The 57671-nt window shown below is 44.3% G+C and carries 51 protein-coding genes and 1 riboswitch (1 of these 52 running past the window's edge); of the genes, 5 read left to right on the plus strand and 46 right to left on the minus strand.

The features are described from left to right. Nucleotides 1–51: 51 nt before the first annotated feature. From AC6CIF_RS04565 to AC6CIF_RS04695, 27 genes are all read right to left on the minus strand, one after another. The gene (locus AC6CIF_RS04565; RefSeq protein ID WP_076251186.1) at nt 52–249 is read right to left on the minus strand and encodes a hypothetical protein; all 198 of its coding nucleotides are present in this window, start codon (nt 247–249) and stop codon (nt 52–54) included. Next, on the minus strand, nt 218–541 hold the full coding sequence (locus AC6CIF_RS04570) for a hypothetical protein (RefSeq protein WP_498198223.1): 324 nt from the start codon (nt 539–541) through the stop codon (nt 218–220). The genes AC6CIF_RS04565 and AC6CIF_RS04570 overlap by 32 nt, the downstream gene beginning before the upstream one ends. 156 nt (nt 542–697) lie before the next feature. Continuing rightward, nucleotides 698–1612 (minus strand): hypothetical protein, encoded by a 915-nt coding sequence (locus tag AC6CIF_RS04575; protein ID WP_498198225.1) that lies wholly within the window; start codon nt 1610–1612, stop codon nt 698–700. Between the two features lie 15 nt (nt 1613–1627). Then, nucleotides 1628–2023: a hypothetical protein gene (locus tag AC6CIF_RS04580; protein ID WP_498198227.1), complete on the minus strand. Its 396-nt coding sequence runs from the start codon at nt 2021–2023 to the stop codon at nt 1628–1630. After that, nucleotides 2020–2580, minus strand: coding sequence for a hypothetical protein (locus AC6CIF_RS04585; protein ID WP_498198229.1), 561 nt, complete (start codon nt 2578–2580; stop codon nt 2020–2022). The genes AC6CIF_RS04580 and AC6CIF_RS04585 overlap by 4 nt, the downstream gene beginning before the upstream one ends. Before the next feature lie 13 nt (nt 2581–2593). Further along, nucleotides 2594–3385 (minus strand): hypothetical protein, encoded by a 792-nt coding sequence (locus AC6CIF_RS04590; protein WP_498198231.1) that lies wholly within the window; start codon nt 3383–3385, stop codon nt 2594–2596. 16 nt (nt 3386–3401) lie between these two features. Beyond that, a complete protein-coding gene (locus AC6CIF_RS04595; RefSeq protein WP_498198233.1) occupies nt 3402–4355 on the minus strand; it encodes a hypothetical protein in 954 nt (317 codons plus the stop codon). 3 nt (nt 4356–4358) lie between these two features. Further along, nucleotides 4359–5447 (minus strand): hypothetical protein, encoded by a 1089-nt coding sequence (locus AC6CIF_RS04600; protein WP_498198234.1) that lies wholly within the window; start codon nt 5445–5447, stop codon nt 4359–4361. Between the two features lie 13 nt (nt 5448–5460). Further along, nucleotides 5461–5814: a hypothetical protein gene (locus tag AC6CIF_RS04605; protein WP_498198236.1), complete on the minus strand. Its 354-nt coding sequence runs from the start codon at nt 5812–5814 to the stop codon at nt 5461–5463. Nucleotide 5815: 1 nt separating this feature from the next. Beyond that, nucleotides 5816–7582 carry a hypothetical protein gene (locus AC6CIF_RS04610; RefSeq protein WP_498198238.1) on the minus strand — a complete coding sequence of 589 codons (1767 nt, stop codon included), beginning with the start codon at nt 7580–7582 and terminating at the stop codon, nt 5816–5818. 59 nt (nt 7583–7641) lie between these two features. Next, the gene (locus tag AC6CIF_RS04615; protein WP_498198240.1) at nt 7642–8775 is read right to left on the minus strand and encodes a hypothetical protein; all 1134 of its coding nucleotides are present in this window, start codon (nt 8773–8775) and stop codon (nt 7642–7644) included. Between the two features lie 16 nt (nt 8776–8791). Next, the gene (locus AC6CIF_RS04620) at nt 8792–13447 is read right to left on the minus strand and encodes a hypothetical protein (protein ID WP_498198242.1); all 4656 of its coding nucleotides are present in this window, start codon (nt 13445–13447) and stop codon (nt 8792–8794) included. 45 nt (nt 13448–13492) lie between these two features. Continuing rightward, complete coding sequence (locus tag AC6CIF_RS04625; protein WP_498198244.1) at nt 13493–19291, minus strand: hypothetical protein; 5799 nt, start codon at nt 19289–19291, stop codon at nt 13493–13495. Between the two features lie 101 nt (nt 19292–19392). Next, entirely contained in the window at nt 19393–20529 is a 1137-nt protein-coding gene (locus AC6CIF_RS04630) for a hypothetical protein (RefSeq protein ID WP_498198245.1), read from the minus strand. Nucleotides 20530–20542: 13 nt separating this feature from the next. Continuing rightward, entirely contained in the window at nt 20543–22498 is a 1956-nt protein-coding gene (locus tag AC6CIF_RS04635; RefSeq protein WP_498198247.1) for a hypothetical protein, read from the minus strand. An 11-nt stretch (nt 22499–22509) separates the two neighbouring features. Beyond that, nucleotides 22510–22920 carry a DUF8551 domain-containing protein gene (locus AC6CIF_RS04640; protein WP_076331348.1) on the minus strand — a complete coding sequence of 137 codons (411 nt, stop codon included), beginning with the start codon at nt 22918–22920 and terminating at the stop codon, nt 22510–22512. Nucleotides 22921–22938: 18 nt separating this feature from the next. Then, a complete protein-coding gene (locus AC6CIF_RS04645) occupies nt 22939–23355 on the minus strand; it encodes a hypothetical protein (protein ID WP_498198249.1) in 417 nt (138 codons plus the stop codon). Further along, on the minus strand, nt 23355–26495 hold the full coding sequence (locus AC6CIF_RS04650) for a M23 family metallopeptidase (protein ID WP_498198251.1): 3141 nt from the start codon (nt 26493–26495) through the stop codon (nt 23355–23357). The genes AC6CIF_RS04645 and AC6CIF_RS04650 overlap by 1 nt, the downstream gene beginning before the upstream one ends. A 15-nt stretch (nt 26496–26510) precedes the next feature. Continuing rightward, nucleotides 26511–27848, minus strand: a complete 1338-nt coding sequence (locus AC6CIF_RS04655; protein WP_498198253.1) for a hypothetical protein — start codon at nt 27846–27848, stop codon at nt 26511–26513. Nucleotides 27849–27963: 115 nt separating this feature from the next. Beyond that, the gene (locus tag AC6CIF_RS04660; protein WP_498198255.1) at nt 27964–28614 is read right to left on the minus strand and encodes an S-layer homology domain-containing protein; all 651 of its coding nucleotides are present in this window, start codon (nt 28612–28614) and stop codon (nt 27964–27966) included. A 23-nt stretch (nt 28615–28637) separates the two neighbouring features. Continuing rightward, a complete protein-coding gene (locus AC6CIF_RS04665) occupies nt 28638–32459 on the minus strand; it encodes a hypothetical protein (RefSeq protein WP_498198256.1) in 3822 nt (1273 codons plus the stop codon). 67 nt (nt 32460–32526) lie between these two features. Beyond that, a complete protein-coding gene (locus AC6CIF_RS04670; RefSeq protein WP_498198258.1) occupies nt 32527–32859 on the minus strand; it encodes a hypothetical protein in 333 nt (110 codons plus the stop codon). A gap of 20 nt (nt 32860–32879) precedes the next feature. After that, entirely contained in the window at nt 32880–33359 is a 480-nt protein-coding gene (locus AC6CIF_RS04675) for a hypothetical protein (protein ID WP_076331342.1), read from the minus strand. A 129-nt stretch (nt 33360–33488) separates the two neighbouring features. Continuing rightward, complete coding sequence (locus AC6CIF_RS04680) at nt 33489–34310, minus strand: YomU family phage tail tube protein (protein WP_498198260.1); 822 nt, start codon at nt 34308–34310, stop codon at nt 33489–33491. Nucleotides 34311–34565: 255 nt separating this feature from the next. Next, a complete protein-coding gene (locus AC6CIF_RS04685) occupies nt 34566–35204 on the minus strand; it encodes a hypothetical protein (protein ID WP_498198262.1) in 639 nt (212 codons plus the stop codon). Beyond that, nucleotides 35188–36279, minus strand: coding sequence for a glycosyltransferase (locus AC6CIF_RS04690; protein ID WP_307410629.1), 1092 nt, complete (start codon nt 36277–36279; stop codon nt 35188–35190). The genes AC6CIF_RS04685 and AC6CIF_RS04690 overlap by 17 nt, the downstream gene beginning before the upstream one ends. Beyond that, a complete protein-coding gene (locus AC6CIF_RS04695) occupies nt 36257–36916 on the minus strand; it encodes a glycosyltransferase family 2 protein (protein WP_498198264.1) in 660 nt (219 codons plus the stop codon). Before AC6CIF_RS04695 ends, AC6CIF_RS04690 begins: the two co-directional genes overlap by 23 nt. A gap of 190 nt (nt 36917–37106) precedes the next feature. On the opposite strand from AC6CIF_RS04695, the gene AC6CIF_RS04700 reads away from it, so the two are divergent. From AC6CIF_RS04700 to AC6CIF_RS04715, 4 genes are all read left to right on the plus strand, one after another. Beyond that, nucleotides 37107–37847: a GT-D fold domain-containing protein gene (locus AC6CIF_RS04700; RefSeq protein WP_498198266.1), complete on the plus strand. Its 741-nt coding sequence runs from the start codon at nt 37107–37109 to the stop codon at nt 37845–37847. Nucleotides 37848–38030: 183 nt separating this feature from the next. Then, on the plus strand, nt 38031–38300 hold the full coding sequence (locus AC6CIF_RS04705; protein WP_498198268.1) for a hypothetical protein: 270 nt from the start codon (nt 38031–38033) through the stop codon (nt 38298–38300). Between the two features lie 175 nt (nt 38301–38475). Next, entirely contained in the window at nt 38476–38703 is a 228-nt protein-coding gene (locus tag AC6CIF_RS04710; protein ID WP_036607823.1) for a hypothetical protein, read from the plus strand. 187 nt (nt 38704–38890) lie between these two features. Continuing rightward, nucleotides 38891–39079, plus strand: a complete 189-nt coding sequence (locus AC6CIF_RS04715; RefSeq protein ID WP_498198270.1) for a hypothetical protein — start codon at nt 38891–38893, stop codon at nt 39077–39079. Between the two features lie 24 nt (nt 39080–39103). Here AC6CIF_RS04715 and AC6CIF_RS04720 read toward each other — a convergent pair whose 3' ends face one another. From AC6CIF_RS04720 to AC6CIF_RS04800, 17 genes are all read right to left on the minus strand, one after another. Next, a complete protein-coding gene (locus AC6CIF_RS04720; protein ID WP_498198272.1) occupies nt 39104–39871 on the minus strand; it encodes a peptidoglycan recognition protein family protein in 768 nt (255 codons plus the stop codon). Next, complete coding sequence (locus AC6CIF_RS04725; RefSeq protein WP_169482043.1) at nt 39868–40293, minus strand: phage holin family protein; 426 nt, start codon at nt 40291–40293, stop codon at nt 39868–39870. The genes AC6CIF_RS04720 and AC6CIF_RS04725 overlap by 4 nt, the downstream gene beginning before the upstream one ends. 161 nt (nt 40294–40454) lie before the next feature. Further along, nucleotides 40455–40937 carry a GerW family sporulation protein gene (gene ytfJ, locus AC6CIF_RS04730; RefSeq protein ID WP_036607830.1) on the minus strand — a complete coding sequence of 161 codons (483 nt, stop codon included), beginning with the start codon at nt 40935–40937 and terminating at the stop codon, nt 40455–40457. A gap of 147 nt (nt 40938–41084) precedes the next feature. Then, nucleotides 41085–41816: a DUF2953 domain-containing protein gene (locus AC6CIF_RS04735; protein ID WP_498198273.1), complete on the minus strand. Its 732-nt coding sequence runs from the start codon at nt 41814–41816 to the stop codon at nt 41085–41087. A gap of 379 nt (nt 41817–42195) precedes the next feature. Beyond that, entirely contained in the window at nt 42196–42852 is a 657-nt protein-coding gene (scpB, locus tag AC6CIF_RS04740) for an SMC-Scp complex subunit ScpB (protein WP_498198274.1), read from the minus strand. Then, nucleotides 42821–43621 carry a segregation and condensation protein A gene (locus AC6CIF_RS04745; RefSeq protein ID WP_036672308.1) on the minus strand — a complete coding sequence of 267 codons (801 nt, stop codon included), beginning with the start codon at nt 43619–43621 and terminating at the stop codon, nt 42821–42823. Before AC6CIF_RS04745 ends, scpB begins: the two co-directional genes overlap by 32 nt. A gap of 104 nt (nt 43622–43725) precedes the next feature. After that, nucleotides 43726–44193 carry a 6,7-dimethyl-8-ribityllumazine synthase gene (gene ribH, locus AC6CIF_RS04750; RefSeq protein WP_076215868.1) on the minus strand — a complete coding sequence of 156 codons (468 nt, stop codon included), beginning with the start codon at nt 44191–44193 and terminating at the stop codon, nt 43726–43728. A gap of 102 nt (nt 44194–44295) precedes the next feature. Next, nucleotides 44296–45528, minus strand: a complete 1233-nt coding sequence (locus AC6CIF_RS04755) for a bifunctional 3,4-dihydroxy-2-butanone-4-phosphate synthase/GTP cyclohydrolase II (RefSeq protein ID WP_076215865.1) — start codon at nt 45526–45528, stop codon at nt 44296–44298. A 32-nt stretch (nt 45529–45560) separates the two neighbouring features. After that, entirely contained in the window at nt 45561–46229 is a 669-nt protein-coding gene (ribE, locus tag AC6CIF_RS04760) for a riboflavin synthase (RefSeq protein WP_150364570.1), read from the minus strand. Nucleotides 46230–46290: 61 nt separating this feature from the next. After that, entirely contained in the window at nt 46291–47394 is a 1104-nt protein-coding gene (gene ribD, locus AC6CIF_RS04765; protein WP_036607842.1) for a bifunctional diaminohydroxyphosphoribosylaminopyrimidine deaminase/5-amino-6-(5-phosphoribosylamino)uracil reductase RibD, read from the minus strand. A 323-nt stretch (nt 47395–47717) separates the two neighbouring features. Beyond that, nucleotides 47718–47886, minus strand: a riboswitch (FMN riboswitch). Between the two features lie 169 nt (nt 47887–48055). Next, complete coding sequence (locus AC6CIF_RS04770; RefSeq protein WP_498198709.1) at nt 48056–49363, minus strand: hypothetical protein; 1308 nt, start codon at nt 49361–49363, stop codon at nt 48056–48058. Nucleotides 49364–49474: 111 nt separating this feature from the next. Continuing rightward, a complete protein-coding gene (locus tag AC6CIF_RS04775; RefSeq protein WP_017687646.1) occupies nt 49475–49906 on the minus strand; it encodes a peptidylprolyl isomerase in 432 nt (143 codons plus the stop codon). Between the two features lie 207 nt (nt 49907–50113). After that, nucleotides 50114–51445 (minus strand): diaminopimelate decarboxylase, encoded by a 1332-nt coding sequence (gene lysA / locus AC6CIF_RS04780; protein ID WP_017687645.1) that lies wholly within the window; start codon nt 51443–51445, stop codon nt 50114–50116. A 103-nt stretch (nt 51446–51548) separates the two neighbouring features. Next, nucleotides 51549–53216: a spore germination protein gene (locus AC6CIF_RS04785; protein WP_498198279.1), complete on the minus strand. Its 1668-nt coding sequence runs from the start codon at nt 53214–53216 to the stop codon at nt 51549–51551. 24 nt (nt 53217–53240) lie between these two features. Then, nucleotides 53241–53669 carry a stage V sporulation protein AB gene (locus AC6CIF_RS04790; protein ID WP_076215852.1) on the minus strand — a complete coding sequence of 143 codons (429 nt, stop codon included), beginning with the start codon at nt 53667–53669 and terminating at the stop codon, nt 53241–53243. Then, nucleotides 53650–54306: a stage V sporulation protein AA gene (locus AC6CIF_RS04795; protein ID WP_076215849.1), complete on the minus strand. Its 657-nt coding sequence runs from the start codon at nt 54304–54306 to the stop codon at nt 53650–53652. Before AC6CIF_RS04795 ends, AC6CIF_RS04790 begins: the two co-directional genes overlap by 20 nt. 499 nt (nt 54307–54805) lie before the next feature. Next, nucleotides 54806–55717 carry a helix-turn-helix transcriptional regulator gene (locus tag AC6CIF_RS04800; RefSeq protein WP_498198281.1) on the minus strand — a complete coding sequence of 304 codons (912 nt, stop codon included), beginning with the start codon at nt 55715–55717 and terminating at the stop codon, nt 54806–54808. A 108-nt stretch (nt 55718–55825) separates the two neighbouring features. Here AC6CIF_RS04800 and AC6CIF_RS04805 point away from each other — a divergent pair, with 108 nt between their 5' ends. Further along, entirely contained in the window at nt 55826–56755 is a 930-nt protein-coding gene (locus AC6CIF_RS04805) for a DMT family transporter (RefSeq protein WP_498198282.1), read from the plus strand. Between the two features lie 88 nt (nt 56756–56843). On the opposite strand, the gene sigF is transcribed toward AC6CIF_RS04805, so the two are convergent. Continuing rightward, nucleotides 56844–57599 carry an RNA polymerase sporulation sigma factor SigF gene (gene sigF / locus AC6CIF_RS04810; protein WP_036607856.1) on the minus strand — a complete coding sequence of 252 codons (756 nt, stop codon included), beginning with the start codon at nt 57597–57599 and terminating at the stop codon, nt 56844–56846. A 14-nt stretch (nt 57600–57613) separates the two neighbouring features. Continuing rightward, nucleotides 57614–57671: the 3' portion of an anti-sigma F factor gene (spoIIAB, locus tag AC6CIF_RS04815; protein ID WP_036672324.1), read on the minus strand. The gene runs 398 nt beyond the window's last position; the window shows 58 of its 456 coding nt (coding positions 399–456); its start codon lies beyond the right edge, outside the window; the stop codon is at nt 57614–57616.

Genomic DNA, 57671 nt, shown 5'->3' on the forward strand with positions numbered 1-57671 from the left:
AAATAAATTAGCAGTTGGTGCTGAAAAGCTAACATTAGTTAGCTTATACGCTTAATTTATCATTTCATTGGTGAGCTCTATTTTGAGCAGGCTAAACGCAACCAGGTTCAAAACGACATTGGCACCATAGTCTCTTTCGATCAAATCGAACGCTTCTTCCGTTGCTCCAACCAGATCCTCCTTATCGGAGGTCATCTCGGTAGTGACAATTTCCTCATCATTCAGTGCAAAGGTCAGCCTGTACAGCATCTGTATTCCCCTCCTTAGAGGTCAATTCAATATTTCGCACATCGGTAAGATCAATGATATGAACCATATCGTCTGTATCTTCCAACGTAATCGATTTCCCCTCGTTCTTGTGTTTGGTGAATAGTCGGCGATATTCTTGCTTCACCTCATCCGCAGTTAACGGGATTTCACGTACGACCTTATCCGAATCTTTCTCTTTCTGTTGTAATCTAGGATTATCTTCTATCCAGTTCACCGTTTTTTTCTTCCCACTTCCCTTGAAATAGAAATGAGCAGTAAGTTCAATATTCATCGTACACTACCTCCCGGAATAATTACGTTCTCATACTACTTTCTCTATACGCCTTGATCAGCTAATTGTTAATGCTAATCTTCATATCTAGATGTGGGTTTCACAAATTATTCGTTGTTAAAAGGAAAAAAGGACAGCATATGCTATCCTTCCGTATTAGTATTTCTTAACCGCTATACGATTGCCGTATGAGTTATATTTATATTGGAAGTTGGTTTGAACAGGTGTTGTTCCCAACCTGGTGATGGACTTGGCCACCAATCTTCCCTCATCATCATACTGATAGATGACATCAACCAAAGTAGGAAGTTGCACGAAGTCCAGACCGTCATATCGATATATCTCACCAATCGAAATGACCAAGAAGGAATCATCCTGTGCATAACCTTCTGGGGAAGCCGGCATGGTCAGTACAGGTTCTCTAACAAGCTGCTCGGTGTAGTTGTCTGTAACGACTTGTCGAATAACTCTTCCCTGTATGTCAAAAGCAAAATATGTAACTACATCCGTATAATCTACCAAATCACTGATCGATTCCCACGGATCAATGACATTCAGGCGTTTTCGTTCACTCCAAGTCATGCTCACATGTGTTTCTCCATCGCTGATCATATCGGCACTATGTGTATCAGGATGTGTGTAATGATTGGCCTCAAGCTCGATGTTGGACAACTTTTCACGTTCGTTCAGAGTCATGATAACGTTATGACTTCCATCTGTTAACATATCAGCACTGTGTGTTTCAGGATGGCTATAGATCACCGTTTTGGTACCATTAAGATTAATCGTTCCATTCTCAGGATGGTTCGAAACTCGATCACCACCCACCTTTACATATTTCCCACCGCTGTATGTATAAGTCGTTGATTCATTTAGATTGCTTGAGTCTTGGCGTACCAGATATAATCTTCCTGCTTCTCCTACGGTTGGAAGTTCTGTTTTTAGTCTGACCGAGACCACGTTTCCTACTGACACTGCGTCTAGTCTGCCATCAAGTGAGGCATAAGAATCCCTGGCTTGTTTAACTTCACGTTCTACTTTGGCAGCTTTGCTGTATGAAACAATATCCATGTGATGGTCCCCCTCTCACCTTGTAGTCAAACCAACGACCTCAATATCGAAGTTGGCCACATCTGTACCCAGATTTTTTAACGACAAGTGAAGTGTTGAAGTCCCATCTACGTCCTCATATGGCAAATCGATCATATCGTAAATCCCTTCCATAAAATTTCCCGTCGAGTATTGGGCATTGTTGAAATAGAGAACCTCTGGATGTGGACCCGCACTGTTCAAAACATGAACTTCCACATTCGTCTCTCTGGACGGAATGACCCTAATCGTTTTGATCATGAATCGAGGATGTTCCATGGGAATATCAATCATTGCCTTCGCCCCACCGCCAACATACTCTACTCTTTGGGTAAACGATACCGGCAATAGCACTTTTCTCATCTCCTCCATCAGTTTCCATGTCCTGTTCAAGAGCCTTCCCTCCTTCTAGGAGTATGTGTATCCGGATACCGACGTGGACGAAGATGACTGTCAGATGTTTTGCCACTTCCGCTGTAGGACCAATCCCCCCACGTTTTCCCCACTAACCCAGCCTGCTGGACAGGAATCTTGACCTTAATACACCAATCGAGCCCCGCATAATTTTGTTTCACTTTGAGGCCTCTTATGGTATCACGAATTAAACCTACTCCACTGGACTGGGTCAAAAATTTATGCTTGAGTATCATATTCTTTTCATTAGGAACTCCCACTCTGGTTCGTGGCCCATAAATATATTTATCCGTAACGTATCCAATCAATTGATCATTATGGTTGTCCAGCATCCTCCATGTACCCCAACGGTAGATGTCAATTAATTCAGCCGTAGTGGATAACGTTCCTAATGTATAAACTATTTCCTTACCTTCAATGGTGACCGGAACAGTATCAAGATCGTATCCAATGCCATGGAGAACTGCCGCCTTACTCTGGGTATAGAGAGAACCGCTCTCGGCGGTCCCTACAACTTTCCCTTGATGTATAGCCATGTCCATCACCACCTTAATTCATCAGGACAGCAACCGTAGCTCCTGATAAGAAGCTCTGTCCACCAATCGACAGCGAGCATACCTTATATGTTTTAGTGCCCACTTTGATCTCATCTCCATGGGAAACTCCGGCAGATGGTACCGCATAGATATCAATAAGTTCGCCTCTAGGGCCTTCCACACCATTACACATAATAACTGGAGCAAGATGATAAAGAGACCCCCACCCTGGATTAACAGGAAGCATGGCAGAGTAAGCATCATAAATGTTATTCACCATCTGTTTATCTTTATCACGCAACGTCCGGATACCATTATCCCCGTTGTAGCTGAGGCCAACACTCAAACTCGAGGAATCTGTCTCTGTGGCATACCTGTTCAGAATTCCGAAGTAACCCAGATTGGATATACCGGTAACCGAGTTCACATCCCCCTGCAAATAAATAATAATTCGGTTTGGTTGAACTGAAACTTGGTAATCGATTAATAGATTCGTATCAACCGCACTCGTATGACATAGGAAGTCCTTTTTCACTTCGGCTCTGCCCAAAGGAATACTACCATCTGTTGCCATCACATCTTCAGCCACACTCACGGTCAATGTGTTTCCCGTTGTTCCCTTCGTGTTTCCAACCTCAAGTCTGAAGAACAGTTTATCTGAACCTGTTGTTCCCACTGATTTGAGCACGATCACACTCGCTGTCTCGTAAAATACGGACCAAGGAGAACCTGCAATCGTTTTAAAACCTTGAACAATATTTGCAAATAATTCATTCATCTTAACTTTGCCTGTGAAATTAGCCATCCCTCATAAACACCTCCTATATTTGGAAAAGTAACGCTCTTTGCCCGCCACCAAGCAGTCTGGCACCATGGAAGAACTTCGGCCTTGAATACACAGGAGCTAGGTTCGAATTGTAGTAATAACGTCCATAGTCTGTATTCGGATAATCCTGATCTACGACATGAAACACGTAATACTTGCCATCATTGCCAAGATCCAGGATCGATCCGTCCGGGTGCTGCGCACTGTTTTTAAATACAATGGAACGCATACCCTTGAATTCACCCCTAGCTCCTTCAGATGGATGATAGACTATGAAAGGCGTAACGTAGTATCTTGAACCTACACCTGGAGAAGGGATGGACTCTGTCCCAAAATTGTACAGTGCGTACTCCGTTCCATTCCGTGAAGTCATCACGACACCTCTGGGAGTGTCATATTGATCTGATATGTTGTTATCCGAAGCGGATAAAGGCATATGTGGGAAAACGCCATAAAATTTGTTGGCAATCGCCGGGTCTTCTTGCTCTAATGGCTGGCATTTACCTAGGAATATTCGTACTGGGTAAGCTCGTTCCGGGTAGTTCAGACTCTCTCCATGGATAAACAGGATATCCTCATTCGTTATCACAGACCACTTATAGTTCACATTGTACTGCACGTTATGACACAAAAATGGTGTTTCCGTCATGAATTTATCTGTGTCCACTGGTGGATTTACGAATAGATCTGGTGATGCCACATTGCTTCCCAGGTTCTTCAGTCCCCAACGAATGTTGACTCCTCTGGCGTGCGCCCATACACACATGGTAAAACGCATGGATGTATTTTTTTTATTGGTAAGCAGCGCATTTCCCCAGTTGGCATAGGTTGTTTCGGCCGTATGCATCGTATCCCAGTAAGGATCGAGTGCATCTTTCAATGCGTTAACAAGCGTTGAAGTAAACAAGCTTAGCGTACTGGTAAACTCGTGTCTGCGAATCATGGTCATGCACTACACCTCCTTCTCGATCTCGAATAACAGCACCCGTTGTCCGCCACCGAGAAGTAACGGGGAGTCAAAGAAGTAGGGTTGAGCATAATAAGCAGCTCCATTTGTCACATAGAATCCTTGGTGTGATGAAGGATTCACCTGATTAAATGCATGAAAAACGTAGTAACGTTCGTCACCTAAATCAAGAATTGAACCATCCGGATATTTACTTGCATCCTTCAACACCGCAGTTCTTAAACCATGGAATTCTCCTCTTGCCCCTTCAATACCATGCCAAACATAGAAGGGAGAAATTAAAAACCTTCCCCCTACTCCTGGTGAAGGAACCTGGGAACTAGTTGCGAAATGATACAGCGCATTGGGCGTACCATTACGTGAAGAACGCATGTACCCGCGACCGGTTCGATATTTTAGTTCATCTTCAGCATCGTTTAAACCTAAAGGAAAATGGGAGAAAACACCAACGCAATCATCTGCAACTAATGGATCCTCTTCTTCAAACGGTTTAACTCGACCCATATACAATCTAAATGGATATGCATAATCAAGATTTGTCTGCGGCTCTCCATATAGAAAAATGTAGCTATCCGTTATAAAAACAGTCCATTTCCAATATACATTAATCATTATATTAGAAGCTCTATAATCCCAAGAAGTAGCTGCTGTCATATTTACAGCATGGAAAGGAATTTCCGAAACTGCTCCAACATTAGTATATAAGTCAGGAATTACTGAAGAGCCATTATTCCTTAGTCCTGTTCGAAGGATGTACCCCTTACCAGAAGCAGCATAGCCATTATTATCGTTATTATAAATATGGGAAGGGATATTTAGACACATAGTAAAAAACAGATTCGGATCTTTTATATTTTTCGCAGAAATTGTTCCTAGATTACCAACTGAATTGGCTTTCCCTGTATTCCAAGATTTAGAAACTGCATAATTATTATTGTCGCTGTATGTCCATTCCCAGTGGATATCTCCATATAGGTCCTGTGTTACGGTGTCATATAAAGTTTTAATAAAATTGGAACAGTAAGAATAAAACTCATAACGACGCAGGGCACCTAACAAAATATTTTCAGCCAACTACCTCACCTCCTTATGCACCAAATCTAATTTTCATTTCGTGAAAGATGTTCTCTTTAAATACGGTTAACAGAATTGATTTCACCATGTCGCTTCTCTCGGTTATGAGATTCTCTTGATAAGACTGCTCTTGCTCCCTTGCTTCATCCTCTGACTCCACACCACTAGCAGCAGCCTCATAAATTTTAAGTAGCCCTTTAAGTGAAGGCAGAAACTTATGAGCCACATTATCAAACAGAATATTGCTTTCAAAAGCAAAGATCAGAATTTCAATTTCCTCTGTACTGAATGGCTCCGAATGATTGCCCACTAATTTATCCATAATGGTATGTAGTGCAAATTTCACATCCTGCACGGTCCTCGTCACGTCAAATCACAACCTTTCTAATTTTCACTTGTTTGAGGTTACCACTAGCATCATAATTAAATGCCTTCTGAACTCCCTGGCCGTCATAGATCAAGGTCTCAGTCTTAACGGTACCATCTGCATTGTAAGTAAACGATGTTTTCTTCAATAGCTGTGGAGTCAAATCTACTGAGAACACTTCTTCTGACTCAATGTCACCATTAGAGAAGTAGTTATATACGACATCCAGCTCAAGTGTACTTCCTTCAAGAAAGACAAGTCTCCTCCGGATGTCCGTGTCATCGAAGGTAGCACCTCCTTGAAGCACATAATACTCTGCACCATTGTTGATTTCGCGCAGTACTCTACCAGTAATGTCACGCTGATACTCAATGGACTTGATCTGTCCGTTACTCTCAGTAACCTCCTGTCGTTCCAGATTTCCATCCGGGCTATAGAAGTGCTCAATGGTGCGGTTGATCCCTCCATCAATCTTCTCCGTATGCACTTTTCCATCTGGATAATAGGTATATTCGGTTACCGAAGTGGTGTTAATAATTGACCCACGACCAATGACAGTTACTCGGGCTTCCTTGGGCACATCAAAAGTAAACCGTATAAGCGTATCATTATATTCAATGTAATCGTCTCCTGCATCCATACGTATTCCATCGAGAAATACCTCTGCGGAATTTGAACCAATCACATATCTGGGCACTTGAAAATCTCTAGTCATCGACAACCTACTGTTAGGAGCAGAAGTGAAATGGAATACGGATTGATGCTCCATAGTGCCTCGACTCTCAGCGAGTTCAAGACGACTCTGCATGTTGTCGAGTCTGTCCTTAAGAGCAACATAGACTACTCCATTTTTATCTTCTTTTGAAGCCACAACTTCTTTAGTAGTTGCTTCTAATTGGACTTCCATCGCTTTGATCGCCGTATGATGTGTAGCAATTGTTGTGGTTTGCTCACCAACGGTTTTTTCCAGATCATCTACACGAATTCCCAATGCAGACATGTCATTTTCAACAGATCCCTTTGTTAAGAAGTACCTGAAATCCAAAGCCGTGAGTGAAGTTGTTGGAGAAACGCCAACATCGAGTCCACCAATGATCATGGCATCCTTGGGCTCTTCTTGATCTGAACTGTAAGAGTACTGCCCATTTTCATGAAGGAAAATATAATATGTCGTATTTGCTACAATGTCTGGAATGCTGAATGTCTGGGTAAATTGATCCACAATAACCTTGTTGATACTGGCTCGTCCTGCATTAATCGTAACTTGAACACTGTTATTTGCATCTAGGTACGTGGGGTTGGTAACACTGAGATCCTGAATGGGTTGCTTCGCTACAACTTCAATCGTTTTCTCTAACGTGTCAAATCGATGATCTATGGATGCCTCTGCTCCACGTGCTTCTTTTATCTCCGTCTCAGCGAGGCTCAATCTCTTCTCATGGTCATCCTGACTCTTGGAAAGGGTGTTGACATCTGCTCTTGCCGTCAGAATATCCTGCTGAACATCATCCAATCGTGAGCTGTTTGAAATAACCTTAGTCTCGACATCGCCTAGTCTCTGCTCATGATCTTTTACTGCATCTCGGCTATCGTGTGCAGATTCTTCTACGAGTGTGATTCGGTCGCCCAGACTGAGTGCAGACCCTCTGGCTTCTTCCAACTCTGCAAGATGGGAATCAATCTCATCATGCGTACGGACCCCAATATCACTCAATTCCTTATGACTCTTGGCGGATGATCGATGAGACTGGTTAATTCTTACTGACATTTGACCACCTCCATTCATGCCTTACATGATCTATACGTAATTACTCCAATACTATTAAGTCATATGTATGTCGAATACATCTGTAGCGAAAATTTGACCTGGGAAGCATACCTGTCTTGAGATTCTTCCCTTTCCATTCGCAGCCAGAATGGATAGGACGCTCCTGGTAGAATGGTAAACGCGGTGATCGAGTAGCTGAAAGACCCAGGAATGCCTTCAACATCAGGCGCAATCTGCACTTTATCCGTCCCGCTTGTGAGCGCAAAGGTTACATTTTTAAAGTCTCCTGATATCATGGGGTTCTTGGCAAACATTCGAACTTCTTGTGTAGCAGAACCACCTGCCGTTAAATAACCTAGAAACCTATCCGTGTTGGGATAAAGAAGCACATCAAAATCTTCTCCTGTTTCAGGATTCGATTCTTTGTAATATAAATCTGGTGTAACCTCAAAATACATTAGGTCTCCCTTGTATACCTTTATAGAATCCATAGCCTGAAACCGATTTCCATCCGGAAGCCTAATTCCGAAATTGCCCTCAAACGGATATGGATGTGGATCCATGTTAAAATGTACAACCGTTTCTTCAGATCGGCATACCCTAGACTCAAGCACAACACCACTCTGATCGATTAGATCAACCACAGTTCCTTTGGTTAGATTGTCTACGGTAATAGATGTTCCTTTGTTGATTCGAATATACTGAACATGCATGGGGTGATCCCCTTCACCCTTCAGATACAGACCAATTTTAGGGACTCCCACCAGTTCTACAGAACCAATGATGTTCCAAATCACGCCATCATCCGACCAATACGCCGTATAATAGTTATAGTCTCGAATCAAACGTATCCACGGGTAAGTCTTCAGCAAAGGCTTTGGCAAGGACATATCCAAAAACTCTTCAATCTCCATGTAGTTATGTTCATCTACAAACACGATAACTCCACCGTAACATCCCTCTGTATCGGGATTGTAACTGTTCTTCACATCCATGACGAATTGCTTCATATCTGTCAAAGGTTTATAGAACATATACAGCGGATCTTGGCCATGTTTGAGCACCAGGCTGCCACTACCCGCTTCATAGCGAGTAGCATCGTTAGGGAGTACTTCCCATTTGGAATCCAGGTTGGAGTTTACGAACGCATCCTCATAAATCCTGCCTGACTCTTTCAATCTTGCAACACCCATACAGAACCTCCTTTCTTTACGTGAATAGCCAGATGCGTTTACCGATTACACACATCTTAGGCCTTGCTTTCCAAACTTCCAGCAAACATTTAATAAGTGCTTCAACACACTTGTCCCCCCCACCACCTTCGCAGTAAGGAATGACATAGACGTCATCACATATCCAGTTGGTCAGTTCCATCCAGTCCAGATTAGCATATTCGTAACTACGCGTACCCACTTCCTGAAGTGAGGTGAACACCCATTTGAACTCATGTTTGCCTTTGGGCACTGGATGTGAAAATGTATAGTATCCACCCTCTTGGGTGAATGTTTTGATCAGCTCATCGTCAATGAAGAAGTCCAGTTGACAATCAAACGGCTCAGGCACCCATACCCATCTTTCGTAGGCTTTGAAGTCATGCACCCGGAAGGTGGTCAGATATCGTTTTCCTGTCCAATCGCTGATTTGCCCCTTCTGATCTGTCGTAATCTCAACCTTATACTTGCTATAAGGCTTGGGAGCCAGATCATTCAGTTCGAAGCCACGATACCCATCCCCGTAATACTTTTCATCCCATAACACTTTTCCGTCCTCACGTGTAATTTTTACGCGCATATTACTGTTATCGCAGCCACCCATCCAGATCGGTTTGTTATTCCAAACTTCAAAGTGAGTCACCTCAGCCCAGGATGGATCAACTTTGATAATATCATCAATATTCAGTTTCCCTCCCCAGATCATTGCGCCATCTCCCAGGCATCCTTGCTCGAATCGAACACGAACCTCGTAATTCTTTTTCTGATCTGAGGTATTCTCGACTTCAATGGAGATGATCTGATCATCTTCATTTGTAACTTCTCGTGGTGGGATTATTAGTTGACCGTCCTCGTAAGTTTCAATGACAATTTTGGTTCCTCGACAAGCCCTATCTCTATTCTCGTATAATCGAATAACGTCGAGCCAGGCATGACTGCCACCATCTGGCGCAGTCGTATCTGGTCCAGGTGGATTCCATGAATCTTCTCCTGGATGGGGAGATTTATCCTTTAGATATATCCCCCCCTTCGCATCAGTGCAATAAGCGCCCCAGGTCTCTGTAAAGCTCCCATTACTAAGCGTGAAACCACCAGCATCAAGACCCGTGGCGTTCGATGAGCCCTTATTTTTATGGAGTGTGTATGTAATGGTATATTTAGTTCCAGGTTCTAGGTTAGTTGGAATTTGGATGCTTTCACCTGTTTGGTTACCTGCTTCTACTTTCAATTTTCTAAGAAGGCTTTTTGCCCCAGTCTTAGTATTTGTCAATTCAACATCTACATAGGTTTTATTATCATAAATAGAGTAATTAACTAGTTTATCTCCGTTTTTACCGTTAGGATCTTCAGTTCGAATTTGAAGGTTCTTAATGGATGCATGATAAGGAATCCCTTTTGAATCTTCATCTTCGTCTTTCAAGGTATCCGTAAGTCCAATACACAAGGTATAAGTACCCGGCTCCTTAACAGTCACTTTTTTGTTAAAAGGTATTGCATCCTTCCACTGCTTATCAGTAATGGATTTGTAGTTAATTATTCCTTGGTTGTACCCTAAATTTTTCTTCTCATCTAAGATGACTACACCTTTTTTCGCCTCTACTTGTGTACCTTTGTAATACTGGACACGAAATCTGGCTTTCTCATCTCCATCAAATAGATAACACATATAATCGAAACTGATTTCAAAGCTTCCATTACAATAAAATTCAACGTAAACTTTTCTGGTGTGTTCACTTCCAAAATCTGAATCTTTATTACCTGGTCTGGTATTACGGACATCTATTGAGTAATAATTTAAATTTTTACCCGGCTCTTTTATTCCTGCTTCTGCTTTGAAAGTAGAATCTTTAAGCGTTCTTAATCCATATACCTTTAACTTTTGAACCGGGTATACAGTGAGATATTCCGAGAATTGAATCGTCCCAACGTCGGAAACAACAAAATCTCGTTTAATGGCTTTATTGTTCGTAACACCTATCGCATATGCTCCACCAGATCCTGAGAAGACCTGTCCCTGATTATAAGCCTTCCACAAAGCATTACGATCAGACTTACCTGAATAAAGCTTTTGCCCGTATTGAATGTCATGATTCTTGAACGAAGCTGGATAACACTCTTCTCCAAAAGGACTTATAACTGCTATACCTGATTGATCATTACCGGTACCATTCCCTCCGGAATTTGCTGATCCATTTTCTGCTCCGCCCGTACTACCATTACCTGGTGCATACGCCTTACCATCCCGGTAAATCCAGCGGAAACTGTGACTCCCCGATGGTAATGGATACATACAATTTGTTCCATCGTCTCCATTGGACTGACTCCCGGTCCAGACTGAAACACCATCAATTTGAAGTTCCAGTTTCTCGCCGGTGTCAAATTCCCCTCCATACTGCCAGCAGATATATCCTGAGTTGTCTAACTGTGCTTCAAACTCGCATATGAAATCCTGATCATGACCTTGGGCCCACATCACGCCATCTCCGACTACAACTTCTTTCCAATCCCAACTCCCTATGAACCTCAATGCCTCATCATAGTTGCCTTCGTCATTAAATATCTCTTTAAACACGTTCTCATCTCTTGAAGCTCCTGTGACAGGATTATACGCGGCGTCCATTGCCGGATATATACGCATATGCTCTTTTACACTAAACTTGGCACCAGGGTTCAACTCCGCCTTATACGTAATCGTATCTCCATGTTGTTCTGTCCTTGCACCAGCATCCGTAACATCCCAGTTCCTTGTCACATCAACATATGAGCCTAGCGGAGATAAGGTACGATATGTATTGCCGGTGTTGTTTCCATAGGTGAACGGTTTATCCATCTCATATATGAGTGGTTCTTCGGTCAATCTATCTCGAATATAAAACTGTATTAGATTAGTACCAGCCTCTAAAGGGATACGTATCTTATCTCCGTGACTTTGCATGGTTGTATAATGTTCTAACATACCGTTGACTGTTACCTCGAACGCTTCAGTAGTCCTCAATTGATGAGAGTAATTGAATAAAAACCAACCATCATCATCTAAAATCACCTCTGTTTGGGCAATCATATCACCATGCTTTGGTTCATCCAGACGCAAGGTATCATTGTGACGAATCCAACTGGGATTTCCCGACATTGTCCATTGATAATTCCCAATCCCTTGTCCATAAAGACTGGGCTCCCAGTGATCAATTTCTTGAGGTGGACAAATGACCTCAACTACCCCTTTCAGGTCAATGGTCGTATCATGCCCTGCAACAATTTCATACTCAATCTTGGCTAGGTCGGTTTCCGTTTCTGAATATTCTCCATTTAGTATCCACTCCACACCATGCACTGATCGAGCATAGCTGCCATGATCTCCATCCCCGCGCTGGGTACGTTGAAGCATTTTATCGTCGAAAAACAACTCATAATCATGATCAGGATAGGGCTCTTCATCTACACCCATTTTGTAGGCAAATGAGATACTTCCGTTACATTCGTTGTCCAAATCCATTATCATAGTTTTCTTTCGTAAATCATCTGCAATAAATTGACCTTGAAAATGCGCTTGTGCCACACTTTGTGGGGATCTTACTACCCAATTACCGTACTCATGTACATGCTCCCCATCCAAATCATAATCCAGAGGCGCAGGCGGCTTGCGTGTATCCACAATCTCAACGACTTCAACATCCTTGATATAGATACCATTGTTCTGCCATACTTCGGGTCTCATTTTGCGGATCAGCCAGTCGAACTTGTACATCTGTCCTGGCTGCAACGTAAATGCAGCTTCTTGCCATCCGCTATTCTCGCTCCATTCGCCTCCAACTTGCTGCCCATTAATATAGAACAGCATGCCATTACCGCGCTTGGCACTAGCCAGGTACTTGAACCTGATCTGTCCATAACGCTTCACACGCCAGTTAAATGTGATTTTGGATGAGTTGCCAATCTCCAGAAGCCCTAAGTCCAGTTTTAAGATCATCTCTGATCCAGATTGTTCATTTCGGCCTACGGAGTGGACAGCTACCCATTCCTGATCCTCCGTTGATGATACATATCTGAAGAAATCAGGGAATTTATTCGAGAACGGGACGTCCTTTTTCATTGAAAAGAGCGGGATTTCATATACGGTTGCATCAAAATGATTAAAGTAATTCCCGCTAAAATGATGGTAGTAGGGTGCCGGACAGATCGGCAATGATACACCATGATGACTACCGCCAGCCTTCTGGGCGTTTTCAAGAATCTTGTGAATACAGTCTTTTACCATTTGCAGTACCCGCTGATATTGCGTTTTATCTGGAGGCTGCTGCTGTTCTACCCACCATTCAATCCTGCGGTACATATTCCACAGTGCTTCACGGCATCGTACACTCGCATACCACGACTTATCTTTCAGATATTGCTCAATGATTTGATCAATACTATTTTCCAGTGCATCCAATTGAACCGTCTGCCATCGTCCTATCTGACCGTAACCTGGATCACCCAGAATAGGATTATTTTCTTCGCCATGCCGGTCCGTTTCACTCCTCGGTGCATTGGGACTCTGCGGTAAATACGCAGGGTTATTGGGGTTTCCGTAACTTTCGTCCGCAATCTTCGCTCTCATATTGGCGAACAATACACCTTTCTGTGATTTGGAGAACAAACCAAATGTATGACCCATACCAATCACCTCCCAATCTCTCTATACGACAAAAAGAGCACCGAGTTAATCGGTGCCCGTCAGATCATATTGCAATTTCGAATCTGTGTAGATCTGGAGTTTATTTTTCATGACCGACACGGACAATGTATACCATTTTCCCTTCTCCCATTTAAAGGGTTGCATCGGAGAACCCACTGCAGTTGGATTGCCAGCAACGATTTTATATAGCTGCATCGGCGTTCTCATATCCAGACTGTTATCGCTATCTCCTCCGTGAACCATAAACATCCAATAATTATTTTCATCGAAGTATTTGAAAATAATTCCTGCGCCATCCCCATCTGTACTTGTATCCACCTTGAAATCAATTGAGAACTTATACGTCTCAGCCAGGAAATTATTGCGGTACCATCCACTGATGTCCTTCGTATCTGCCTTGGAATAAAACTTTCCAAGCAATTGATCCCGATCCCAATCGCCTTGACCGAATTTAGTCCAATCGTCTGACTGGGATAATTCCAGCGCATCCATATCCTTGGAATACGGATAGTACACATTAAACGGATCATTCGGATCATAGTCCTCCGGCACACCCAAACCACCTTCCCAATCTTCAGGATCCATCCCTCGATCAAGCAGATCTTCCGAGTAATCGAATATGAGACCCTGTGCCATGGTATCCATCATTGGGATGTAAGCATCAGCGGATTCCCGTTCAGCCACCGGATGATCAGTCAGTGTGAAGCTCTCACGCGGTTCCATCTTGGCTTCGTGATACATTTCCATAAGATGAGCTGTTCTCTCGGGAAGAAACGCGTGCAACTGTTCCAGATACTCTGCTCTTTTCTCAGGTCTTTCAGCGAAAATAAAACCTGTGATGACTTGAGAACAGCGTTCTTCAAATGAAGCCATGAGAGAATCAGGATCCTCAATTTCAGACAATCTGGCGTTCGCTATACCAGTCGGCAACTCTCTTTCTATGCTGGATTCACGTTCCTCTGTTATCCCTTTAAAATCATCTTCACTAAGATAACCCGGGTCTATTAACTTACTGCCAAAGCTCTGGCCGTCATTATCAACGTAGCTTGTGTATGGTAGACTATTTCCGTAACTTAACTCGTCACCTGTGAATGCAAACCTCTGGAGTGTGGTCCCGTATATCCCATCGAAATGCTCACCGGCTCGCTCACCCCCAACGCCACTTTCCATTTCATGTGAATGACCATATCGATCTATTTTCCCCGCTGCGAATTGCTCCCAATCCAGAGTCGTGCTTCTTAACAAGTTCATTCCAGCATCCAATTGATGGTTATACGCGTCATAAGAACTTCTGGAGCTCATGAACGAGTTATCTTCAATATGAACGTCTCTCGTTTTAAGGTAAGCATATTCGCTTTGGATCAGGTCTAGCTGTTTATATTGGAAGCCAACCAGTTCCATGTCCAAAATGGATTCATTAAATTCCTTGTTTCCGTAGAACATGTCCTGATCCAACGATCCATTTCGCAGCTTCATTACATCATTGATCGTCTCATGGGTATGCGCCCATCTTTCAGCTTTCACCCCAAGAAGGTTGTCATGCAGGAATGCTGACCTATCCTCTTTATTTAACTCAAGCGTTTGGATAAAATTAGCTTCTTTACCGTTTTTAAACGCATGAATTTGCTCATCAATAGTGGAATCTTTGGCATTTTTCAGACCATACATGTTCTCTTCCAAATATCCATATTGCGGTTTGTCAGCGAGCAGATTCTCTTCCATATTGCCGTACTGGGGTTTGTACGCTGAGAGTACAATCTCTGTTGTTCCATACTTCAAGTTTGTTCCGCCAACAATCTCAACTGGAACATCACCGTATTTCAGATTCGTTCCACCAACAATCTCTACAGGTATATCTCCATAACTGAGCCCCGTCCCACCTACGGATTCCACTGGAACATCAGCATATTTCAGATTTGTACCGCCTAGTGGTAGCGTGAGGTCAAGGTAACCATTTTGCGGTTTATCCGCTATAAGTTGTTCTTCAAGATTAGCAATCTTTTCAATCGTGCTATCAGTTGTCTCATGAAGGTAAGCGTCATGAGTAAGCTTGTAGGCAAGGATCACATCATGATCCAGTGCCGAATCCTTTTTACTCTTTATCGAATCATAGATCAGTTCGACCAAGTTAGTATCTCTGATATCTTTACCACCGTACCAACCCTCACCATGCAATTCACTCAAGCGTAACTTGACAACTTCACTCTCAATCTCATGGACTGATGCCTCTTTCACGATTCTTGTAGAATGGTTGTCTTCAAGCATGAGAGATAATCTGTTCATGTTATCCGAAATGATTTCAACGTTCAATTGTCCTTTGCGCATGATTGAATGGGCCGTCAGCATATCGTCAAGATCCGCAGATTTCATTACAGTAGTGGCTAGAGATATCTCATCTTGCACTGATCCATATCGATCAACCCTAATCGCTTCAGAAGTAATATTTACCAACGTGGATTCCCATGCTTGCCGCGTACCTGCATTAAACTCAATATCCATCGCACCTTCTCTCGCCCACGATGAACCAAGCGTATATCCAATCTCAGCTACTCCATCTCGATATTTCGAGCTGCTTATGGAATAATCCTCGCTGAGCAGCGCAGATCTCCATTCCAAAGTCGCCAGTGAGTAATCTATATCAATAGCTGCCTGACGTGGTTCAATCATGCCAATAGAATAGCTCTCATTCAAATACAACTGTCTGATCTTGGCTGTGCCTATGGAGTACTCACCACTGATTAAACCTTCTCTTATTGGATTAGTAGCCATAAGTTGTTGATCATACGAATATCCCTCACGAGTCTTTGACGTTCCAATAGCATATTCGCTGTTCAAAAGCATCTGGCGCAAGTTCGTGCCACCCATGGTGTATTCATCATCAATTATTCCATATCGATACCGGGAAACCCCGCCCATATTAAATTCGGTATGAATCACACTCTCACGGTTCATGTTGGAACTCACGATATGATGGTCGAGAGCCATTCCGTCCCGTTTATATTTTGCGCCTATCCCGTACTCATCAAAGGTTTGTCCTCTGCGTTCAACTTGACTTCCTTCATACGCTGGGTCATCCGGGAATAATCCCCCTCCAGGATTCAGGTAACCTAATGAATCTTCAAACTCAATAATAGCCGGTCTTGCATTAAAATCTGCGCCGTAAATGACTTCCGTAATTTCGCCATGTTGATCTTCCTTTACTTTCACTCCCTCGAAAACGTCTGTCTCTAGAGTAGAATTACGTCTGTTCAGTTCAGCCGATCGAGATTCATCCTCAAGTACTGTTATGCTCAAATCTTTGGATGCTTCTGAGAGTTCCGTCCCTATATCACCAAGCTGAGATTCCTTCGCACCTTCGAAATTAAAGGAAATGATGCCTGATCTGCTTCCTTCTTTATCAGCTGTTAAGATCCCACAATCGATTAACGCATCTACCCGCTCTCTAACCCCAGCCAAAAACGGTTCATCAAAATAAACCGAAGCGTCTGCATTATTCACAGCTTCCATCATCATTTCCAGGATGACTGCCGGACTGTTCTCCAAGATCTCCCCTACGATAAATTCCTCGTCCAGATATCCAGGGTATGCTTTATTCCCCAACCATCCTCCACCAACCAATTTGTCCAAAAGCTCATCCCGAATCATGGTTGGTCGACTATTATCTAGGATGGATTGCAGGGTCGTTTCCAGATGTAATTTTTTACGATCTCTATGTGATACAAGTGGTTTCTCTGTCAGATGTACATGCTTCTGTTCGTCGTTCTTTCCATACGAATTTAGCTTTTCGAGCATGGTAGAACGTAATAATTCTTTGTCAGCCAAATGGTCCTCAGACTCAGGTAACCACAAATCATGAGCCAACGCTCTTTCTGCCGTTGTTGAACCAGCCGTATAACTTTCAAAGGATGCTTTTCTTTCTGCGCCTTCCTCACTGTTCGGGATGAACAAATTCCTTTTTTCTGTTTTTGCAGTATGGAACTTGTCCTCAATATAGCTATCGAACTTGCTTTCCCTTTCACCAAGTGATTGCATGTTGAGTATTTCAAGAGCCTCTGCAGTCACTCGTTTGCCTAACCTACTTTCCCTCTCTACATACCCAGGAACCTTACTGATCCTTCTGCTCTCCTGCAAATCTCTGAAAACAAAACCGTGCTCCGTACTTTCACGATAAGCCTGTTCTGCATGACGGTCCACCTCACTATGAACCACATAAATTCGTCGTGCCTTAGGACGCTCATGCTCAATATACATTTTCTCCACATAAACTTTTTGCCCCGTAGTCAGATCACCTATGACGTTCATATCTTCCGCTTGATCCCGAGCTGCCCAAGGAAACTGCCTTTCCACATCCGTAATAGTCCCTATATCTCTGGATGCCAAAATGATACCGGATGCTGTAGTTGCCGGATGTTTGTCTATAATTCTGTGAGCTTGGAGCGGATGCCACAGGGTATCACTCGGACGAAAGACTAACGCATTTCGATGTTGGTCACGGCTGCTTTGACTGAGATCATCATGAAAGTAAAGTTGGTTGTCGACTTCTCGCGTACTTCTCATTTCGGTATGCAGAACAGTCGGGTACTGACGCTCCTTCAGTTTGGCAAGTACATTCTCGTGAGTTGTCATTTCATTCTTAATAACCCTGGTAGCATGATTCAGTTGTGAAAGAAACATATTCTCTTCGATGTCTCTCATTGCTTGAACAATTTTGCCTGTAGTCGTTCCACCAAACGTTGTTGCTCGCACAGCTGTTCCCAGTGTATGCATGAGTGTCAATTGTGAAGTGTTATACACTCTTCGGGCTAACGGTAACGTGCGATCAAGGTGCATATACTTTATTTCCTGAAATCTACGAATATAAGCAGTCGACATATCAGAGAGAATGGATAATTGCTGATGGTCCTCTACCCTTTTCCCAATCATGGCAGCTTGTTCAGTAAATGTTTCTTTATGAACATCACGTAAACCTAGCAGATCCTGATATAAAATTTCCACGTCTTGTTTGCTTACCTTCCGGGATTGAAGGCTCCTCTCCAGTTCTGTACTTCTGAAGTGGTCTTGAATGGCTTCTAACAAAAAATCATTTTGTGCCCGGCGTCCAATGATTTTCTCCACTTTCTCGAAAACTTCTGCCACGTCCATTTCCGGTTTATCGTTTCGAACAGAGTGTATCAATTGCTTAATCACCAGTTCAGAGCTGTTATCTTGCTCTGCACTATCTGCATAGTCCGCAATCATCCCAAATTCACTAACCCTGAAACTTATTTTTCCAGGCTCCAGCTTATCCAGATTCTTCACAAAGTTACGAGTTAAACCCAAATTACGGACAATCTTTAGCTCTTTATCGTTATCTACGCGCCAGCCCTCTGACATATCTTCATGAATGAATGAATCCTTTAAGCCTCCGGGTCTGTGTCCCTCATCGTGATGATCCATCTCCAAAGCTTCAATTAAAGCAGACCGCTCCATTTCGAACGAAAATTCCATGACATCGCCTTGCTTGGTAGCTGAGCTCGATCCTTCCGTGGAACTGTGCAGAAGCCCTTCTTTATCCTGTTTAGCATCACTTAGGACAATAAATCGTTCTTCTCCTTCCAGATCCTTGCGAATCGCTTCCACAAGTTGATGGTTAAATCCATGTGAGATGGATCTTGCCATGTAGAAATCAAGCATCAGGACACTTGGATACCGGCTGTAAGGCATGTATATAAATCGATAATCCTCAGGCCTGCTTCCTGTAGTTCCGACTGTAAACAGGTAACCGTACTGAGTTGTCGTGTAATCTATAACGGTGAAATCAAACTTATTGACTACTTGACTCACGTCACTGCCCCCTTCCAACTAAAAAAAGGGAACCCCTGAGTGGAGTCTCAGAAAGTTCCCTCTCACTGAATCTATACGACTCAGCTTTGATTCAGTTTAACTTACGCCGTATAACGGACTTCCTTCAGAATAGCTACACCCATGCGTTGGTTGGCAGACAGATTCATGAAATTCTGTGCCGTATCGGTATCAAAGTAACGATACACCTCTTGGTCCCAGGACTTGCCTTCCACATCAATAATTAACTCATCCAGGTGAAGGATATTATGCTTCGTAACCGCGATGCAGTTATCGAATTGACCGCGGTAACCCTCGTAAGGGTGAACCACGTAGATGGGAGACAAGTGATATTTGGATGTCCATTTGGACGCCTGGAAGCCTTGAGGCTCCAGTTCCAACCCCGTATCCCCCAATTCCGGATCTTGATAAGCTTTACCTTTCGGTGGAGCTTGTGTGATAAAGGAAGGATAGTGCTGCTGGAATTCAATACCTGATTTGGTTTTCAACATCTGAAGTGTGTTGTTACCTGCAGATGTATATTGACCGTAGTAATACGTTCCTGTTGTTGCAATTTGAGAGATATCTGGTTCTTCGATTACCGCTCCAGCTGTCAGCATTACGTTTCCGTCTACGTCATTCAGGTTGTATTTGAATGGTTTCAATGCACCTGCGTACAGGAAGGATTTTTTGTAATCAAGGAAGTTTACTGCTGGGTCAGCGACGAGAACCATCGCCAAGCGATTGTTCATAACATTCACATACATATATACAGGTTTTTCTTTATTCCGATCCGTTGGGGTGTAGTTTTCCAGTGCCCATTGGTAGAGTACCGGATGTCCTGTCAGCTTGAATGTTGGACGAGTGGTAACCGGTAGTGTGGTTGGTTCACTGCCTTCGAATCCTTCAAGCAGCTGAACAGTCAACGTACTATGCTCCTCATAGGCTGCAACAGGTGCAACAACACGTGGTACCAGAGCATGATTGATGAAACTTACATAGAACTGTTTAGTAATCGGTGTTGCTTGTGTTCCAATGGTCATGATCCCGCGAAGAATAAGTTCCTGAATTCGGTCACTACTGTCCTTTTCTTCGTAAAATACTTCCCACAGATTTTGTTCCTGAGATTCACCTGCAGTGGATTCAAATGGGAAACTCTTAAACCCTGTAACTTCCTCCTTCAGTTTTGTCAACACGTCCTGTGAAGTAGTGATTGTTTCTACATATTTAAAATTTGCCATTATGTAATCCTCCTTATTTTATCTCTTTCAAAAATGCAATCGTAATTACATCTGGTGATGGGGAATGCTTGAATAGATTCAACGGACTCTTGATACTAAAAAACTTGTAAACCTCTGTCCACGTACCCAACGCAGGTTTGGAAGGATCTTTCAGAATTTCTGTATCTACGATTAATTCATCGCGATTGACCAAATTATGGTCGTATATCGCTACTACACCGTCCATATAACCCCGATATCCTTCTGCCTGATGCACAAGGTAGATTGGACTTGCATGATACTTTCCTGTCCAGAGAGATTTCTGGAACCCATCCGTATCTACAATCAATTTCGAGAGGCCCGGGGGAAGTTTACCCACAGAAGGATAGTTCGGAAGATGCGAAATAAATGCCGGGTAATACCGCTGGAACAAGACATTACTGCGTGTCTTCAACATGGACATGGAGTCCATACCATTTGAAGTGTACTCACCGTATTTGGCATAGATATCCGGATTAAGATCCGTGAGAATATCATTTTTCGTGTAACCTGTCATATCTGTTCGCAGATCACCCATGCCAACAGTGACACCAAAGTTTCCTCCATGGTCGTAATCATTGAACGGAACGATCTTGCCTATGTATCCAAAACTGCGGTAATAGCTATGAATATTCGGTGAAGGATCACCTTCCAGAACAAGAACTACTCGGTCATTGTTTACCGATAAAGTGTAAGCTACAAGGTAATCCGGTCTGCGTTTTTTGTTAGGCAACCATGACGTGGTAGAATGTCGTCCGTGGAAAAAGCGAGCTGCCGGGCTTACGATCTCTGTCTTGCCGTCATAATCCAGCTTCCACTTCGTGGACGGTGGGATGAAAGGTTTAATGGCTGATGAATCATTCCATGTCAAATACATATAATGTGCCTTCAATTGGTCAATGACTGTAGGTGCCTTCCCAATCGTTATGGTTGCAGGATCACAGATCCCATCATACGTTTCGCGCTGGCTTCCTTGAGCAACTTTCCCCTCGAAACCTTCTCCATAGTAGATGTTAATGTAATTCCAGTCATGGGCTGGCTGTTCAAACATGACATAATAATCTCGAACCTGAATTCCTGTGGGAACTGTAGGAGTTGCTTTCACTACGGTCTGAGCAGTTACATTGTTCAGTACATCAGCTGTATAGAATAGTTCATCAAATTTGTAAAGTTGCTTTACAGGTTCATAAAAACTATCAACAATTGCTCCCCACGCCCAATACGGACTCCTGTCATAATAATTGTCTGGTCTTGAAAAGTTGTATTGAAACTTTCCTTTCGGTGCAAGCTTGATTGCGTATGCCCAATCTGTTGGCATTTCTGTAACAATCTCAAACTGGTTCCACTCTTTTGATGGTTTTGTCGTTCCATCGAGTTTTCCAATTACCTGACGCACCAGATACGCTCTGTACCCGTCTGGAACTGAATTATCTAAAACAACGGTTACCAAACAGCCAGGAACATCAACATATTTTGTTTCATTTGTCTGAGTATCTTGGTAATTAAATTGTACAACCTGAATTTTACGTCCTGTCTTATAATTGCCGTAAGTTTTTCCGATGTTTGCTGTACCTGGTTGAGTCATGCCTTCCACTGCTTCGTCAAAATAGGTTTGTCTTACTTCCCATAAACATCCATCCGCATCTAGGGCAGAGTCTCCTGTGTAACTTTTGGCTTCAGTCCAATCCGGAATTTGGTATACTTCATACGGATTTCCATCCGAATGGGTGTACATGCCAACAATGCCTTTGTGATAACTTTTACTGTAAGTCACCCATTCAGCTCCATCAGATTCATAGACTTTCTCCCAACGATTAGCGTCAATTCCGCCCTCTACTTTGGGAATATCAGCACCTACGATTTCATCGGCCAGTGTGTTGATTAGTTTTTGTGCTTCCGACTCTCCGTCAATATAAGCGGCAAAGTTCGTCTGCGGTTTTTGCAGTGCCATCGTCACCCTCCTTATCTCAAAAATTTGATGTTGTACCAGACCGACTTGGCTTCAGCCACCGCGTTGAAGAAGTCAAACGTGATGGTCGTTCCCGCCGGAATCGGGTAGACAATTCCGAAACTGTTCCCCATGGAAACCGACTCGGGAAGTTCCTTCGCATAAATGGTGCGGCACACCTTTTCAGTCCCGATCGTCAGTTCCCAGTAATCGCCGACACAGTAGTGACTCGCAGCAAACGCAATGCTCAAGAACTCTGTGTCATACGCCAAGGTGAACGTATCCGACTTGGTGGTCTTCGCTGCCGGAATGTCCAACATCTGTCCCCGAATGAACGGAATCGTCTTTTTACTGAAGTGTGGGTACGGCAGCTCGCGCACTTTGTCGATGACGCCACCCGCGATGTAAGATACATTAAATGCCATGGAACCACCTCCTACATGTTATATACGACTTACACTCGTTCCAGTTAAGCGTCCTTCGTCATCATAATTTAGACCAATATTGTAAGTGAACATGGACTCTCCAACTGGATCATATGTACGGGCCGTCACCTGCGTTAGCCTGTAATACTTGTAATAATCAAAATCCGGGTGGGAATAGCCCACCCCTGAAGGAAAGTCTTCCTCATCCTCTGAGCCAAACTTCATCCAAATCGAAACCTTCCATGCTGATTCATACAAGAGGTCTGCCCCTGTCACTCTGTACGGGTCCTGCATGTGCTCCCGATATAATGTAACGGAAGGCTCACCTTCAAGAGGAGAAACATTTGAATTGGAGATACTACTATATTTGCGAAGCTCCCGGTGGATTAGATCCAGAACGGGAAATACAATATTTTCATTCACAATGCCGGCCATTACACCATCACTCCCTTTCTTGCCCACATCATATCAATGACCTGTAACATGCCACGGTCGACCGAATAACTGGTTTTAATACTTTTAATCGTATATACAGCCCGTGTGGTGGTCGTTTTATCCGTCACAATGACGTTGTCGAGCAGATCAAGCGCAGGATTCGCAGGAATGGATACCTGAAGCGTACGGCACATCCGTTTCATATCAAAAAAAGCTCGCTCTGCCACCTGTCTTTTGGCTTCAACCGTCTTCGCCCAAGGAACGGCCAGCACCATGGTTCGGATTTCTCCTTTCAGTTCGAGTAAAATCTCCTTGTCCACGAAACTACTTTGACTATCATTCGAGTCAATAACAACAATGTGGCTTCTTCCTCTGGACCAATCCGTGGATTTGGTTATGGAGATCAGATTGTCATTCTCGGAAAACTCTGCCACGACCGGTTTGTCATAATTCAAGCGCTCCAGTCGGTACGTACCATAACGGTCACAGTAGCTTCGATACGGAATCTCCGAGATCACCTCCTGAACAGCTTCCGTAACTTTGGCAGACCATTGCTCAAACGTCTTGCCATACTCCTCAATAAATGGATTAAGCCATCCGTTCGGTGTCAGCACTGTGCTTGCATCCTTGACTTCAAACTCACCTTCCTGACCCGGTACGGGGACAATGACCCTGCCCGTCTTTTGATTCACTTCAATCAGATAGGTCTCGTCAATCACGTAGTCAGGATAAGAGCGATCCTCACTGGTTGCCCTCCAACCCACCATACCTGCATGTTTAACCAGATCTAGTACAACGGTTGATTTAACCCAAGCAGGCTTTTCAAATTCTACAGGCTGAGCGGGTGTTGGTGTAACTGCCGGAGTGGAGGTTGCTGTAATGGTCCAGCTTGCCGGATCTGCGAGCATCTCCTGATAATAGGTCCATACCTTGTCCACCCAATTCTCTCGATCTTGACTCCAGGTCATGGGAGCAACGTCTCCACCATTATGGAAATAAAGTACATCCGCCTTGGAACTCACTTTTTTCCCTCTGGAAGCCAGCGCCTTGGACATCCGTTCTGCTCCGCGCTTCATTTGCTCCTGAATTCCCTTGTAAAGTGGATTGCAATCACTTGTACTAGGACAGCCATATCCAAGAATAAAGCTGCCGTTCTCATCTTTGCCCTTCCCTTGTGTTCCGAGAACGGTCTCGTGCCTGCATATCGCAAGCAAAAACTTATGATCAGGTACACCATACGCTGCAGCTTGAGCCTGCGCAGCCTGAATAATGGAGGATGTCCGGTCCGTGCCAACTGCTGCAGGCGGTACCGGATCTGGCACATTATCAATCTCATCTACTTCTGGATAGGCTTTTTTCTCGGAAATGACTTTCTCGATAATACGCTTGTACATATCTCGGGCCGTAATCTCCAGCGTGGAGCCTTCGCCATTGATATCCACTTTGTCAATCAGTCCGGTAAATACCCGCATCATGTGCTGACCATATCCGATATATATGCGTATCGGTGTATTTTCACTCAGAACTCCGATATGGAATCCGTTTGCAAAATAAGACCATGGAGACGTCACACCACCAAGCTCAGGAAAATGAGCAGGATTATAATCCGGAGAGAAGAATCCTCTCGGATTGGAGATGGTCATCCGTGCTTCCCTGGCTTCAGAATCAAACTGATCATCAATTTCGGCACTAATGATATTGGGAAGAACCTGTGTGTCCATATAGACAAAAGACCCGACCTGAATAACATTCGTCTCTGTCCTTCTATTATTGATAAAATCTCCGTAGCTGTTCGTTTGATAATAGCCTTTAGATGGATCGAGCCCCTCTTCACTCTTTTGATTCTTCAACGGAGCAGGCAACAACTCTTGTATGCGAATATAATCAATGGCGAATTTTTTATACTTCTTACTTGAAGCAGGAACAGACCCGGTTGGGACAGTGGAGTTTTGTTTACCCCCATAGGTCACCTTAATCTTGATACTCTTGGCTTTTGCAGGGATCACAATATTATTCAATTCCGTCAGTTTGGTCAGATCATATGCCCCGTTAAACTTATTGACATAGGCATACGTTTTACCATCGATCACCACGGCGAAAGAATCCCCTTCCGCATCACTGAAATTAGTCCCCATTCCAATACTAAGCAGCCCTTGTGTGGGCATACTCAGTTTCGTAACGTTAATCTCAAATTCAGCTACGGCAGCTTTGCCTTCAAAGGTGTATAGCAACTTGCCTCCTGAATCAAACATAGTCCAGCCCGATTCAATCTTGGCATAATCCGAAAATTTCAATCCGGTTGTATAAACGTTTTTCTCATACCAGTTTCGTTTGTCGAACTTCTCATTCAGTTTGATCTCTCCGGGATATCCTTCGACCTGAACCGGCTTTACATCAGTAAATGTTGTTTTCGCATTTCCGTGCAACTTGCGCTGTCCCTTGAAATACAATTGAGGATTAACTGCCTTACCACCTTCTCCAGTTCTCGTTGTTGGATTGACTCCTTCCCAAATTTCAAAATGTAGATGTCGTCCCTTGCCCACCGCACGTTCAGCCGCAGACACCTTATGACCACCGGTATATACGCCACCCGTATTGCCTAGTGTTCCAATGACAGCCCCTTGGGCTACTTCATCATCCACCGAACAGAGAATTTCTTTTAGATGAAAATACTTGGTGATTACACCGTTGGCATGTCTTATATTTACGGCATTACCAGCACCTTCTGTTTTATTCTGGGATATTCGGACTACCTTTCCTGACCAAGCAGCCAGAATTGGCGTTCCAATGTCATCCCACAAATCAATACCTTTATGAATTCTTGTACCTTTATCACGAGGAGAGCCAAAATTATCCGTGACTTTAATCGTGAAAAATGTTTTACCCTTGACTGGAAAACAAATCTCCTGGGTATTCGCTTGAGTCGAACCGTTATATATGCCATCACTCGATTCATCCACCCAAACGGATTCTGTACTGATGATGGGTACTTGCTCGGTTACGATATGCCTGAACTCTTCTGTCCGTCCCGGGATAAATGCTAACCGATCTACTTCGACCCGGATATTGGGAAGTGCTCCTTCCCCCAGCTTCAGACGCTGAGACAGCACGTTCATAACCTCATCCGAAATTGGAATCATATTTTAATCTCCCCCTTACTTGAATCGCTCGATGGTCCATTTCATGAATCGGTCCAGGAAAGCTACGGCTTCAGCCCGGGTCATAGCGGAATTTCCAAGGAACCATAGCTCTGCCTGCTCTGTGCCATTTGTAGGTCTCCCCATATCTGTTACTATCGCTGCACCATCCAGCTTGTTATTGATCGGAATGCCAGCAATTAGAGGATCATTATTGGCAAACGTTTCATCTTCCATCTCCGAGACGGCTATTTTCCAGAAAGCATCCTTGGACTGTTCTACCCGCTCACCTTTGGTTTGATAATAAATGGCTGAAGCTTTGCCGACATCTGCGAACCTTTCGCTCACATCTTTGAGATAATAGAATGTCACTTCGTCGCCTTCTGAAAAAGGTTGATTAAATACAACCGTGTGGTTGTCAATTTCCGAATAAGCCGGTGTTTCTTGGTCTTTATCTTTTTTTTCGTCTTTAAATTTCACTGTAATTTTAAGTTTCTTTTTACCTGCCGGATAATTGCCATTAAGCCTAAACACCCGTTGACCCTGAAATGCCGTAATAGGCTGATTAATCTCCGTCGTTGGTGCTTCCATGTCCGTAAATCTGGCATAGAACACCTTGCGCAACTTGTTAATCAGATGAAAGGCTTCTCCCCGCTGTATAATGGCATTAGGAAAGAAACAATTATTGTATGCTGGTTTGAGGGTTGTCGCTTTGATATTTTCACTCATGAACTTGTTATTCTTCGTCCAATAATTGAACTTGCAGGTAACACCGTTCAGATTAAAAGGAAGAAACACCGAGCCCCCTGGGCTGACACAATAAACATCCGTTCGGTAACCAATTGCCTTTGTTGCAATTTTGGTTACAGCCTCTGCATCTCCCATGGTGTCTGCCCATACCTCGGAAGGAATACTGAGTCTGCGAAGCGGTTGGCCTGCTGCATACAAATATTCCTGATGATTACGACTGAATGGATCGTAGAAATAGGTCGTCGCTGCGCTAAGTACAGCTCTGGGCAGATCTCCAGTCCAGGACACGGGTGGCCTTTTCCAAGCACTGTCCAGCAATGGTTCACCATAACTACAGAAGGACACCACCTGTCCTGCTTTTACACCCGTATACAACTCCACATCAGTTAATCCCTTACTATTGGTTTCAGCCGTTTGGTAGATCGTTTGAACACCATCAATAAACACATACAGTGGATTGTCATCTGTTGGTTTAATCAACACAGGCAGACTAAATGAGGTTTGCCCCGCTTTCCCTTTGATTTCTTCATATACAAAAGGCTTGCCTTCCTCAAACTTGTTATAGTTGATTCCGGCCACAAAGACTTCACCATCTTCCAAAACCATATTCGTGGCTTCCATAACATCGTTATAGAACCAGTCCCCTTCGTTTACATCAACCCATTTTCGTATGATAAACACCTCCTATCTTTAGAATAGACAGAAAAGAGAGTAGGTCACCCTACTCTCGAATTGTTCGTTCCAGCAAACGCTTGGTACGCATCAGGAAAGTAACAAACTCTGCTCTGGTTATGAAGTTTTCCGGTCTGAAATATAGAATGGGTGTGCCATCCAATTGTGTTACAACCGTCAGTCCCAAATCAGCCAAGCGTTCAATTGATTTTCTAGCCCAGTGGTCCTTGCCTTCTACCGTCTGTAAATCCTGGAACTGTATTGCACTCTTACGGTCATATCCATCTTTTTTGATCAGGGTCATGGTCAATTCGACCTTGTACCCCTTCTGATCTTTATCCATCGTATCCTGATGGTAGAAAATAGGGTCGACTTTGATGGACTCTACAACACCAACATAGATATTGCCCTTCTCATCATAAAATTTGTGTGTCCAGCCTACGTACATGGCATAGTCGTGATAGGATTGCTTATCTTTAAACAGGATGTTAATGATGGCCTTGTACGAAGACACGCCCATCTGATGAAAATGCGAGGGAGCATTAATCATTTTAATTTCCCTCACTTGCGGATTGGGCGAAGGTGATGAGTACGGATCAATAATTCTTCCGTTCACTGGCTCGAACTTCATGCCTGTATCTACATACAGCTTTCTTTTATACCGGTCATTAACTAAGCCAAACGGGTCTTGCTGAGTCATATCAGATGCCCTCCTCACCTATTTTATCTGGGGATATGATTGCTTCCCATTCTTGCACCTACATTACTAGCCATCCGGTTAACCAGACCCGGGCTGTTCTGCCGCAGTGTTTTATCCAACGTAGATGTCAGCCTCTCCACATCTTTTGTGCTGCCTGTCATATTATCGATGTTCACATGAACCGTAACATCACCCGAACCAACCATCACACTTTTATGTGTATTGTTTGTCGTCATGTAATCAAAGTAATCCATGACCTTAAGACCTGCTGGAATGTTGAATGAAGATATCGGTTTATCCATTTTTTTGCTAATTTCATACAAATTTTTGGACTGTTCTACACCCAATGACTGGATTTGTTTAAAAATCTGCATATATTCATCCGTGCCCGGTTTAAACAATCCACTATTCAGCAAACTATTCCAATCTTGCTTGATCGAACTTATTTGTGAGTTCATTTCAGATGCACGGGATTTGTTCAATGCAATTAATTCAGGTGCATCTTCCTTACCCCCATTAGCCGCCAGGAGATCATACATTCGTTTATCATAATCTAACTGCGTCAACTCAAACTGATCATTCATCTTGCGTCTAAGCTCATCAATTTGACTGTTTTTAACACCACTTAGTTCAAGTTCTGACTGTGCCTTCTGCTGTTTCTTCTCATTGATCTCCAGGCCTAGTTCATCTTTCTCTTTACCTTCAGCCATCTTGTCATACGTCTTCTGTAAACTTGCAATGGCCTTATCGAAGAACTTGATATTCTCTTGCAAATATTTCTCCATTAGCGCACGCATCTGACCAGAATCTTCGCGAACACCACTAATCAACAGACGGGATCGTGTGACTTGGTAATTGGTTTCGTTGTCACTTGTTGATTTGTTAAGCTGCCGATTAATCTTGGCAATCATTTCATCAATGCCATTGCTCTGTGGCTGAGGCGTATAGCCGTTAGCAATGGTACCTATTCCGCCCGCAGCAGGAATATACTGCATTTGAGGTTGAATGTATTGTATCTGCGGTTGTTGTTGTTTGTTGTCCCCAGGCGGTTTTCCAGACTCTTTATCCATTTGAATCTGGGCTTCTTTTTTCTCCTGCTTGTAGTTGTATTCCTTGCCCAGTTTCTTCTCAACTGCATCTCCGCCATCTTCACTCCAAACCGCCTTAAATCCCTTCCAGTAATCCCCGAACTTGTTATTGGTAGCATTGTTTCCGAATATTGAACTCATTGTGCCGGACACAGCGGCATCCATCCCCAGGTTTAACCCTTTCCACACTTTCCCTACAAAAGATGACTGCTCCATATCCTTGAAATCTTTGGCCAACTCTTCCTTATTGGTAGCGCGAATACTCTGTTTCTCCGCTTCTGACTTACCCATATTGTTCAATGGATCGACAAGACCAGAGACGACATCCATAGCGGTCATCGCTAACCCAAGTGCTGGTACAGCTTTTAAAGGCCTCAATAATCTCCCGCCGGATTTGACTAATTTCGAAAATTTTCCGGGTGTTTTAATCCCACGGGCAGCTTGCTCCGCATTGATGTCACGCTGAGTAATCGAATTACCTTGTCTATCTCGAAGAATATTTCCATCTTTATTACGCATTGGGGCATTGCTGTCAAAAAATGCTTTGCGATTGCCTGTGTCTTTCATATCCTTAAACCTGGAAAGAAGGCCCCTTTTGGGTGTATTTTTATTCCCTTTCTTCGAGTCGCCCCCCGGATTGAATTCATCCATTATCGCGTCTTTCATGACATCTTTGATCAGGTCTTCATGACGAGCTACAAAGGTTTTGTTTTTGTTATCCTTTTTGTCATCCTTAACAGGAGATTCAACGCCTCCTGCTCCTGGAATGACTAGTAATCCTCCTGAACCATTCATCATACTTGCGAGCTGAACCTGTTCAAGTTCCTTCAGTTTGGATATGTATGCTGTAGCATCGATCATGCCTTGTCTAAAAGAAGCATTTAACTCATTGACTTCGGTTCTCAATGTGGAGAGAACGTCATTCAATAGAGTTGACTGTTTACGCAGCTTCTGGATCTCGGATTCGTAGCGCTGAACATCGGTTGAGCCGTATGTAAACTCAGCATTAAGGAAATACAACTTGTTTCGTAGTTCAACTGCATCCAGGTCCATGTCATCCATCGCCATCATCAAAACTCTAGCTTGGTGTTCAAATTGCATCATTGCTCTACTCGTTTCATCCAGCTCTCGCCCAAGAAACTCAAGACTTCGCTTCGTCTTTACAATCTGAATATCGAGTGAGTGCATTTCTTCTCGCAACAGAAGAAGTTCTCGACTATACGTTTTGACTCGCTTCTCAGCTTCGTCACGTTCTTCTGCATGAATGGAAGAAGCTGCTGTATCCCCATCTTGTATAGCCTGATTGTACATTTTATGTTGATGATCTCGGTTAGTCCGTGCTTGAAGTACATCATCTTGCTTGGAGGCGGCCCTACTTTGAATTTCTGTTCTGCGATGTTCCAGAGTCTGCAGACGACTCTGCTGTCTGCCCATTTCCTGCGTTACACCAGCACGTTGCACATCCGTGACTCGAAGTCGCTTGGGAACATCGCTCCCCCTATTTTCGACTTTCCCTGGATCCGCATTCGTAGTACCGTATCGTTTCTGATCGCCTTCATTCATCACTTCACCGAACTTATCCCACGCAATCTGAACACCGACTTCATCCATAATTCGGTTAAGCAGTTCCATATGATCAACAATGCCACCCGTACGATCACCAATTAACCGCATGACTGCGATAAGATAATCGCCCAGCTCGGCAAATTCCTCTTTCAACCCTTGCATCGCCTCATGTGTTGCAATCTGAAATGCGATTTCGATCTCTCGTTGTCGGAATTGAAGGTTGTCTCTACTACCGGTGCGCTGATGGATCGAGGCGTTTGCATCCGTATCCTTCACTTGTTCAGCAAGAAGATCGAATCTAACTCGATTCGATGCAAAGCCCTGCTGAGGATGATCTCCTTTTGACTGAACCAACAATCCAGCCTTGCTAATCCAGTTGGCTAATGCATCCTCTGGTGCAAGCGTTCCATCAGGGTTACCAGCCATTGGAAGGGTCTGACGCATCATATCCATCAAGTCCTGAATGCCAACATCCAACATCGTTGAAGCTCTGATCATCATGTCTGTGACTTGGGACAGATCAAAGCTACTGCTTCCCCATGCCGGAGTAACAGCTTCCAGACCTGTTGCCGTCTGTTCTACATCCATATTGCCCACTGAATGCAGCTTGGCTACTTCTTCAGCAAACGCGACAGCTTCAGATGAATGATCATAATTACGAGAACCAATGCGATAGGCAAGACCTACATCTTCCTGATCCATACCATGTTGCAGTGCAATTCGTTGCAGATTTTTGACCGTTCCGGTTTGTGTGAATTGCCCACTGTCATTAGTTGTCCCAGAAGATCTAAGCTCGAAATTCTGGTCGGCCCGGCTCATCTGTTGATCCATCTGCTGCGACGAGTCAAGGGATTTCTTGAGTAATGTTGATGAATACCCCTTGGTTTCACCTGCTGAAATATATTTCATCGTATTCATCACGGAGTCTAACAACCCTTGTGATCCAGCTGCAGACACATCCTTCATTTCACTGAACGCTCCACGATAAAAGTGCTCCAAATCGGTAGTCAGTGTTTCAATCATTTGCGACTGCATATCACTTCTGATTGTCTCCACTCGTCTAATCAGTGTCCTAACGCCTGAAGGGGAACTCTCTTTCAGTACTGCGTTTTGTCCAGTTAATTGATCCTTATCCGTTAATATTTCTTGTGTTAAGGAATGTTTATCTCCTTGTCCTTCTGTTTCAGTCAAAAGAATCACCGCCTTTATGCATAAATCCCGTTCTACCTTCATTTAGGCAAAACGGGATGTCTCTCTTTTATCCTCCGAGCGCTTGTGCAAGCATACCGATATCATCTTCTGATATCTCTGTGTAATCCTCGTCATTGAAGGTTCTTTTACGTCTGACGGTCCCATCTTCTTCAACTTCCTCGCCCCCACCGCCACCGAACATGCGAAGAGGTGCTGTCATTAGTTCAACCTCAAATTGAATATATTTCTCGGCTGACTTGCACAGCTCCGCAACCTGAGGGAGTGTGTACTCCCAAATCTCCCACTTGTTCAGCCCACAGTGTTTATGGAGGGTGAAGAAGATTTCTCCCCAGTGAACGGGTTCCTGTGTTTCCGTATCACGGATTTCGGCTCCCTCCAAAGACTCCCCCTCGGTGCGTTCTACTTTTTTAGACCATTGAGTCCAATGAGCATATCAATGACTTTGCGAGCTGTGTTCAGATCAAGGTACTCATCCAGATATTCTCGATTGATGATATACTCACCATGTTCATCTTTCGTCACGATATGAGGATAATTTTTGAACGCCATTGCCAATACATCAAATAAATCCTGCTGCCGCTTTTCGTCCAGTTCATCATTCTCAGTCGGAATGAAGTTAAGAATAATGGCATCGATATTCACTGTCTTCAGCAACTTCATCAGACGGCGGGCATCCTTCAGGTTACATGGCGGAATACGATATTTCCGTCGATCCCGCAGCGTAATAATCTCATCATCTTCAAAGAATGCACGCTCAGCAGCTTCCACTTCCTCCGGAGTCACCCGTTTGTTTTCCGGATCATCTTTGATTCGTTTCGCCGCTTCCTCATTCAGCTTTTCCGCAAGCTCACGCTCGGCTTTTTCTTGTTCTGTTTCCATGAATTTAAAGACCTCCCCAGGACATTCTCCCCCATATAATAAAAAACCTGGCAAGGCAAGGCTCTGTGAAGGGGAGGACACAGATGCCGTTTGATACCTTGCCAGGAGCAATCAACCTTTATTTAGATATTAGATCTTGCTTGGTGCACTGAAGCGTTTGATACTGCCAATTTTTCCATCAGCACGTTCCGGATCAAGAATCTGCAAGGAGATGGCAGATGCAGAAGCGGCAGCACGCTGGGCATTGATGCTGAATGTTCCTTTTGCACGGCACATGTACAGCTCGGTTTCAACACCTGCATACGAACCATCTTTTTGCTGGAACGTACCGTGATGAATGACAGAGATTGGGAATGGGACTTCGTCAACCAACAGATCAACCATGTCTACAATTTGGTCTCGCTTGTAGTTCAACACAATCTCTTTACCGATATGGACCGCATTCAGGATGACTACACCGTTCGCTTCGTCGTAGAAGAACGCATTGGGTTCCACGGCTGTTCCTTTAGTAGTGAGTTGTTTCAGCAACGTGTTGGAATCTTTGAGACGAACCGTAATGTCACCGTTACTTCCATAGATATCACTCGCATGCTTCGGTTTGGCTTCCGCAAATCCAGAATTGGATACGCCAGCAACCACTGTAGACTGCTCATTCAGCACCCATACATAAGACTTCACTTGCTCTTGTACCGTTGAACCCATCATCAGCTGGATCGCATCCAGATCGAATTTGGCATCTGTTGCCGATACTTCAATCGATTTGGACTTCACCAGTACATCAATGGCGAACAGACCGTCACCACCAAAGATGTCCTCAAGCTCCACGTTAAGGTCAATTTTCAGATCTTGCAGGGTACCCAGGGTAACTACCTCAATTTCGCCCATCGGATCTTTTGGAAGGCGTTTAGCCATAAACGTACCTACACCTTTGATAATCATTTTTTTAGCCATTGAACAGTCCACTCCTTAGGATAGTATGTAATTTTAGCTACTGAGACTTGCTTAAGCCGGGATCAGGTTAATTGACTTGATGATCGGGAGATCCATTTCGTTTAACCCGTCTGGCTGTTCGCCGTCTCTGCTTTTTATAGTGTAGAACGCTATCTCCAATCCCTAACGATAATGTAAACGAAATATATTGAAGCACGATTAGCCCCGTCATCTTTGCAAAAGGAAAAAGCCTATATACGATCAAAGAAAAGACCCCTACATTAGAGGGGCCATTCTGTTTGGCAAAGCATCTATAATTTGCGCTACCTGTTCTGCACGTTCCTTGATCTCAAATTCATCGGCAGTAACCAGATGAACATGCGTGCAATATTTGCCATGCTCATAGATTCTCTCGGGTGTAATAAAGACAACGTCAGCAACAGCTTCCATCTTGTGTTTGTGCTTCTCGTACTGATCCGGATCAGTCAACGAATCAAATACGACTAGATCAGGATATGCTGTCTCGACAGAACTTGCCAGCCGGCTATCGTTCACCCAGTAGATCACGCGATCACCCTGAAACAGCGTACGGACATTCTGGCCCACACGGGCTAAGACAAAGTTTGGAAGCTCCGGATATGGATACTCCAAGGCATCAACCTGATAGAACTCATCACTGGAGTTGATATATATTACATTGTAGCCTACTTCCGCGAGTGCTTTTAACAGCCGTTGTGGTCGACGCCCGAATCGTTCACTATGGAAATCGATCGCAGGCAGATATACAATCGTTGTATCCGTGTTTGGGGTGTATGTCGTAACATTGAACTCCGTCGCGTCAATCTCTATTTCTTCAAGCTCAATTGTCGGTGTAGTCGATTGCCTACCAAACATTTGTTTAAATATCTTTCTCATTTCTCATACCTCCTATGACCTGATTAATCATCTTCACGGCATCCATTGCCCTGCCATCCCAACTATTAGACTTAGCCACCCTTACTCTTGCCGCAATTTTGGAAGCACTATTCTCACGAATCGCTTTCTCCAACATCACCCCGCAATTATGCTGATTCATAAAGTAAGTTACATCGCTGTACTTATGAACAATTTCCTCCATACGCGTTGTCAGCACAGGTTTGCCTGCAGACAAATATTCATAATACTTGATCGGATCGCAGCCCCGGATCATCTCTGTCAACTTGAATGGCACGATACAGACATCGAATTGAGCAATGTAGGCGGGAAGCACTTTATAATCTTTGTGCGGAAGACAAGTCACATTGGGATGCACAATATTTTTTTGATAGAGGGCATTGTTTCCAATCAAAACAACACGATAACCTTTATCTGCAATAGCGGTAATCAGCGAATAATCCACCCACGATGCCATTGCACCGTGGAAACCCACAATCTTTTGCCCATCATGAACATCGGGGAAGTCGGCCGGTTTGGGCAGAATTGCCCGCGCTTTCTCAAAATGTTGGTAATCTGCCCCGTTAGGGCACATAAATATTGGTTTGCCGTCATGTTTATGGGCCTCATACATCACCTTGGCAGTCGTCGCGATAAGATCTGCACGGTCAAAACATTTCGGGATGTAGGATTTCCACACAGCAAATTCGTCAGCCGAATTATCCAGGTAATCAAATACGGTAAAATCAAACTTCCGTCCATCCGAATAATTGTACTGACCTGGATTCGAGAACCAGAGTACCTTCTTTCCTTTGACCAGATGATCGTAATTCACACCTTTCTGCACAAGGAACAGATCCTCATTTAACTTTTCAATCGGGCGGCTCTGCTTTCTGTACGTTTCTTCATTGATAAAGATAGCCCGTATACCTGGAATATTGGAGAAGGCGGTCATCAATTGCTGAGGACGCTGGAACAAGAGGTTCCAGTCAAGTGCGGGCGGGTAAACAATGGTCATTTCTATACTTTCAAAAACCGGATTTTCTCGTTGTTTTCTACGAAGCAGCCAATTGAGCAATCAACTCCACCCCTTCCGCATAGGCATGAACGGGACGCAACCGAGTATCTACAAACAGTTCAAACCCCAGTTTTCGTGCTTGCTCACAGAATGGTGCATCTTCACCTGTTGGATGCCAACCATATCGAACCCCTGCTTCGATCACTTCACGCTTAATCAAATATACGGCACCTGTCAGTTCTAACGGGAACAAACCCGCTTTGAATTCAGGTATATGTTTTCCGCCGATCATGGCATTATGAGCCTTCAACTTTGGGTGATTCCGTATAAGCATGGAGCATATATCCTTGTCATTATCCATTAACTGCCTTAGGCTACCCTCAGGAATGATGATATCCGTATCAATTGAGAACAGATACTCACAGTCCGATTTCAGAAACTCATCCAGAAGCATATTCCTCAACAACGCTAGGTTGTGATAGGAATATTGTCCACGTATATGACCATATGTTCTCCCTAGATTATGAGTCAGATAAGGAATCTGATGACAATCAAGGATATGCTCCGTCTGATCTTCACTATCATTCAGGATGTACATATAATGCTTCTGCACGGCTTGTTGCTCAAGTGATTGCAAGTGCCGTTCCATAATCCAAGCCCTGTTTCGTACAGGACTACCTATAAATACGTTTTTCACAGTCCATCCCCTCTCCCTTTTTACATAGTCTAGACTGTTGCTCAATAACCATCGCACATTGAACAAAAAAGGAGTGATTCCTCAAAAGAAGAGAGAGAACGAAGCTTTTTTCCTATTCTAGTACAGAAGGAGTTGATGAATATGTATACCAAAGAAACCATTATTCACTCATGGAAAGAAGGTGACATGCATGCTGGGGAGTGTAGATTTAATCCGCAACTGGTTCCAAATGGCCTCTGATGGAGAAGCCCATGCTTCTGTTCGATTTGGGGATGCTTCCAACACCATTCTGGCCCACGATACCGTTCTGACTATGGATTTCATCAAGTCTCATTACGGCTGGTTGAACGACCCTACCTATTGTGGGATAACCTTACCCAATGCGAATGCGAGAGAGATTATTGTACATTGCCTGCAAAAAGCGGATTACGTCGGACATCTGATCCAGACAGATCACTGGTATTTCAAGCCGTTATTCGACATGTGCCTTGCATATTACAAAGTTGAACCAAGGGAGACCTTCTATGCTTTTGAGAATAATTACATCGCCCGATTCAAGTTATTCTACGAAACATTCAAGACCATGCCTATTCTGATCTGCGGAGCCAAGGCCGAGCAATATCGAGAAGTTCTGGAGCGGAGATACGGGTGGACAAGCATCGTGGGAACGGTGGACTGCCCCTCGTGGTCTCATGTGAGCACAGCATCCAAACAAATGGAACATATCTACCAACAGACACCTTGGAAGCTTGCTCTGGTGTGTGCAGGTGCACCCGGCAAGGTACTGGTTATTAAGGCCAAAGAACTGCAAACCGTAGGTGTTGACTTTGGTTCCGGAGCAGATGTTGCCATTCAAGCCGACAGCGAAAAGCTGAACGCATGGGATTACAACGGATTTCCTGATTATTGGGAAGGCAGACCAAAAAAATGACCCTCTCCGGGTCTTTTTTACTGAATAAAACGGTGATTCCAATCCGATTTTATTGACTTAGTAGCTGTTGATAATTTAAACTATCTGCCTTATTATTGTTAAGATAACTCCTAATCTAACTTGGTTTAAACTTGCATGAAGAGGAGCTCTGCTAAGATATTCAAACCGTTGGAGGGAAATGTAATGGCGTACTCGCAGTCAAAGACCGAAATAGTAGCAACTCATTTAAGAACAAGATTTATGGAAGGTAATGTAGAGGGACATGAGATCGTTGTTGCCTTGATCAGTATGGTCAAAGCTGAGAAGATTAATTTAGATGAGGTTGCCCCTATTCTCTCTACAGTTTTTTTTGAACAACCGCAAGGTATTCTGTTGGCACTCAAAAAAGCTAGCACTCTGATTGATGATGAATTAATTGATTCCATTATCCACGAAGTAAACGAAAAAGCTTAATCTTACATACAAAGGGAGAGCTTATCATCAGATTTTAATTTACAACAACCAGTTATTCTCTCCACACTTTTAGATTGAATAGATTCATCACTGAGAAATTGGAATTTATCGTTATTTTCTGTCCTCCTCCGCTTATTCTAGTAGTATTACGAAGGAGGGGACACCAATCGAGACAGTGAATAAAGCCATTTTATTTTTAGCAGTTATTGAAACCATGCTTGAAGCGCTCCACCATACAGAAGTAGATCAGACAGAACTTGTGGATTCGCTTGTCATGTTAGGCTTTGATCCCATTGAGATGTTGTACGAGACAAATACGATTAGATCTTTCCAAAAAATATGCAGGGCTTTCGCAGAACTCCATCTTACAGATGAGGCCCTGGACACGTTCTCAAAAGAGTAGTTACATAAGCAGAACCCCACATCACATTCGACCTGGGGTTCTGCTTTTTTATATTTATGAATTTTGAACCCGTTTTGAACCGGATCAGCTTAACCTTCCCCATCCTGCCTCGTATAGGTCATCTAGGGACCATGGACATCTCCATCGCCCCTGTTGACTCTGACTTAATAAACGAAAGGATGTTTGTATGAGCTCACCCACACCAACACATGTGATCGAAACAAATCAACTCGCTGTTATTGGAGTCGTCGATGAATTCTCGATTCAGACCCAATATGAACTTGAGTATCCTGATCATATCGTGATTATACAACATTTTTATTTTTTGAAAGATCCGGCACACTTTAGCTCCTGGTTAACCAGCAGACAGGCATAACCCCTATCTGAGATGTACTTTGGGTCAGGACTTTTTACGTCTGCGCTCATCAATTAAAACCTTCAGTAACAGCAACTCTCCATAGGTTAACTTCTTCTTGCGTACCTTCTCTACCCATGCCCAATCTTCAATCACCTTGTCGTTGTAGGCATCGCCAATGTACTGATCAAGTTCATTCCAGGCCCATTGTGCATAATCCAGAACCGTATTCATATCATCATCCTCCGTTACTGCTATTTGTTGCAGTGGGTTTAATTTTATATGTACTGCTTGCTTAAATCTTTCATATTCACCTGGTTGTTTAATCCATGGCAGTGGGCATTCCTTCCATCCAACAACTTCTTTATGTGTGAAGAAGACGGGTGGAAAGCCCCGTTCCCTGATTAGGTATACCGCGAGGTCTACAACGTTATTAAATGTATCTTCATGGATACTGCCATCCTTTTCAATGCACATCTCAATGCCCACTGTACTATTGTTCGGATATGTCCCAAGCTTGGCTAGCGCTTCCTTCGTGTATGTTGCACTCCCGCAGTGGTAGGCCAGTTCATCATCCGGTAGACTGTTATATATCGAAGTTCGATCTACCGAGAAGTGTGCGCTTGCATAACGACCTTTCACTGCTTTATTGGAATCCTGCTGTGCCAGACTTGCAAAGTATTTGCTAATGTTCTTCGCGGGCGCTCCGGGAGAAGCCGTATAATGCATCACAATTCCACGTTTCGCTTTTAATTTCAGTCCGGCTCGGCTGTATTTATTCACAGGTATGTAATCCTTAGTGATCTGTATCATGACATCTTCTCCTTATCTTCAACTTGATCTTCATTCCCTCGAAGCTTAAAGAGTGCTGAAGTGATAAACTTCGGTACAGGCAGGCCCAGTTTACCCAGGTTCTCCAATATACTGATTCCTTCGGTACCAATGATGAACATTAACATTGCATCTCGCATAAAATCATTGGAATTGCCTGCAACCATATCCAGTTGATGTGCAATAATGACAAAAACAAATGTCAATGACTTACGAGCAAGCCCCCACCATCCAACCCTGCTGGATAACTCCTTCCTATACCATGCAGACAGCACCCCTGTGATGTAATCCAGCCCCACAAAGATGGTTACCGCAATAAAAAGGTGATCAATTCCTCCTACCAAATACACGACTGCCGATAGCAGCCAGCCAAACAAAACCATAAAAACGGTGTCTCTGTGCATTAACGTTCCCCCTTCAATAACCTATTTCATGTCTAGGTTAGGCGGATCACAGACATAAGTCTCATGCAATACACAAACCTCCGAAAAAACACTCACCCTTCGCTATACAAACAGCAAAAATCCCTCACGCTTGGATGCGGGAGGGATCATGACAAAATGATTCAGCTATACGTTGATGGATCTGGTGTAACCGGTACACCTGTTGTATTCGTTGGTGTTGTATTACGTTGGAACATGCCTTGAATTCGGTCCAGAACATAAGGGGTAGAGTCAATGAGTTTCTCAAACAGATGTGTGGAGTTATCGAGTGGTACAATGTGTACCCCTTGTTTACCTACCACCAGGAACGCAATAGGACGTATCGATACACCGCCGCCACTACCGCCACCAAACGGAGAAGCAACTTTAGCTGAACTCGCATGTTCAGCAGAGGTACCCGTAGCACCACTTTTGCCACTACTTTCTCCATTAACGTGAAAATCACTACCACCGGCAGCAAATCCGAATCCCACCTTACTGATTGGCAGAATCACGGTACCATCTGGTGTCTCAACTGCATCACCAACAATTGTATTGACATCCACCATGGCCTTGATATTCTCCATTGCGGTTTCCATTAAGCCTTGAATTGGATGATCTGACATTTAAATTCCCTCCAGTTTCAATGTAAGCTAGGTTTGATCTAACCATATCATCCCCCAACTTGAAGGGACTTATGTAAATAAGCATTTTAAGAACACTCACCGAACCCCAACCTCATATTTCCAAAACAGATCGGTTATAATGGGTTTTTACAGCTTTGTCCCACTAAGTTTCTTCTTTTGCTTCTCCTTATGCCTGCGGCGCTGTTCCTGAAGAAGTTTGAACCACATCCGCCATCCGCCTTCGACTTTAAGCACACGGGTGAGTAGTGTAACTCCAGCGAACAGAACGGCTGTAATCCGAATTTTCGCTCTGAAATCGAGCTCCGTTCTAAATTCCATTTCATCGGACCATACCGGCATAACCTGAAGCACGGGTGTTTCATCAAAGCGGATCTGATAGGTGAGAAAACCAATAATAATGGACTTGATACTCCACACCCAGCCCGTCAGCACCGCTGTATATGCTGCATCACCAACGCCGATGTGGGTAGCCCAGGACAGTTGGGTCATATGTACGCGTGTGAGTGTTTGCTTCAGCCACAGCTTGAGCGCGTCCGTTGCCCTAAGCATGATTTTCACATCTTTAGCCCACTTCTTGACTTTGCGTTTGTTGACCCGCTCACTTCCCTGGGCCTCGCCTCTCGAATGATTCATGGATTGTTCGGTTTTGACCAAGAAACCTTCCTTCATATTGCGAAAAACGATACTCGGGATCTCATAGTTAATCCGCACAATCCCATAGAGAAGACGAACATTAATATTGGCGTAATCATCACTTTTATGTTTACTGAATGTAAAATGTACATGAACATTTGAGATGAGGACTGCGGCAATCAGCAATGCGAACAACAAACCGATTCCTCCAAGCCAAATCCACACAGGCCTTACCTCCAAGCCCTCAATTCTTTTTCTCGTCTAGTATGGCACTTTGAATAGGAAAAAATTCACGCCTGACCTAAAAATCCCATTTCATATTTGTTTGGAACCGGTCCGTAACCTTTTATTTACACAAATTGGACTAAAGATTAGTTACACTGGTCACTCCGATGACAGAATAACCTTCCGATCGCTGTTATCCCCAGATTTTTTTGATTCCCTTCTCTAAAGGGTAAATCAGGGGATAAAGGCGAACACTCCGTTTCTTCAGATTATTTCTGTCCTCTCCGTTATGTGTAAAATCTTTAGTTCAATTTATCTAAAAATAATGCGCAAAAAAACCGACTCCACTGATGGGTGTCGGTTAGTATGAGCTTGCAAATTAGAGTGAAGAATCCGTACTATCATCTTCGCTGTCGATATGACTTAGATCATCCGCCAGATCAGCACTTTCCGGTTCCAGTTGTTGCAAATCCAGTTTGTTGAATAACAGTTGTGTCTCTTCCTCCAGGTTCTCCGAATCTTCGAACAAACCTGGTTCCGGTAGGTCTTTAATTGAAGCCAATCCGAAATAATCCAGGAATGACTTGGTCGTTCCGTACAGAATTGGTCGTCCGATCGCCTCGGCTCGTCCCACTTCAATAATCAAATCCTTATTCACAAGCGTATGAATGGCCCGCTCCGATTTTACACCGCGAATTTCCTCTATCTCTACCCGTGTAATGGGCTGCCGGTACGCCACAATAGCCAGCGTCTCCAGAGCCGCTTGGGATAAGGACGTTCGTGCCGGAGAGTACGCCAGTTTCTCAAAATATACAGCATGCTCAGGCAAGGTGCCCAACTGAACTACACCCGCGATCTTGAGAATCTGTACACCTCGTCCCTGCTGTGAAAATTCATGAATCATCTCCTCAATCGCGTCCGTTACAAGCTCCACTCGCTGGTCGACGATCTCGGCGATTTGTTTGATACTCAGACCTTCTTCTCCGGACAAAAACAGCAGGCCTTCAATAATCGATTTCAATTTCGGAAAATCCATGATTCTTTGTTTCCCCTCTCCACTCCATAACGATATCCTCAAACATCCGTTCCTGATAACAGACAATCTGCTTCATCTTCATCAGTTCCAGCACCGCCAGAAAAGTGACAACAATCTCATGGCGATAGATATGCTCATCCATCAACTTGGAGAATAACAGTCTGCCTCCCGGCCCCATACTTTCCAAAGCGCCGATGACATCCCGTATCCGGTCCTTAACCGAAATCTCATCCCGTTTGATTCGGGTTACGGTTGTACGCTTCTCAGCCTTGCGTAGCGCCTTCTGGAATGCTGCAATCAGGTCAGAGGTGTGTAAACCCTCAACCGGGTTCGATTGGGCTTCTACGGGCATATAGGGGCGCAGATCCTCGGGCTCTTTGGAAAATATAAGGCTGCGTTCCCACTCCCGTTCATGAAGATGACGCGCAATTCCCTTGTACTTGCGATATTCTATCAGACGTGCAATCAGCTCTGCACGTGGATCATAATCTTCTTCTTCCATATAATCATAATCCTCGAAATCCTCAATGACCGGTGGTTTGGGCAGTAAAAGTTTGCTCTTGATCGACAGCAATGTTGCTGCCATGACCAGAAATTCACTCGTAATATCCAGTTCCAGTTCCTGCATCGAATGCAGGTACGCCATGTATTGATCGGTAATATCGCTGATGGGAATATCCTGGATATGAATTTCAGCCTTATCAATCAAATGAAGCAGCAGATCCAAAGGCCCTTCAAAAGTCTCCAGTTTGTATGTAACTACCGTCACTAGACGAATCCTCCCGCCAGAAAAATACAAAACCCTGCTAAGCCGTCCGAATCCGGTTTCCCGTGTTCGTCTGCGCAAAGCAGGGCACTACTATTAAATAAGCACTATTTTAGCTGTTTCGTCAAGTTTGCCATCTCAATTGCCGCCGTAGCCGCATCCCAACCTTTGTTACCCGCCTTGGTTCCGGCACGTTCAATCGCTTGTTCAATATTTTCTGTTGTAACCAGTCCAAAGATTGTAGGCACGCCAGTTTTCAGGTTAATTGCCGCTACCCCTTTAGCCATCTCGTTGCACACATAATCGTAATGCGTAGTGGACCCACGAATGACAGTTCCCAAGGTAATTACTGCATCATACTTGCCGCTCTCCGCCATTTTCTGCGCTATTAAAGGGATTTCGAACGCACCTGGAACCCAGGCTACATCCACTTCCTCATCCTTCACGCCGTGACGTTTGAATGCATCGAGCGCTGCACTAAGCAATTTGCTCGTGATGAATTCGTTGAAACGTCCAACAACAACTCCATATCTTAATCCTTCTGATACTAAATGTCCTTCAAAAAATTGTGCCATTTATGTCATCTCCCTAACGGTATAATGTAATGTAAGTAACGGAAATCCCTAATTAATCTCTTCCATAAATTACATGGTGAACGTTATTCATCTAAAATATATTTACTCTTCGTTCTGCTCGATATCATCAAACTTGAGCATATGTCCCAGCTTAGCTTGCTTGGTATGAAGATACACCGTATTGTCCTCGTTCTCCTCCATCTGGATCGCGACACGCTCTACAACTTCAAGTCCATATCCTTCAAGGCCTTTAATTTTACGAGGGTTGTTAGTTAACAGTCTGATCTGACGAACTCCAAGGTCTTTCAGAATTTGAGCGCCAATTCCGTAATCACGCAAGTCGGCAGCAAAACCCAAACTTAGATTTGCATCAACAGTATCCATACCTTCCTCTTGCAGCTTATAGGCTTTGAGCTTGTTGATCAGGCCAATACCCCGACCTTCCTGTCTCATATATAACAGTACGCCATTGCCTTCCTCGTGAATCTGTTTGAGTGCAGCATCAAACTGCGGACCACAGTCACAACGATGCGAATGGAATACATCACCTGTCAAACATTCAGAGTGCACACGTACAAGCACAGGTTTCGAACCATCAATTTCTCCTTTGACCAAAGCCACATGTTCCTTATTGTCCACAGCATTTGTATAAGCCACCGCTTGAAACTCACCAAAGTCCGTTGGCATGCGTACAGCCACTTCACGTTGAACCAGCTGCTCTTTTTCGTTACGATAACGAATCATGTCCTGAATACTGATCAGCTTCAGATCATGTTTACGGGCAATCTCCTGCAGATCCGGAAGTCTGGCCATCGTGCCATCTTCCTTAATCACTTCACAGATAACGCCAGCAGGGTAGGAACCACACATGATAGCGAGATCTACTGCAGCTTCCGTATGTCCGGCACGCCGAAGTACACCGCCGTCTTTTGCAATCAACGGGAACATGTGACCAGGCTTACGGAAGTCCCCGGCTTTCGCCTCAGGATCGATCAGACCTTTCACGGTAATAGAGCGTTCATGTGCCGAGATACCTGTTGTCGTATCTTTGTGATCCACAGAGACGGTGAAGGCTGTTCCATGGAAATCCGTATTTTGTTGAACCATCGGTTTCAGGTTAAGTTCGTCCGCACGTTGTTGTGTAATCGGAACACAGACCAGACCTCTACCTTCAGTAATCATGAAATTAATGACTTCAGGTGTGGCCTTTTCGGCCAAAGCGATAAAATCGCCTTCATTCTCCCGATCTTCATCATCCACAACAATGACGGGTTTACCCCGCATGAGATCATATATGGCTTCTTCTATTGTGTCCAGAATGGATTGTTCTGACATTGCTCCACCTCCAGTTAATTTCTGTTCTCTATTTATGCAAATCCGTGATTGGCGAGAAAATCTTCACTGATACTGCGCGGCTTGCCAGCACCCGTCTCCCGATGTCCTCTCCCATACTGGAGCAGATGATCCACATATTTGCCCAAAATATCGCATTCGATATTAATGGTATCCCCTGTCTTTTTCACATTTAGTACAGTTTCACCAATGGTATGCGGGATAATGGAAACCGTGAATGCCGTATCCGACGTATGGACAACGGTCAAACTAATGCCATCCAGTGTAACCGATCCTTTGGGGATCAGATATTTGAACAACTGGTGATCATCAGGCTTGATCTCAAACACAATTGCATTCTGATCACGTGTTATACTGCCAATCACTCCAGTACCATCTACATGACCCTGTACGATATGTCCGCCAAAACGACCGCCTGATTGCATGGCCCGCTCCAGATTAACTTTACTGCCAGATTGCAGCTGACTGAGATTGGTATGGCGATAGGTTTCAGGCATTACATCGGCGGTAAAACCTCCACCTTCGAGTGTTGTCGCAGTTAAGCACACGCCGTTCACTGCTACACTATCACCAATCTTCAGATCGTCCATGATGGCGGAAGCTCCGATATTCAGGACCATCGCTTCGCCTTTCCGACCAATACGCCGGATCTGACCGACTTCTTCCACCAAACCGGTAAACATGCTGCCGCCTCCCTTTTTCAAGTTATAAAGAACCTAACTGGCTTCTTTTAAATTCATTTATTTATTCAGGCCACACCGGAATACCACCAATGCTGATATTATCTCCAACTTGTTCGATCTCCAATTGATTCAATTGAATCGCCTGATTCATACGTTCCACACCTTCGAAGCGGAAGCTTCCAGGTGTATCATAACCGCCTACAATCTTCGGAGCGATAAACATCAGCAGTCGATCGACCAACCTTGCCTCCAGCATGGCTCCATTCAAGGTACCTCCACCTTCAAGCAAAATTGAACCAATGTCACGCTCACCCAACTTGCTAAGTCCGTTTAACAGATCCACACGTGGTCCAGGACCACAGCGTATAATTTCGACGCCGTAGGCTTCCAAACGTTCAGCAGCTTCAGGACTGGCTTCGTCTGTTGTCAGCACCCATGTCGGAGCAAGACCATCCTTAACCATTTTGGCACCTACGGGAAGACGTAACTTGGAATCCACCACAATGCGCACCGGACTAATGCCTTCGACTTGCAACCGGGTTGTAAGTTCCGGATTATCGGCAATCACTGTGTCCACGCCAACCATGATTCCCTGGTGACGATGACGAAGGGCATGCACAATCTCACGAGCAGGCTCGTTGGAGATCCACTTGCTGTCTCCGCTGCGAGTAGCAATTTTCCCATCCAAAGTTGTAGCTGTCTTCAACGTCACAAAAGGTAGACCCGTTGTAATAAATTTAATGAATTTTTCATTCATGCGTCTTCCACGCTCACGCAGTACGCCAACTTCAACTTCAATACCTTGTTGACGAAGCATGCTTATGCCTCTGCCGGATACTTGCGGATTTGGATCTTCACAACATACCACAACACGTTTCACCTTTTCATGAATCAGGCGTTCACTACAAGGTGGCGTCTTGCCATAATGACTACAAGGCTCAAGTGTAACGTATACCGTACTTCCTTCTGCATCACTGCCTGCCATGTTAAGTGCATGCACCTCTGCATGACCGGTTCCACGTTTCAGATGGCTCCCCAGGCCTACAATACGACCTTCTTTCACAACTACACATCCAACGACCGGATTGATCCCCGTCTGTCCCTGTGCTCGTTCCGCCATATCCAATGCCAGTGCCATATAAAATTCATCATTGATCATTTCCAAATCCGTTCACCCCGCGGTTTAAAGTCTTGTTTATTAAAAAATCCCCGTCGAACAATCAGTTCGATGGGGATGATGAGAGACAAATGTCAACAGCAGGAGTGAAATGGATACAGCACGCCAACACTTTGCCCAAAACTTCATTTCGGGCAAGTGAAAATAGACACATACCTTAATGAACATCAATTACAGGTAAAGAGCTTTTATAGTGCGGCATATGTATGGAACTGTCCGGCGTAACCGGATCTTCCCTGCACAGTGCAAGACATCACAAATCGTGACTGTGCAGCAATACTCCTGCTGAATGCAAACCTGTTAGGTCTGCACCTCTCCTTCTCCCATCCAGACTATACTGTCGGTTCTGGAATTACACCAGATCAGCCATCTGCCAATGGCAGACAGGTCACGGACTTTGCATCAAGTGCTGGACACATAGGTCCTTACACTTACTGCATCACCGCCGGTAGGGAATTGCACCCTGCCCTGAAGGATTGCTTTCGTTATTACTTGGATGTTAGCACTTTAATGCCAAAAAATCAATTGTTTTTTGTTCCTTTTTGTCACATACTAACTTTTAATAAGCTAAGAAACAACAAAAAACCGCTTCCTCTCAAGGAGGTACGGTTTTTGCTTGGAGGCACATTTTCACATCCATCGTATCATTTTACATATCAGGAAAACACCAGCTCGCCATATGCTTTAATTCTTTGGCATTATGGAATGGAGTGCGGTCAGGTTCTTGCAGGGGCGAAGTCGGAAGCGGGAACTCTCTTGCCACCCTTCTGACCCAACTTGTGGAATCAATCGCAATAGCCGAGCATTTCCAGCGTCCATTCGCTCTTGGTCGAAACGTCCCATGCAAATCTGCTTTTCCCGGCATGTCAGGAAAGACACCATCCAAATATTCAACGATGACGCGCTTGTCTCTGACTTCATGACAATATACTGTCACCCATACACCTTCCCGGACCCGAACAGCATACACATCGCCAGACTGTACCTCCCCGGTACCTGCATCAGGAGATGCCTTTGGCACTTTTCCACGAACACTTCTCTTCTTCTCCAATGCCCCTAAGATTGTGTCCTTTACAGCTGGACTCTCATCAGGCTTATTCGCAAGAGATATATTATTCAGATCAAACTCATGAAATATCTTGTTCAGGTTGTTCTCATTAATTCCGACAGATGAATCCCACCACGCCAGAGGGGCCTGCACTTCAACCCGCACATTGGGGCGTGCGTCACGTTGCATGTAAGAGGTGAATTCCGTAATCATTCCAGGATGCTCCGGCGTATCCAGTATGCCAATCAGAGCTAACGTCTCAAGCAAATCACGGTAGGCATATTCCTTCTGTGTAGGCAAAAGACGTTCCTTCTTGAGCGCTACTGCTGCCTTGCTGTAACGTGTTTTGGGAGGTAATTCGCGCAGCACCGTTAACACCGCACGGAATGTCCAGCGGTCGTACTCATTGGGTATTGGAAGCTCCTGCGCGGCAGCCAGCTCTCGAAGTGCCAACACATATCCATAAGGATCACCGTCCAACGGGGTTCCATTGGTCATCCGCCAATACCATTGCAGCGTTGTGTCGGTTGCTTGATCTACACTTAATCCGCAGATCTTACAAGTGTTCGAAGATGGATATGGCGTATGTTCATGACTTGGCATACTGCTCGCAATAAGCTTGCCCGTAAGCAACGAGCGCCAGATCATGGGTGCTGACCACAAAGAGGATACAAAGGCCTGTGCTGCATCATTGATCGTCCATTGATTCGCAACTTTTTTCAGCTCAGTAATCGTTTCATCATGTTGCGGACGTACAAATCGATTCGGTTTATGCCCGGCTGCTTCAAGCGCTTCTCGATCCTTTACCGATAGACTATCCGGAACGACATGGCGCGATGCCTGCAGTTCTTCATCCCACAACGTGCGCTCACTATAAATTTGTTTTAACAAGCTTAGCTGAGTAACCATATCCAAGGTTTTATTCATCCTTTCTAATCATCGATTTGAAGTATGTAAAAATAAAAAAAGTGCTTCTATAAAAGAAGCACTTCATGTTTGGATCCAGTTAAGGTGAAGGTATTAAGCTTCTACAACTTCAACAGTTTCCATTTTGTCTTTACCTTCTAAAGCGTCCACGAACTCCATACCTTTAGTTACTTTACCAAATACCGTATGTTGTCCATCCAAATGTGGTTGCGGTTGATAGCAGATGTAGAACTGGCTTCCACCTGTGTTACGGCCAGCATGTGCCATAGCAAGTGTTCCGCGCTCATGTTTGTTTGGGTTAATTTCACAGTTGATTGTGTAACCTGGGCCACCTGCACCGGAACCGTTAGGGCATCCGCCTTGAGCTACAAAGCCCGGGATAACGCGGTGGAATGTAAGACCATTGTAGAAACCGGAATTAGCCAGTTTCTCAAAGTTTGCTACTGTGTTTGGAGCTTCTTGATCGAACAGATCGATCAGAACTTCTCCGCCGTTTGCCAATTTAATTTTCGCTTGTTTCGCCATATGTAAATGACTCCTTTCGTATTGACCATCGTTAATGGTACCAAAACGCATGACCCTGGGCCAAGCATTACAGCACTTTTCTTAGTGTACACCGAAAATGTCTGGATCGCAAAAAAAACGGCAACTTTTTTCATGAATTAGCTTAAATACGCAAAAAGCAGACGAAAAAGGAAGGTCCCTTTTCATCTGCTTCAACTTTTAAACGAATCAGCGAGTTACTGGCTGTTTGCCAATGCGCGCTGGTACCAGGTCATTCTGGATGATATCCTGATACGTCTCACGGCGTACCACGACATCTCCTTGACCGTCTTTGACAAATACAACGGCCGGACGACGAATCCGGTTGTAGTTGCTTGCCATGGAGTAGTTATACGCGCCTGTGCAAGCTACAGCGAGCAGGTCGCCACTTTCCACTTTTGGCAGGTCCAGATCCCAGATCAACATATCGCCACTCTCGCAGCATTTACCCGCAACGGATACCGTTTCCTGAGCAGCCTCATTTGCACGGTTGGCAAGCACAGCTTCATACTTGGATTCATACAAAGCAGGACGTGGGTTATCGGTCATACCACCATCCACGGCAACGTATTTACGCACGCCTGGAATGTCTTTGCTTGTTCCAACGGTATACAGCGTTGTTCCCGCTTCACCCACGATGCTGCGGCCTGGCTCAACCCAGATCTCAGGTACGGCATAGCCGATTTGAGCAAAATGATTTTTAACAGCGTCTGTAATAGCCTTCACATATTGCGCAACTTCAAGCGGCGTATCTCCATCGATATAACGGATTCCGAATCCACCACCCAGGTTAACCACTTTGAAAGCAACATTAAGACGCTCATATACACTTGCTGCAAATTCAGCAACACGTTGAACAGCCATCTGGAAGCCTTCAACTTCGAAGATCTGGGAACCGATGTGGGAATGCACACCGAGCAATACCAGGTTAGACTGCTTGGAAGCCAAGTCAATCGCTTCAAATGCTGTACCATTGCCGATATCGAATCCAAATTTCGAATCCGTTTGACCTGTGGAAATATATTCATGCGTATGTGCCTCAACACCAGGCGTCACACGAAGCAAAATGTTTACTTTACGATTTTTGTCCGCTGCTACAGCCTGCAACAGATGCAATTCATTGAAGTTATCAACAACAAAACATCCAATCTCCGCATCAAGAGCCATTTCGATCTCTTCCAGCGTTTTGTTGTTACCGTGGAAGTGAATGCGCTCAGCCGGGAATCCTGCTTGCAGTGCAGTAAACAGTTCACCATCAGATACAACATCCAGGGAAAGTCCTTCTTCTGCTGCAAGGGCACACATCGCCATTACACAGAAAGCTTTACTTGCGTAAGCAACCTGGAAGCCCAGTCCGGAAGCACGGAATGCTTCCATGTACTCTCTGCAACGCTCGCGAACCAATTGCTCGTCCACAACGTACAGGGGAGTTCCAAATTGTTCTTTCAGATCTGTTGCATCAACTCCGCCAATCTCCAGATGTCCTTGCGCATTTATTTTACTTGTACCATGTAAATACATAATCTGCATTCCTCACTTTTTATATACTGGAACAATTGATATTCCAATGATTTTACACCAGTATATCAAATTAGGCAGCGAGATGAATGGATTTTTCGGAAGATCATTTGTGTTTTTTACTTTTTCGCAGTTCCCCGTCCGGATCATCGGACATTTTGGTGTTGTCACGGGTTTTATTAAATGATGGACGTTTTTTATTTTCCAGCAACGGAAGCCGGAATAAAAAATTGCCCAGGGCCTTTGCATTAAACGGTATAAAAGGCCAGAGATACGAAGAATTGTACGACCGGTGAACGGTAAGTGCCAGTATGAGCAATGTACTGCCCACGACCAATCCCGGAACCTTGAATATCGCAACAGCAATTAACAGAACCAACCTGACTAGCCTGTTGGCAAGTCCAAGCTCGTAACTCGGTGTGGCAAACATTCCGATGGCTGCGATAGCCATATACAGTACAACCTCATTGACAAAATATCCTGTTTTCACGGCGATATCCCCGACTAAAATGGCCGCGATTAAGCCCATCGCCGATGCCAGAGGTGTAGGCGTATGAACCGCCGCCATCCGTAATAAATCGACGCCAAGTTCAATCAGGAGAAATTGCAGAATAATCGGCAGCTTTACATTTTCCTGCGGACCAATGAAGTCAAGTCCCATCGGTTTAATCGAAGGATCAATTACCATGAGAAGCCATAACGGTAGCAAAAACAGCGAGATGAGAATCCCTGCAAAACGCACCCATCGTAAATACGTTCCCATCAATGCCGTCTGTCTGTTTTCCTCCGCATGCTCACACAGGTCGAAGAAGGTCGTAGGCAAAATCATCACACTCGGGGAAGTGTCTACAAAAATGACAACTCGTCCTTCCAGTAAATGGGAAGCTGTAACATCTGGTCGCTCGGAATATCGAACGAGCGGGAACGGATTCCATCCCTTGTTGATAATCGCCTCCTCCAGCTGCTTGTCTGCGGCAGGAATACCGTCGATATCTACTCGCTGAATTTTTTCCCGGACCGAATCCACCTGCACTTTATCCACAATATCGTCAATGTACACCACACAGACATCGGTTTGTGTTCTCCGCCCCACCTGCATGATCTCAAACTTCAGTCCAGGGTCGCGTATTCTGCGACGCACTAAGGTCACGTTGGTCAAGAGCGTTTCGGTAAAACCGTCTCTGGAACCTCGGACTACCCTTTCCAATGAAGGTTCTTCGGGTGAACGTACCGGATAACTCCGGGTATCCATAATTAAGACCGAGCGGTCCCCTTCAACGAACATTGCGCTCATCCCGGTAAGAACCTTGTTGATGACCGCACTCATCTTCTCGACTTTTTCCACCTGAATATGGGGAATGTAACATTCAAAATAGGATTTGAGAGCATGTCCAGATACTTGATCAGGCGTGAGATAGGTCAGTCTTTTCAATACTTCAAGCAAAATCTCATCCTTGGCGAAGCCTGTGATCATCAGCAATCCAACGTGCTTGCCCCCCAGGATCATTTCCCTCATATTAACGTCGAACGATTCTCCAAGCCCCAGTACCTGTTGCAGCGTATATTTGTTCTCACTCATGCGTGGGGAGATATCATCGTTTTCCTGCCAATATTGTACGGATTCCTCAATGCTGTCGGACATCTCATTTTGTTTTTTCTTATTGTACGCTTTCTCCTCTTCTTCCTTCTGAATCTCATAAGCAGACTTGTGTAACATCTCTTCTGTTATACCTTCACTATTTTCCTGGCCTGTGTGCTCCGTTCGTTCATCCATCTTCCATCCTCCTATGGCCACGAGTTACCGCTGATATATAAAAAAATCAAACAGGGAACCTGTCATTTTGCCCAAAATCATGGCGAGCAGTAATCCAAACAAATAAGGTTTCATGCCCAATCGTTTGGCTAGTACGGGCAGTACATTGAGTACCTCAGTGAGCGCCGCGGCCAGCAGTCCGATGAACACGCCACAGAACATACCAACAATCGGGCTGAGCAGCAGCACCCCATGCATTTTCCAGTGCCAGAAGTCTGCTACCGTCCCAAGCAGTGAACCACCTATTAGCGCCCCTTCGTACCAGTGAGTCTTGTCATACGATTGCGTAAGTTGAGCCAACCTTGGGATCATATCGAGCACCAGAATGAGCGCAATTACGCCGCTCCCTACGGCAATTCCCCCTGCAATACCCAATACAATGCTGATTGCTCCATTAAGAACGCTCATCCGCATTCATCTCCCTGCGTTCCTGCTCGTGCATCCGTTCGCTCTCTTCAATCACCACATATTTATCTACATTTTGCTGGTATAGGAACATCTCCACTTCTAGCGGGGTAGGTTCCTCATTCCACTTTTTCTTGAACAAATGATTAAAAAATACGGCCATTCCGAATCCAATGCCAATGGAATATGCCACTTGGAACAGATAGGGATGTTCGTCCCGATGCCCAGTAAGCATCTCCACAATTCGAATCTGTACTTCCTGCATGTTCACATCGGCATGAAAATTCATGATGGTTAAGGCTGATCCAAAGAACAGCAGCAGCCAAACCAGAATGAACAGGGACTTGGAAGGTTGACCATTTCCCGCAATGACTTCAACCAACGTATGACCTGATCCCATCAGTTCCACAGTTACCTCCGGCAAGATGTGCCGAATTCGGGGAATAATCTGCAATATATCAATGAGGATCAGATTGCCATCCTCCGGTCCAGGGCGCAGCAGTTCAAGCTCCAGTAGCCTGCCCTCCTGGTCTTCAGAAGAGGTCAGTACATGTGCAATGTCTCCAAGCTTGACTGCTCTGCCCCTCTGGATGCGAATACGGCTGCGCAGACGAATATAGACCATTGGAGTGGGTGTCTGGGACATCCATAGCACTCCTTTACTGCGTAATTTAGGTTAGTATTTGAAGAATGTGCAAATTTATTACAAACGGGTTGGAAAAAAGGTGGAAGGGTGAGTTGGCGCTGCGGGATGGATCGGTCATTGGTCGCTGTTATCCCCGGATTTCTTGAACTCTCCTTTTCAAGGAGGAAATCCGGTGCTAAAGGCGAACGCTTCGCTCCTTTTGACCGATTCCATCCCTCCGCTACCTACGTCCTCCCGTTTCCAAACGATTGAAATAAATATGCTGGGGAGTAGGCAGGAAGGGAATTGAAAGATGAGTTTTTTAGGGTTATTTTGCTCAAAATTCAATGACTTTGAAGTTGTCTTCTGGGACCGTCTTAGACTATAGTTGTGTAGAAATTTGGAGATCAGCCTTTTATACACTCTCCTTTTGAGCGATTTGAGGCTTAACTGAGTGGGAAGCATTATTTTACATATCAAAATTTTTGATATTGGTAGATAGTCACGGATCATGTAACAATTACTCAACAATTATGTTCTTTTCTCTTTTGTTCAATTCAGCTCTAAATCGTAATGGGGTTGAATTCATTGTTTTGCGGAATTGGTTAATGTAATAACTCGTGCTGTTAAAACCGACCTCATAGGCAATTTCGGTGATGCTACGCTTGGAGAGTTGCAATAGTTCAATGCTTCTTTGGATGCGGTACTCTATCACATATTGCATGGGTGTGGTTTTCAGGATTTGCTTGAAATAACGGCACGTCTCCGACCGACTTAACTGTCCAGCCTTTGCAATATCTTCAAGCTTAATTGGATCGGCATAATTGAGATTAATCCATTGCAACATATCTTTCATTCGGTTGTTTCTGCTCATCTCTGATGGATCATGTTCAAGAGAATATCCGTTCATAATCAGCAGTTTCCACATATTAAGCACCGCCGAAGCAATATTCACTTCGTAAAAAGGAACTTGGTGCACTAGCTCCTTTCTAATCCGTGCAACAGCATCCAAGATCTGTTCTCCCCAAGCGTTAGCTCTTTCGATATACAAAAAAGGCAAATTAGTTGCTGTTACATATGGATGTGCGTACTTTATATACAAATCCGAAGGCATGATAACATGTGGGGACAAATTCAGACATAAATAAATGCAGTTCTCGCTCACCCCGTGATCTTCGGCCATATGCATTATTCCACTGTTGATAAAAACCCCGTCACCTTTGGACAAAATCATCTTTTGATCGTTGATATGGAACAACGCCGTACCCTGAAGAACGGCAACAAACTGCAATTCATCATGCCAGTGGAGAGGAATATGTCCGTGAACATTTTGAACAATGGTTGTCTCATAACAGGCTATAGATAAGGTATCGGTACGGTGTTGCGTCATTTCTTTCAAATGTTGATCAATGATAAATTCGATCTTCTGCATGGCCCTCATCTCAATATAGTTATATTTTTAAGTGTAATATTGATATAAATGTACCGCATTTCTCCTTAATATAACACTATTCTTATATTTAAGGTGAGGCGAACAAGAATGACAACTTCTGCAAAATCCAAAATTTCAGGCATCGTACTCGTTCTGACGGGAGCCATCTGCTGGGGCATTGGGGGTACGGTATCTCAAAAACTGTTTCAACTGGATGGAATTGAGGTCAATTGGTATGTCACTGTAAGATTGTTGATTGCTGGGTTACTATTACTGGTTATTCAATCGTTTACTAATGGGCGATTTCAGATTTTTGATGTGTGGAGAAATAAAAAAACGGCTGGACAGTTGATCATTTTCGGATTGGTGGGCATGCTTGCCGTCCAGTATACGTACATGGCATCCATTAAACACGGCAATTCAGCGGTGGCTACACTCCTGCAGTACCTGTCCCCTGTCATGATCATGATTTACATCGCACTCCGGAAGCAGTCTGTCCTCACACGCAATGACCTTGCATGCGCCGTTCTGGCTCTCGGTGGGTGTTTTCTCCTGCTGACGAATGGCTCACTTACGCGGTTATCTGTCTCCTCGCTCGCAGTGATATGGGGGCTGTTATCCGGGGTTTCAGCTGCATTTTATACGCTGTATGCCGTGCAACTGATTAAAAAGTTCGATTCACTTGTTGTGGTCGGCTGGGCAATGATCATCGGTGGTCTGGGAATGAGTTTTATTCACCCGCCCTGGAAAATGAATTTTGCTAACATCACGCTCGAAACCTACGGATATTTGATATTTACGATCCTTTTTGGAACCATGATTGCTTTTTGGTTTTATATTGCGAGTCTCAAAAGTCTTACACCCAAGGAAACTAGCCTGCTCGGGAGCGCGGAGCCCCTTGCTGCTGTTGGAACAACCGTCATATGGCTCCATGAACCCTTTGGCTTCTATCAATGGATTGGTATGGCATGTATTCTTGGCATGATGCTGGTCATGCAGTCCAATCGTTCGAGATCTCGCCGTATTAACAACAAATAACCTCCCTCGCCATAATGCGCGATAGAAGGTTGTTAGTTGTCGTATATTGGTGTATAAACGCCAATACTGTTGTTTGCACTCCACAAGATCACTGCGCGATCTGGTCGCGGATGGATTGCAGTATTTTTTTCTCCAGACGTGATACCTGAACCTGAGATATTCCCAGCCTGCTGGCAACCTCGGACTGCGTCTGATCCCGGTAATACCGAAGATACACGATTAACCGCTCCCGCTCGCTGAGACCACCGATGGCTTCGTTCAGAGCCAGCTTGTCAAACCAACGTTCCTGAGACTCGTCGGCAATCTGATCCATTAACGTAATGGGATCACCGTCATTCTCAAATACCGTCTCATGGATGGAGGTCGGTGGTTTGTTTGCTTCCTGGGCAAATACAACTTCCTCCGGGGTTACCCCCAGCTCTGCGGCAACTTCCTTAATCGTTGGTAAACGATCCAGATGTTTGGACAGTTCGTCCCTTTTTTTGCGGACTTTATTCGCCATCTCTTTCAGTGAACGACTGACCTTCAGGGTACCGTCATCCCGCAGGAATCGCTGGATTTCTCCGATGATCATCGGTACCGCGTAGGTTGAGAACTTCACGTCATAACTGAGATCGAATTTGTCTACTGACTTGAGCAGACCGATACAACCAATCTGGAACAGATCTTCCGGATCATATCCCCTGTTCATAAAACGCTGTACGACGGACCAGACGAGTCTGATGTTGCAGTTCACCAGCGTATCCCGTGAAACATGGTCACCCGACTGACTGAGCGCAATCAGCCGTTTGACCTCGGCATCGTCCAAATAGGTCTGTGAAGATGGTTTCACTTCAGCATCCATAAGAACACCAACCCCTAATTATACAATGCTTTCTTGGATTCAATCCTTTTTTTCATCTTGATGGAGGTGCCT

The sequence above is a fragment of the Paenibacillus sp. GQ49 genome (genome assembly GCF_059759055.1).

What these genes read in the sequence shown, in the direction of transcription:
- AC6CIF_RS04805 (WP_498198282.1), top strand. Translation starts at nt 55,826, where the DNA reads ATGACAACTTCTGCAAAATCCAAAATTTCAGGCATCGTACTCGTTCTG.
- AC6CIF_RS04595 (WP_498198233.1), bottom strand. Translation starts at nt 4,355, where the DNA reads ATGACCATGATTCGCAGACACGAGTTTACCAGTACGCTAAGCTTGTTT.
- AC6CIF_RS04700 (WP_498198266.1), top strand. Translation starts at nt 37,107, where the DNA reads ATGCTGGGGAGTGTAGATTTAATCCGCAACTGGTTCCAAATGGCCTCT.
- AC6CIF_RS04585 (WP_498198229.1), bottom strand. Translation starts at nt 2,580, where the DNA reads ATGGCTATACATCAAGGGAAAGTTGTAGGGACCGCCGAGAGCGGTTCT.
- AC6CIF_RS04650 (WP_498198251.1), bottom strand. Translation starts at nt 26,495, where the DNA reads ATGATTCCAATTTCGGATGAGGTTATGAACGTGCTGTCTCAGCGTCTG.
- AC6CIF_RS04620 (WP_498198242.1), bottom strand. Translation starts at nt 13,447, where the DNA reads ATGGGTCATACATTTGGTTTGTTCTCCAAATCACAGAAAGGTGTATTG.
- ribH (WP_076215868.1), bottom strand. Translation starts at nt 44,193, where the DNA reads ATGGCACAATTTTTTGAAGGACATTTAGTATCAGAAGGATTAAGATAT.
- ytfJ (WP_036607830.1), bottom strand. Translation starts at nt 40,937, where the DNA reads ATGTCAGATCATCCAATTCAAGGCTTAATGGAAACCGCAATGGAGAAT.
- AC6CIF_RS04795 (WP_076215849.1), bottom strand. Translation starts at nt 54,306, where the DNA reads ATGTCCCAGACACCCACTCCAATGGTCTATATTCGTCTGCGCAGCCGT.
- AC6CIF_RS04785 (WP_498198279.1), bottom strand. Translation starts at nt 53,216, where the DNA reads ATGGATGAACGAACGGAGCACACAGGCCAGGAAAATAGTGAAGGTATA.
- AC6CIF_RS04565 (WP_076251186.1), bottom strand. Translation starts at nt 249, where the DNA reads ATGCTGTACAGGCTGACCTTTGCACTGAATGATGAGGAAATTGTCACT.
- lysA (WP_017687645.1), bottom strand. Translation starts at nt 51,445, where the DNA reads ATGTATTTACATGGTACAAGTAAAATAAATGCGCAAGGACATCTGGAG.
- AC6CIF_RS04615 (WP_498198240.1), bottom strand. Translation starts at nt 8,775, where the DNA reads ATGGGTGTTGCAAGATTGAAAGAGTCAGGCAGGATTTATGAGGATGCG.
- AC6CIF_RS04720 (WP_498198272.1), bottom strand. Translation starts at nt 39,871, where the DNA reads ATGATACAGATCACTAAGGATTACATACCTGTGAATAAATACAGCCGA.
- AC6CIF_RS04630 (WP_498198245.1), bottom strand. Translation starts at nt 20,529, where the DNA reads ATGGCAAATTTTAAATATGTAGAAACAATCACTACTTCACAGGACGTG.
- AC6CIF_RS04790 (WP_076215852.1), bottom strand. Translation starts at nt 53,669, where the DNA reads ATGCGGATGAGCGTTCTTAATGGAGCAATCAGCATTGTATTGGGTATT.
- AC6CIF_RS04675 (WP_076331342.1), bottom strand. Translation starts at nt 33,359, where the DNA reads ATGGAAACAGAACAAGAAAAAGCCGAGCGTGAGCTTGCGGAAAAGCTG.
- AC6CIF_RS04610 (WP_498198238.1), bottom strand. Translation starts at nt 7,582, where the DNA reads ATGTCAGTAAGAATTAACCAGTCTCATCGATCATCCGCCAAGAGTCAT.
- ribE (WP_150364570.1), bottom strand. Translation starts at nt 46,229, where the DNA reads ATGTTTACCGGTTTGGTGGAAGAAGTCGGTCAGATCCGGCGTATTGGT.
- AC6CIF_RS04590 (WP_498198231.1), bottom strand. Translation starts at nt 3,385, where the DNA reads ATGGCTAATTTCACAGGCAAAGTTAAGATGAATGAATTATTTGCAAAT.
- AC6CIF_RS04635 (WP_498198247.1), bottom strand. Translation starts at nt 22,498, where the DNA reads ATGGCACTGCAAAAACCGCAGACGAACTTTGCCGCTTATATTGACGGA.
- AC6CIF_RS04705 (WP_498198268.1), top strand. Translation starts at nt 38,031, where the DNA reads ATGGCGTACTCGCAGTCAAAGACCGAAATAGTAGCAACTCATTTAAGA.
- AC6CIF_RS04715 (WP_498198270.1), top strand. Translation starts at nt 38,891, where the DNA reads ATGAGCTCACCCACACCAACACATGTGATCGAAACAAATCAACTCGCT.
- AC6CIF_RS04570 (WP_498198223.1), bottom strand. Translation starts at nt 541, where the DNA reads ATGAATATTGAACTTACTGCTCATTTCTATTTCAAGGGAAGTGGGAAG.
- AC6CIF_RS04725 (WP_169482043.1), bottom strand. Translation starts at nt 40,293, where the DNA reads ATGCACAGAGACACCGTTTTTATGGTTTTGTTTGGCTGGCTGCTATCG.
- AC6CIF_RS04685 (WP_498198262.1), bottom strand. Translation starts at nt 35,204, where the DNA reads ATGAGAAAGATATTTAAACAAATGTTTGGTAGGCAATCGACTACACCG.
- sigF (WP_036607856.1), bottom strand. Translation starts at nt 57,599, where the DNA reads ATGGATGCTGAAGTGAAACCATCTTCACAGACCTATTTGGACGATGCC.
- AC6CIF_RS04775 (WP_017687646.1), bottom strand. Translation starts at nt 49,906, where the DNA reads ATGGCGAAACAAGCGAAAATTAAATTGGCAAACGGCGGAGAAGTTCTG.
- AC6CIF_RS04660 (WP_498198255.1), bottom strand. Translation starts at nt 28,614, where the DNA reads ATGACTCAGCAAGACCCGTTTGGCTTAGTTAATGACCGGTATAAAAGA.
- AC6CIF_RS04800 (WP_498198281.1), bottom strand. Translation starts at nt 55,717, where the DNA reads ATGCAGAAGATCGAATTTATCATTGATCAACATTTGAAAGAAATGACG.
- AC6CIF_RS04575 (WP_498198225.1), bottom strand. Translation starts at nt 1,612, where the DNA reads ATGGATATTGTTTCATACAGCAAAGCTGCCAAAGTAGAACGTGAAGTT.
- AC6CIF_RS04640 (WP_076331348.1), bottom strand. Translation starts at nt 22,920, where the DNA reads ATGGCATTTAATGTATCTTACATCGCGGGTGGCGTCATCGACAAAGTG.
- scpB (WP_498198274.1), bottom strand. Translation starts at nt 42,852, where the DNA reads ATGGATTTTCCGAAATTGAAATCGATTATTGAAGGCCTGCTGTTTTTG.
- AC6CIF_RS04645 (WP_498198249.1), bottom strand. Translation starts at nt 23,355, where the DNA reads ATGGCCGGCATTGTGAATGAAAATATTGTATTTCCCGTTCTGGATCTA.
- AC6CIF_RS04655 (WP_498198253.1), bottom strand. Translation starts at nt 27,848, where the DNA reads ATGGTTTTGGAAGATGGTGAAGTCTTTGTGGCCGGAATCAACTATAAC.
- AC6CIF_RS04755 (WP_076215865.1), bottom strand. Translation starts at nt 45,528, where the DNA reads ATGTCAGAACAATCCATTCTGGACACAATAGAAGAAGCCATATATGAT.
- AC6CIF_RS04680 (WP_498198260.1), bottom strand. Translation starts at nt 34,310, where the DNA reads ATGGCTAAAAAAATGATTATCAAAGGTGTAGGTACGTTTATGGCTAAA.
- AC6CIF_RS04770 (WP_498198709.1), bottom strand. Translation starts at nt 49,363, where the DNA reads ATGGTTACTCAGCTAAGCTTGTTAAAACAAATTTATAGTGAGCGCACG.